This is a genomic window from Anaerotruncus sp. (genome assembly GCF_057433415.1).
On sequence record NZ_DBMDHH010000021.1, the window covers coordinates 1 to 49,170 of the forward strand.

The window sequence follows — 49,170 nt, forward strand, 5'->3', positions numbered from 1 at the left end:
TGGTTCCTTTCTTGGGCACGCAAGAAAGGAACTCGCTGTCGGTCGACTACCGACAAACTGCGCCGCTTCATGAGCGGCAAGCCTAAAGCGGCCGTGGCCGACTACCGACAAACTGCGCCGCTCACTGAGCGGTATGCCTAAGGACCGCCGTCGGCCGGCCACCGACAACCTCCGCCGCTCGCCGAGCGGCAAATCAGAGCTTATTGATCAGCAGAATCGAGATCAGAAGTCCATAAAGCGCGACGCCTTCGCCGAGGACGACGAAGATCAGCGCCTTACCGAACGCCTTGGGGTCCTCGGAAAACGCGCCGATCGCGGCGGGGGCGGTGGACGCGATCGCGATGCCCGCGCCCAGGCAGCTGAGTCCGGTGGCAAGCGCGGCGGCGAGATAGCCCATGCCTTGGTTGTTCTGGGCGGGGACGGTCTCGACGGCGGCAGTGTCCGGGGCCGTGTCGGGATCGGGCGTTTCGGCCGAAACGCCGACCGCCATCATGATCATCAGCAGGGTAGCGATGAGGAAAACGCCCGCGTTAGCAAGCACGCGCCTTCTGGCGCCGGAGGTGGAACCGACCTTGACGATGGGGATGAGCAGCAGGGTGGCCACGATCACCGCGGCGGTAGCAATCACAAACAACATCACAAATTACCTCCAAATTGAATTGGTATCCGCACCCGAAGGCACAGAGACGTGTCGGATGAGAAGATCACTTCCCCGCGCCCTTTACCGTGACGGGGGAGAATGGTTTTCCGTCGCCGTCGAAATAGCGGCTGAACATCTCGTAGAACTCGAGCCTGAGCACCTGGATGCCCACGATGAGGCCCTCCATGCCCATCACGAAGAGGTTGCCGATAATGATGACCGCGGGGCTGGCGGCGTTCCCGACCATCTCGGAGAGGGTGAAGACGACCGCCATCATGCCCGCGTGGCTGAGTACAAAGCCGCCCACGCGGAGGAAGGACATCGTGTTGGAGAAAAAGCTGAGCACCACCTCGAAGAGCTCGAAGGGCGCGACCGTCAGATAGGCGCCCATGCCCTCCTCCGGCTTTGCGCCGAGTCCGCGGAGCAGGTTGCCGAGCGGCTCCTTGAGCAGGATGACCGCCAGCGGCAGAACGATGAGCAGGATGACGTAGAGGTGGGTGAAATAGTTTTTGCCCGCCAGGAGCATCATGACCGCGCCGAAGAGGACCGCGCCGTAAAAGACAAGGCCCGCTACGCCGTTGGCGGAGAAAAACGCCCGTTCATAGTCGCGCTTGTGGAGGCTGACGAAGATATCCATCAGGATACAGGTGCAGATGAGCACCACGCCGAGCGCGACCGCAGCGACGAGGATGAGGTTGGTGTTTTCGGGGGCCATGACCTCGATCGGCTTGCCGGGCAGGCCCAGGACATTCGTATAGAAGGGGGTGAGCAGCTCCTCGAACCCGAACACCGACCCGTAAAGGGTACCGAAGATGCAGGAGAAGATGCCGATCCGGTTGACGACCGCGCCGATCTGGAACCGCTTGAACCTCCAGAGCAGCCACCCGCCCAGCACCAGCACCAGCCCCTGCCCGAGATCGCCGAACATGACGCCGAAGAGGAGGGAATAGGTGAATGCCACGAAGGGGGTGGGATCGAAGTCGCCGTAGGCGGGCAGGCCGTACATCTCGACGAACATCTCGAACGGGCGGGAGAACCAGCCGTTTTTGAGCTTGGTGGGCGGCTGGAGCCGTTTGTCCGAGTCGTCCGGCTTGACCTCGACGGTCACGTCGGCAAGCAGCCGCAGGCTCTTTGCAAAGTCGTCCGCGCGGCTCTCCTCGATAAAGCCGGTGATATAGAATACGTCGATGAATTCCCGTTTCAGTACAGAGACATATTTGCGCATGTCGAACGAGTCGGAGAGGAATTTCAGCCGGGTGTAGAGCTTGTAGTAGCGGTCCCGCTGCGCGTCCACCAGCTCCTGGAACTGGTTTTTGGCCGCCGCGAGCTGCTCCCGGTTGGTGGCGATCTCCTCCCGCAGCCGCGTCAGGGCGGTCTCCGGGGTGCCGTGAATGAAGGCGGGCACCCGCATCCGCTCAAAGTAGAGGGAGGAGAAGATGTCGTCGATCTCGGGCGCGTCCTCCGCCATGCAGAAATAGGCGCCCCAGCGGTAGTCCTTCTCCGCGTCGAACGATTTGAAGATGAAGGGCTTTCCCGCATAGAAGGAGAGCTTCTGGTAGCTGTCGAGCGGCAGCCGCCCGAGCCGCCCCTTGATATACTTGCAGGTGAAGAGCTCGTCGAAATCGACGTCGAGCTCCGCCAGGTGGGACAGGATCAGCAGCGCGGCCTCGTCCTGGTCGATCTCCCCCTGCAAAAAGTTCATCCGTTCCCGCAGGGCGCCGAGCCCCTCGGAAAAGGTCCTGTAAAAATCCTCGTAATACTGACGGCTGTGCGCCGCGACGCGGGACAGCTTGTCGCTCCGCACATATTCCGGCATGTACTTGGGGTTGAGCCCCGCGGCCACGCCCGCGTCGGTCAGCTTTTGCAGCGCGTCGGTGTAGGGATTCTCCTCCGACAGCGGCGTGAAGCCGCGGATGCCTCCCGCCGCCTGCTGCGAGGGCTCGGGATGGAAATCCCCCCTGTCCAAACAGCGTATGATGACGTCGTCGAGGCTCTTCATATCGCCGACGATGTTCACCAGCGCCAGCTTGGCAATCGACATGTGAATCCGCCCTTTCTCCGGCAGACGGGAACCGGCCCCCGCCGGTCCCCCCGGGATATTTGAAATGCCCGCCCCACCGGGGCCGGCCGGTCCTTCGCGTTTGAATCGGTCCTTTGCCTGGTCGTCCTTTACGCCTTATAGAGCAGCTTTTCGATCTTCTCGGGGGGCAGCCCGTAGCGGACCCCCTCGATGATGCGCACGATGTCCTCCGTCTCCATGCTGCGCAGCAGCATGAACGCCGTATACACCACCTCCGGGCTGGTCGAAAAACGGAGCAGCCTCCGGGTGGCGCGGTAGCGCACGCCGTCCGTCTCCCCCTCGAAGAAGCCGGTCTCCGGATCGATCCGCCGCCCGTAGGGGGTGGCGGAAAGCAGCTTCAAAAACGCCTGCGTGTCCCGCGCGCTGACCATCTCCTCGAGCTGGCGCGGCCTCAGCCGGCTGTAGAAGGGAAGCATCGTCACGCGGATGCGGTCGGCGTCCGCCTGAAAATAGGTTTTCATCCGGTAGATCGTGTTGAGGTTCATCAGCTCCGCCCGCATGGTGATCAGCTCCCGCAGCTCGGCGGAGGCCCTGCCGCGCGTCTCCCGCTTCGCCCGTTCGAGCAGCGTGGAAAAATAGCAGGTGCGCAGCGCCAGCTCATAGCGGGTGTAGCGCAGGGTGTTGCCGTCGGGCGGGTACTGCTTCTGGCAGCGGCGCAGCACCGGCTCGTAGGCCGTCCCGGCCACCGCCTCGATCACCTCGTCGAGGGAGCGCGCCCCCGCCAGCCCCAGGATGTTGAAGCTCGCGTAGGGCTGCATGAAGGTGGGCAGGGAGGCGACGAAGTCCTCCTGCTCGTCGGAGATGATATTGCGCAGGCTTGAAAGGATCAGCTCGATCTCCAGGTCCATGACGATGTACTGGTAGATGCTGTCCTTCTCGCGGACATATTTCGCGAGCCGCACGTACTGGTAAAAGAGGTCCCTGTGCAGCAGGTTCTCCAGCTGGCGGCGGTGGATCGTACTGTCCTGGACCCCCTCCAGCGCCGCGCGGTAGGGGGTCTTCTCCCGCAGGTAGGCGGAGATCTCCTGCACGTTCTGCTTGCGCAGCAGGTCGTCGTACTGGGCGGGGGAGAGCATCTGCCCGTACATGGCGCGCGCCTTGGAGATCACCGCATTTGCATACTGCGCCACGGCGTCACCCCCCGATGCAGCGGTTCACGATTTCGGCGACCCACCGCGCGCTGTTCTTCCGGTAGTTCGCCTTCAGGCGGCCGAGCGCCTCCTCGTGGCGCGCGCGCGCCGCGGCGAGGGCCTCCTCCTTCTCCACCTGGGCCTGCTGGCGGAACTGCTCCACCTTTTCCTGCTCCCGCTCGTGGTACTGCTTCGCGAGCTCTTTTTTATAATCGTCCATGTGCGCCAGCACGCTGCGGCGCTCCTCCTCCGCCTCTTCCACAAGCCGCCGGCCGCGCTTGTCATATTCGACCAGATTCTTGATGACCCGTTCCACAGCACCATCCCTTTCGCCGGAAGATGGAAGGGGGCTAATGCCCCATTCTGATTGTTTACTAAGTGTAGTCTCATTTTTTTGCTTTTGCAAGCGGATTTTCAATCCGCCGCGGTTTTTGCCCGCTTTCTGTGAGGCTCAAACCAAATTTCCGCGCCGGGGGCGCTATTTTTGTCAAACTTAACAATGTTTGGGACAGACACTAAGAAATTCAGGCAATATTTCCCGAGATAAAATCCCTCGATTTCCTTGATTTTCATTATACTAATTGTTATACTGTTAGTGAATATAGACAGGCACCAGTACGGCTGCCAAGTTCTGAGGGAGGATCCAAGCTATGAAAAAATTGACAGCGACCATCAGCGTGCTGCTGGTACTTGTCATGGCGCTTTCCGCGCCGGCATCGGCAATCGCGATCATCACCAGCGACACCTTCAGCACCAGCGCCAAATCGGCCGACAAGTGGGTGACCGACCGGTATGACCCCGAGGAGTTCGACCGCTCGGACGGCAAGCTCTATCTCTCCGTGGGGCCGAAGGGCTACTACAAATACCGTTCGGACGACAAAAAGGACAAATACTACGCCCTCCAGGGTAAGAAGCTCCCGGTCGAAATGCCCTCGAGCAACACCTGGACCGCAACCGTGAAGATCAATATCGACGACAACTGGTTCTCGTCGAGCGACGGACGCCGCCGCGCCGAGTTCCGCGTCGACCTCGTGGACGGCGACGGCAACACGCTCAAAAATTCCTCGCCCGCCATCGCGCTCGTCAAGGGCGGTTCCGGCGCGCCCGTGCTCAAATATTATAACCCGAAAGCGCAGGGAAGCTGGGGCATGGCCAACCGGTTTGTCAACGGCGACAAGGAAACCGAGGACCTCACCGTGGAAGAGGGCTGGCACTCCCTGCTCATCAAGGCCAACAACGGCGTGCTCACCTACTACTTCGACGAGAAGAAGCTCGGCAACTGCACGCTGACCACCAAGGACGTCTATCCCTCCTACATCGCGCTCAATGTCTATAACTACGACCGCCCGCAGATGGTCGAGTGGGATAACGTCACCCTCTATGACGGAAGCTACCTCATCCGCCAGCTCTCCTCCGAGGCGCAGGACAAGAAGGATGAACGCCTGGAGAGCCAGTACGAGAAAAAGCGCAACAACTGGGAGGACAAGTACACCGAGTACATGTTCGGCCGCAACAGCACGGATAAGACCGTGGAAATCGATGGGAAGACCTTCGACACCGGCAAGTGGTACACTCAGAGCAAGCTCAAGAGCACCTTCAAGATCTCCGACAAGGACTGGGATAAGGAAAACGATGAGTTGAAAAATATCTTGGCTACTTGTCCGTTGCCTGTGGAATCCCGCGAGAAAAAAGAAATGCCCGACAGCTATTGGGACTACTGACGCGCCCCATTTGCGGCCCCTGACCGCAAATGGCCTGTGGGCGGGTCTGCCCGGCGCTTTGCGCCGGAGCGCCGCTTCGCGGCGACGCCCGCCCACGCGCGTTCACGGGCGGAGGGTCGGCGACCCTCCCCCGTGTGCCCCTACCTGATAAGTGCTTAAATGATAAAGCGGCCGCCCATTCGGGCGGTCGCTTTTGTTGTGCCGACAATCAGTCCTTTTTGTGGAAGCTCGGGTCATTTGTCCTCCCCAGAATATAATCAGTGGAGGTATGGTAGAAATCAGCCAGGAGAATCAGCCTGTCAACCGGCAGGGGACGAATCCCACGCTCATATTTTTGATAGTATTGCGGTGTAGTCTTTATGACCTCCGCAACATCCCTTTGGGTCAGGTCGTTGTCCTCCCGCAGTGCTCGCAAACGTTGCGGATAAAGCATCGCTATCACCTCAAAAATATTGTATCACTAATCACATATGACACCCTTGACAATAGCCATATGTGGCTATACAATATTAGTTAGGAGGTGATTTCATGGACAAAGATATTTTAAAGGCACTTTACGAAGGGGAAGTATATCCATCGGAGCAGCTCGGCCCGATTCCCGAGGAAAAGGAAATGATGGAGATGTGCAATTTGCTTTGGCACCGGATGGGGATGGAGGATCAAAAGAGGCTGGATCACATCACCGACCAGTTCGCGGTGGTGTGCGGGGCGTATGCGCTGCGCGGCTTCCGTTCCGGCTTCAAGCTGGGCGCGCGCATCGCGCAGGCGCTGTATCCCTGACCGCCCGGCCGCTTTCCTGTTGAAGGCGTGGCATTTGCCTTCTTCATGCGGTTGGCTGGACGTGAGCGAAGGGGGGATCCTCAAGGGGGGCGAGCTTTGCGCCCAGTTTTCTTCAAGTGAGCCCCCCTTGAGCGCCCTTCTTTCGTCCATTTCTTGGGCGATCAAGAAATGGACCCGCCCGCCGGGGCGGGACCCGGCAATCCCCGCCGCCGAAGGCGGCTCCCCTAAAGCGCCCCGGAGGGGCGCGATAAAAGTCCTCCGCCCGATGAGCGGCAAATCTAAAACCGCCCGCCGGGGCGGGACCCGACAAACTCCGCCGCTCACTGAGCGGCAAATCTAAGAAAAAAGAGCGGGCCCAACCGGGCCCGCTCAAAAACAATTTTTAAGATTTCTTCTTCATCTGCTCGCGCATGCGCTGGGCATGGTCGAGAACCTTCTTGCGGATGCGGATGCTCTTGGGGGTGACCTCCAAAAGCTCGTCGTCGCTGAGGAATTCGAGGGATTCCTCGAGGGAGAAGCGGCGCGGCGGGATGAGGCGGAGCGCGTCATCCGAACCGGAGGCGCGGGTGTTGGTGAGCTGCTTTTTCTTGCAGACGTTGACGGCGATGTCCTCGTTCTTGGGGGACATGCCGACGACCTGCCCGGCGTAGACCGGCTCGCCCGCGCCGAGGAAGAGGGTGCCGCGCTCCTGCGCGTTATAGAGGCCGTAGGTGATCGTTTCGCCCGTCTCGAACGCGATGAGGGAGCCGTTCTGGCGGCGGGGGATGTCGCCCTTATAGGGGGCGTAGCCGTGGAAGAGGGTGTTCATGACGCCCTCGCCCTTGGTGTCGGTCAAAAACTCGCTCTTGTAGCCGAAGAGGCCGCGCTCGGGGATGACGAAGGTCATCTTCATGCGGCTGCCGACCGGCTCCATCGACTGGAGCTCGCCCTTGCGGGGGCCCATCTTCTCCATGACCGATCCGGAGGACTCGGCCGGGACGTCGATCGTCAATTCCTCGAACGGCTCGCACAGCTCGCCGTCGATGGTTTTGAGCAGCACCTTGGGGGTGCTGACCTGGAACTCGTAGCCCTCGCGGCGCATGTTCTCGATGAGGATCGACAGATGCATTTCGCCGCGCCCGCAGACGACGAAGCTGTCGGCGGTGTCGCCGTCCGAGACGCGCAGGGAGACGTCGCGCAGCAGCTCGCGGTAGAGGCGGTCGCGGATCTGGCGGGTGGTGACGAATTTGCCCTCGCGGCCCGCGAAGGGGCTCGTGTTGACCGAGAAGGTCATCTCCACGGTGGGCTCGGAAATCTTGACGAAGGGCAGCGCGATGCTGCTGCCCGCCGCGCAGACGGTGTTGCCGATGTTGATGTCCTCGATGCCCGAGAACTGGACGATGTCGCCGACCGTGGCCGATTCGACCTGGGTGCGGCCCACGCCGGTAAACTGGTAGATCGCGGTGATCTTGCCCTGCTTGAGGAGCTCCTTGTCGTGGTAGTCGCAGACGTTCATCTGCTCGTTGACCCGCAGGGTGCCCTGCTCGATGCGGCCGACCGCCATGCGGCCAACATAGTCGTTATAATCGATCGACGAGACGAGCACCGCGGTGGGCAGCTCGGGGTCGCCCTGGGGGGGCTGGATGTAGTCGACGATCGTATCCATGAGCGGCAGCAGGTCGGTGCCCGCCACCTCGGGGGAGATCGAGGCGGTGCCGTCGCGGCCGGAGCAGAAGACCATCGGGCTGTCGAGCTGCGCGTCGGACGCGCCGAGGTCCATCAGCAGCTCGAGCACCTCGTCGATGACCTCGTAGACGCGCGCGTCGGGTCGGTCGATCTTGTTGATGACCACGATGACCGCGAGGTCGAGGTCGAGTGCCTTGCTCAGCACGAAGCGGGTCTGGGGCATCGGGCCCTCCGCCGCGTCGACGAGCAGCAGCACGCCGTCCACCATCTTGAGCACCCGCTCCACTTCGCCGCCGAAATCGGCGTGTCCCGGGGTGTCCACGATGTTGATCTTCACGCCCTTGTATTCCGCGGAGGCGTTCTTCGCCAGGATCGTGATGCCGCGCTCCCGCTCGATGTCGTTCGAGTCCATCACGCGGTCCTGCACCGCCTGGTTCTCCCGGAAGGTGCCCGACTGCTTGAGCATCCCGTCGACCAGCGTCGTCTTGCCGTGGTCGACGTGCGCGATAATGGCAATATTGCGTAAGTCTTCTCTCTTGATATTCATATACCCTGCTTCCCATCTGCCGTTCTCCGGCACATTCATTGATTCGACAATTTTACCTTGGTATCATACCGCCAAACAAGTATGTTGTCAAGAAAAACCCGGCAATTTTAGTAACTTTGCTAATGTGGGCCGGAAATCGCGGCTGCTGTCGGGCAGTTTCCCCCACATGCGGCGGCAGCCGGACGCGGGCGGGAACCCTTCCGTACGGGCGGCGCCGCCGGGGAGGGGACGCGGCCGGCCTGAATCAAACGTTTTGGCGCCGCTTTTTCAAAAGCGGCAAAAAGGAAGGGCCGCCCGCCGGGCGGCCCCTCGTTTTTTCGTCTCTTTTGTCACTCGTCGCGGCCGCAGCACTTTTTGTACTTTTTTCCGCTGCCGCAGGGGCAGGGATCGTTGCGTCCGACCTTTTTGACCGAGCGGGGCTTGTTCTGGATGGTGCCGTCGCTGCCGAAGCCCTCCTGCGCGGGCTTGGCGACCTGCTCGCGCTTGGGCTCCTGGTTGGTGCGCAGCTGAATGGTAAACATCAGCTTGACGGTGTCCTCGCGGATCGACTCGATCATCGCGTCGAACATGTCGAAGCCCTCGATGCGGTACTCGACGACCGGGTCCTTCTGGGCGTAGGAGCGCAGGTACATGCCGCGCTTGAGCTCCTCCATGTCGTCGATGTGCTGCATCCACTTGGTGTCGACGTTGCGCAGCAGCACGACGCGCTCGACCTCGCGCATAATCGGGGAGGTGAACTGCTCCTCGCGCGCGGCGTAGAGCTTTTCCGCGCGCTCCCTGAGCTGCCGCTTGATCTCGCCGTCGGTAATCTCGCCGAGCTGTTCGGTGGTGTAGCGCAGGTCGTCGTGGGTGGTGAGCCAGCCCATGAAGTAGTCGCGAAGGCCCTCGAGGTTCCAGTTGTCGTGGACCTCCTTGTCGACGAGGTAGCGGTCGACGACCGAATCGATCGTCTCGGTGATCATATTCTTGATGATACCGCTGATGTCCTCGCCGTCGAGCACCTTGTCGCGCTGGGAGTAGATCACCTCGCGCTGGCGGTTCATGACGTCGTCGAACTGGAGGACGTTTTTGCGGATGCCGAAGTTGCGGGTCTCGACCTTCGACTGGGCGGACTCGATCGAGTTGGAGAGGATCTTCGCCTCGATGGGCATGTCGTCCTCCGCGCCGATCATGTTCATCATGTTCTGGATGCGCTCGCCGCCGAAGAGGCGCATGAGGTCGTCCTCGAGCGAGATGAAGAAGCGCGTTTCACCCGGGTCGCCCTGGCGGCCGGAACGGCCGCGCAGCTGGTTGTCGATACGGCGGGACTCGTGGCGCTCGGTGCCGATGATGAAGAGGCCGCCCGCCTCCCGGACCTTCTCCGCCTCGACGGAGATCTCCGCCCGGTACTGGTCCATCTTCTCGCGGAAGAGCCTGCGGGCCGCGAGGATTTCCTCGTTGTGGGTGTCGGCGAAGCCGGTGGCCTCGTTGATCGTCTCCTCGTCGTAGCCCTCGCGGCGCAGATCCGCCTTGGCGAGGTACTCGGCGTTGCCGCCGAGCATGATGTCGGTGCCGCGTCCGGCCATGTTGGTGGCGATCGTCACCGCGCCGTACTTACCGGCCTGCGCGACGATCTCCGCCTCCTTGTCGTGGTACTTCGCGTTGAGCACCTCGTGCCTGATGCCGCGGCGCTTCAGCATCTGCGAAAGCAGCTCGGACTTCTCGATCGAAATGGTGCCGACCAGCACCGGCTGGCCCTTTTCGTGGCACTCGACGATGTTCTCGATGACCGCTTGGAACTTCGCGGTCTCGGTCTTGTAGACGACGTCGGGGTGGTCGTGGCGCTGGATGGGCTTGTTGGTCGGGATCTCGACGACGTCGAGCTTGTAGATCTCCATAAACTCGTCCGCCTCGGTGAGGGCGGTACCGGTCATACCGGCGAGCTTATCGTACATGCGGAAGAAGTTCTGGAAGGTAATCGTGGCGAGCGTCTTGCTCTCCCGCTCGACCTTCACGCCCTCCTTGGCCTCGATGGCCTGGTGCAGGCCCTCGTTGTAGCGGCGGCCGAGCATGAGGCGGCCGGTGAACTCGTCGACGATGATGACCTCGCCGTCCTTGACGACGTAGTCGACGTCCCGCTGCATGATGCCGTGGGCCTTGATCGCCTGGTTGATGTGGTGCTGGATCTGCATGTTGTCGCCGTCGGTGAGATTGTCCAGCCCGAAGTATTCCTCCGCCTTCTTGACGCCTGAGGCGGTCAGCGTGGCGGTCTTGGCCTTCTCGTCGACGATGTAGTCGCCGTCGACGTCGTCGTGCTCCTCCTTGGAGTCCGCCTCGGCCACGCGGTAGCATTTGAGGGTGTTCGCGAAGCGGTCGGCCTTCTCATAGAGGTCGGTGGACTTGTCGCCCTGGCCCGAGATGATGAGCGGGGTGCGCGCCTCGTCGATGAGGATCGAGTCGACCTCGTCGACGATCGCGTAATTGTGCCCTCGCTGGACCTTGTCCGTCTTGTAGATGACCATGTTGTCGCGCAGGTAGTCGAAGCCGAACTCGTTGTTGGTGCCGTAGGTGATGTCGCAGCCGTAGGCCTCCCGCCGCTCGGCGGTGGTGAGCCCGTGGACGATCAGCCCGACCGTGAGGCCGAGGAAGCGGTAGACCTTACCCATCCATTCGGAGTCGCGCTTGGCCAGGTAGTCGTTGACCGTGACGATGTGCACGCCCTTGCCGGTCAGCGCGTTCAGATAGGCGGGCAGGGTGGCGACGAGGGTCTTGCCCTCGCCGGTCTTCATCTCCGCGATGCGGCCCTGGTGGAGGATGATGCCGCCGATGACCTGCACGGGGAAGTGCCGCATGCCGAGCACGCGGTCGGACGCCTCGCGGCAGGTTGCGAAGGCGTCGGGCAGCACGCTGTCGAGCGGCTCGCCCTGCGCGAGGCGCTCCCGCAGCTTGGGCGTCATCGCCTTGAGCTCGTCGTCGCTCATGGCGCGGTAGGTTTCCTCCAGTTCAAGCACCTTCTGCTGAAGGGGCAGGACACGTTTGATCTCCCTGCTGGAATAGGTCCCGAAGACCTTGTTTAAAATACCCATTTTGTCACCTCATAGTCTGATACGCGCGGACCCTCCCATGCCGTTTCAAAAAGCCGCGGCTGGCTGGAAATGCGTATACTTTAACTTGTACATTTTACTCCCGCCCGCCGTCAAAGTCAACCTCGTTTTCCCGCTTGCGGCGGCGGTTTGGGGCCTCTCCACAGAGGGAGGAGGACGGGCGGACGCATCTCTGCTTATTATAACCAAAAAAAATCCAAAAATTAGGCCTATTTTGTTTTGCAACCGTGAACAAAAGCTGAACAATCCCCTTGATAAAGCCTTGACAAACTAATATAATAAAGATTGGACAACCCCAGTAAACAAACCGAAAGGAGTACCGATATGAACTATTCTCATGAAGTGGAGAGAATGTGCGTTCTCGCCAAAGGACCCAAGCACGGTCCCGCGCCCATTCCCGAAGAGGGCAAATGGGTAAAGGCCTACGAGATCAAGGATATCTCCGGACTCACACACGGCGTGGGCTGGTGCGCGCCGCAGCAGGGCGCCTGCAAGCTCACCCTCAACATCAAAAACGGGATTATCGAGGAGGCGCTCGTCGAGACGCTGGGCTGCTCCGGCATGACCCATTCGGCCGCGATGGCGGGCGAGATCCTCCCCGGCAAGACCATCCTGGAAGCCCTCAACACCGACCTCGTCTGCGACGCGATCAACGTGGCGATGCGGGAGCTCTTCCTCCAGATCGTCTACGGCCGCAGCCAGACCGCCTTCTCCGAGGGCGGGCTCCCGATCGGCGCGGGCCTCGAGGACCTCGGCAAGGGCCTCCGTTCCCAGGTCGGCACCATCTTCTCCACCAACGCCAAGGGCGTGCGCTACCTTGAGCTGGCGGAGGGCTATATCCTCTCGGTCGCAGTCGACAACAACAATGAGGCCATCGGCTACAAGTTCGTCAAGGTCGGCAAGATGCTCGAGGACATCCGCCACGGCGTGGACCCCAAGGAGGCGTTCGAGAAGAATATCGGCACCTACGGCCGCTACGCCGACGCCCCCAAATACATCGACCCGCGTGAAGAATAAGAGGAGAGGGAGGTAACACACATGGCAAAGTTTGAAGGACAGGAGAGAAGGATGCCCAAAATCAGCGCTTGTCTCGCTGAGTACGGCATGTCTTCCCTTGAAGATGCAAGAGAGATCTGCCTTGCCAAAGGCATTGACGTGGAAAAGATCGTCAAGGGCGTGCAGCCCATCGCGTTCGAGAACGCCGTCTGGGCCTACACCCTCGGCACCGCCGTCGCCATCAAGAAGGACTGCAAAAAGGCCGCGGACGCCTCCGAGGCGATCGGCATCGGCCTGCAGGCGTTCTGCGTGCCCGGCTCGGTCGCGGAGACCCGCGCCGTCGGCCTCGGCCACGGAAACCTCGGCGCCATGCTGCTGCGCGACGAAACCAAATGCTTCTGCTTTTTGGCCGGCCACGAGTCGTTCGCCGCGGCGGAGGGCGCGATCGGCATCGCCCGCAACGCCAACAAGGCCCGTAAGGAGCCGCTGCGCGTCATCCTCAACGGACTGGGCAAGGACGCCGCCTATATCATTTCCAGAATCAACGGTTTTACCTATGTGGAAACCAATTATGATTTCGCCACCAGCGAGCTCAAGGTGATCGGCGAGACCGCCTATTCCGACGGCGAGCGCTCCAAGGTCAAGGTCTACGGCGCCAACGACGTGCTTGAGGGCGTGGCCGTCATGAAGCACGAGAAGGTCGACGTCTCGATCACCGGCAACTCCACCAACCCGACCCGCTTCCAGCACCTGGTCGCGGGCACCTATAAGAAATGGTCCTATGAGAATAACGTCAAGTACTTCTCGGTGGCCTCGGGCGGCGGCACCGGCCGCACCCTGCACCCCGACAACATGGCGGCCGGCCCGGCTTCCTACGGCCTCACCGACTCGATGGGCCGGATGCACGGCGACGCGCAGTTCGCCGGAAGCTCCTCCGTCCCCGCGCACGTCGAGATGATGGGCCTCATCGGCATGGGCAACAACCCCATGGTCGGCGCGACCGTCGCGTGCGCCGTCGCCGTCGAGGAATCCTTCAAGTAAGGTTTTACTCTTATAAAAAGGCCATGCGGGCAAAGCCCGCATGGCCTTTTTCCTTTTTTCAGATGCGCGCCGCGCCGCACGCCCGCGCGGCTTCGGCGACCGCTGCGGCGACCGTCTTCCCGACCCGCGGGTCGAACGCCCGGGGCAGCAGGTAGTCCCCGCAAAGCTCCCCGCCGGACACGAGCCCCGCGATCGCGTAGGAGGCGGCGGTGAGCATTTCATCGGTGATCTCCCGCGCGCGCACGTCGAGCGCGCCCCGGAAGATGCCGGGGAAGGCGAGGACGTTGTTGATCTGGTTGGGGTAGTCCGACCGTCCGGTCCCGACCACCCGCGCGCCGCCCGCGAGGGCCTCCTCGGGCAAAATCTCGGGGACGGGGTTCGCCATCGCGAAGACGGCCGCGTCTTTCGCCATCGCGGAGACCATCTCCGCCGTGACGAGCTTTGGGCCCGACACGCCGATGAAGACGTCCGCGCCCCGCAGCGCGTCGGCGAGCGTTCCTGTCCGGTGGCCGCGGTTGGTGAGCGCCGCCATCCGCGCGTGGGCGGGGCTCAACCCCTCCACTCCCTCGCAGAGGATGCCCGCCCGGTCGCAGAGAATGACCTCCCCGACGCCGAGCGCCCTCAGGCGCAGGGCGATCGCGGTGCCCGCCGCGCCCGCACCGTTGATGACGGCGGTGACCGCCTCCATCCGCTTGCCGACCAGCTTGAGGGCGTTGATCATGGCGGCGGAGACGACGACCGCCGTGCCGTGCTGGTCGTCGTGGAAGACGGGGACGTCGCACAGCTCCCGGAGCCTGCGCTCCACCTCGAAGCAGCGGGGCGCGGCGATGTCCTCAAGGTTGATGCCGCCGAAGCTCCCCGAGATGAGGTGGATGGTGCGCACCAGCTCGTCGACGTCCTTTGTGCCGACGCAGAGCGGGAAGGCGTCCACCCCCGCGAACTCCTTGAAGAGGACGCATTTCCCCTCCATAACCGGCATGCCCGCCTCGGGCCCGATGTCCCCGAGCCCGAGCACCGCCGACCCGTCGGTGACGACCGCCACAAGGTTCCAGCGGCGGGTGAGCTCGAACGATTTCGCCGGGTCCTCCCGGATGGCGAGGCAGGGCTCCGCCACGCCGGGCGTGTACGCCAGCGAGAGGTCCTCGCTCGTGCGCACCGGCACGCGGGAGGTGACCTCCAGCTTGCCCCGCCATTCGGCATGTTTTTCCAGGGCTTCTTGTCTGTAATCCATCGTATCCCCCATTTTGATCCTCCGGTCAACCGGGCGTCCGCGGCGGGCGGGGACCCTCCGTCCCCAGCTCGTCGCACACCGCCTCGATGTCCCGCATGATTTCATAGATATGCTCCCGCATCGTCTTGACCCCGCCCACGACGTCCCGGTCACGGAAGGCCTGTACGATTCTTTCGTGGGGCTCGATCGCGTTTTTATAGGTCCGGGTCTGTTTGGTGCGGTATTTGTTGATGATCCCCTGCATCTCCCGGTTGATGTTGATCAGCAGCTTGTTGCGGCTGCAATCCATGATATAGGAGTGGAACCGGGAGTCGGCCTCGATCATCCCGGCCACGTCGCCGGACTTTACCGCCGCCGCGAACCGCTCGTGGAGGCGTTCGAGCGCCTGGGTCTCCTGCCCGGTCGCATGGGAGATCGCCAGCCGCACCGCGAGCGGCTCCATCGCGAGGCGCACCTCAATATAGTCCATGAAGCTGATGTCCGGTTCATCCACCCATTTCTGCACCTCGGGGGAGAGCTCGTTCTTCTTGAGGATGAAGGAGCCCTTGCCCGAGCGGATGTCCAAAAACCGGCGCGCCTGCAAGATCCGCAGCGCCTCGCGCACGCAGGTCCTGCTCACCTGCAGCATCCCGCAGAGCTGCTGCTCCGACGGCAGCTTGTCCCCAATCTGGTACTCGTCCGACTGAATCAGTTCCTTAATGCTCTCCACCGTCAGGTCGGTGATCGAGGTATACCGTACCGGTTCCATAATCCGTCCTCCCGTCGCGCTCACTGGTTGTCTGGAACCAGTATAGCACATATTTCCGACGGCCGTAAACGCCCGGCTGCCGATCTATTGATTTTACGGCCCCGCGCCGATATAATAGGTGCAGAGGGCGTGTCCGCCCGGCCGAAAGGAGCCCGCCTATGCAGCCGATCGCCAGAATCTCTTCCACCGACCACGCGGTCAACCACATCCGGGACAGCATCCTGTCCGGGGCATACCGCAGGGGGGACAAGCTCCCCGCCGAAATGGAGCTGTGCGAGCTGCTCCACGTCGGGCGTTCGACCGTGCGGGAGGCGCTGCGCGTCCTGCAGGCGATGGGGCTCGTCGAAATCCGCCACGGCAAGGGCGCGTTCGTCACCGACCGGGAAAACGCCGTGACCCCTGAGATGTGGTTCCAAAAGTACAACTACAAGGTCGCCGACATCATGCAGGTGCGCCTGCCCATCGAGCAGATGGCGGTGCGGCTCGCGGCGATCAACATGCAGGAGAAGGAGCTCTCCCACCTGCAGGAGATCCAGGATTCCTTCCGCCGCGCGGTCGAGGAAAACAACGTCAACCAGATGACGCTGGCCGACGAGTATTTCCACGGCGCGATCATCGAGGGGACCCACAACCCGCTGCTGATCTCCTTCAACGCGAACCTGACCGAGGCGATGCGGGAATACCGCCTGCACTCCTTCTCGGTGCCGGGCAACCCCGAGCACGCCGTCGGGCCGCACGAGGACATCCTCTCCGCTCTGCGGCTCCACAACCCCGAGCTCGCGGCCGCCTACATGGTCACCCACATCCAGAGCTCCCTCTCCGATATGCAGCGCATCCTTTGAACCGCCGGGGAAACCCCGGCGGTTTTTCCGTCAGCCCATCAGCAGGTTGGGCAGGAAGGTGATGATCTGCGGGAAGAAGGAGAGCAGCAGGATGACGATAAGCAGCGGCGGCAAAAAGGGCAGCACCGCCTTGACCATCCGTTCGAGCGGGATGTCCCCCACCTTGCAGAGGACAAAGAGCACCATGCCGAAGGGGGGCGTCAGCAGGCCGACCATCAGCGTGATGATCATGATGATCCCGAAGGCCAGCGGGTCGATCCCCGAATTCACAAGCACCGGCAGGAAGACGGGCGCCAAAATCGTGATCGACGCGAGGTTTTCCATGAAGCAGCCCACCACCAGCAAAAACGCCACAAGCAGCAGGGTGATGACGTAGGGGTTGGTTGACACCTGCGCGATGGCGGAGGCGAGGTGCTCGGCGATCTTTGAGCGGGTGATCATGTAGCCGTAGAGGGAGGCGCAGAAGCAGATCATCATGATCGTGCCGGAATCCCGCAGCGTCTCCCACAGCACCGACTTGAGGGTTTTAAAATCGACCTCCTTGTAGACGAACACGGTCAGCACCGTCGCGTAGACCGCCGCGATCGCCGCCGCCTCGGTCGGCGTGAAGACGCCCGAGAGGATGCCGCCGATGATGATGACCGGCGTCAGCAGGGAGAGGAAGGCGCGGCGGAAGGTCCGCCACACGACCGAGATGCGGAATCGCTCCCCCTTGGGGAAGTGGTGCCGGACCGCGTAGATTTCCACGTAGATCATCATCGCGATCGCCATCAGGATGCCCGGCACGATGCCCGCGATCAGCAGCGCGCCGATCGAGCAGCCGGTCATCAGGCCGTAGATGACCAGCGGAATGCTCGGCGGGATGATCGGGCCGATCGTCGACGAGACGCCGGTGACCGCGAAGGTGAAGTCGTCCTCGTAGCCCGCCTCGCGCATCGCCTTGATCTCGATCGCGCCGAGGCCCGCCGCGTCAGAGGTGGCCGTGCCCGTCATGCCCGCAAAGATCACGCTGGCGATGATGTTCACATGCCCGAGCCCGCCCCGCAGCCAGCCCACCGTCGATTTTGCGAAGTCGAAGATGCGGGAGGTGATGTTCCCCGTGTTCATGATCTTCCCCGCGTAGAGGAAGAGGGGGATGGAGAGCAGCAGGAAGTTATTGAGCCCGTAGACCGATTTCTGCGCGATGACCTCGGGGCGGAAGGCGCCGAGCCCGCGCTCCAGAATCATCAGAATGGCGGCCGAGCCGCCCATCGAGATCGCCACGGGTATGCCGATCAGAAACGCCGCGATGAGGATGACCAGGTACCAGATTCCCATCTTATTCCCCCTCCTTTTCCGGTCCGCCGCCCCGCAGTTCCCGGAGGAGCGCAAGGACGATGCTCACGAGCGCGCCGCCGCTGCCGACGATGGCCGCGACGTAGAGCCAGCCGTTGCTCAGCCACTCCATAGTGGAAAACCTGGTCGGCCAGACCGACACGGCCATCTTGACCGCTCCCGCTAAAATAACCGCGAAAAAGGCCGCCATAAAGAGCGATATGAGGCTGTCCAGGACCTTGCGCGCCCTGCCCCGGAGCTTGGCGCGGAAGGTGTCGATGACGATGAGCTCGTTTTCGCGCACGGCCACGACCACCCCCCAGAAGCAGAGGAAGATGAAGAGCAGCCGGCTCATCTCCTCCGTCCACGGGACGCTCACCCTGAGGATAAAGCGGCAGACGACCTGCAGAATCACCACCGCCACCATCGCGGTAAAGATGAGGATTCCGGCCGCGTCGAACAGCTTTTTGACCTGTTTCAATCCGTTCCCTCCTTCAAACCGGTTTTGTCCGGGCCGGCGGGCCCGGAGAGAACCCAATCAGCCCGGTGCCTCGCGCACCGGGCTGCTGCGTTCCCGGATTTTCCGTTTCCTCAGTAGGCGGCGATCTCCTCCGCCGTCGTGACCGGCCACTTCTCCGCGTAGAACTTGTCCATCGCGGGCTTCACCTTGTCCAGGTAGGGCTGCAGGTCGGTCATCTCACAGAAGGTGACGCCCGCGTCCTCGCACTGGGCCCGCAGCTCGGCTTCCATCTCCTCGCCAAGCGCCGTGGCGTACTCGGTGGCTTCGGCAGCCGCCTCGTCGATCATCGTCCGGTAGGCCTCGGGCAGTCCGTTATAGAATTCGGCGTTCATCTGCCACATCGAGATGGAATAGTAGTACTTCGACAGGGTGATGTAGTCCTGCACCTCATAGAGCTTGTTGGTGACCAACTGGTCGAAAGGACCCTCCGAAGCGTTCACAACGCCCATCTGGAGCGAGGTGAAGAGCTCGGGCAGCGCGATCGGAACGCAAGTCGCGCCCAGCGCGCCGAAGGTGTCCATGAAGAGCGCCGACTCGGGGGTGCGGATGGTGAGCTTGGCGATGTCGTCGACGCTTTCGATCGGCGTGTTGGAGGTGATGTGCCGGTAGCCGCGGCCCATCACGCCGAGGGTGTAGAGATTGTGGCTTTCGAGCATCTCCTTGCGCATCGCGTCGCCCAGCTCGCCGTTCCACACCGCCATGAAATGGTCCTTGTCGCGGAAGACGAAGGGGGAGTCGAAGAAGGAGTATTCTGGCGTGAAGATCGAGATCGGCAGGGTGCCGAACGCCGCCATGTCGATCTCCCCGAGCTTGAGCGCCTCGGCCTGCTCCTTTTCTCCGCCCGTCGAGCCGCTGGCGTAGACGTTGAGCGTGATTTTTCCGCCGCTCTTTTCGCCGAGGAGTTCGCCGAATTTGTCGATCCCCTTGAGGATCGCGGTGCCCGGCTCGAAGATGCTCGCCACATGGATTGTCACCTCCGGCAGGTCCGCCGTGTCCGCGGCGGCTCCCGACGGGGCGGCCGTCTCCGGCGCCGCGCTCTGGGCGGGCGCCGCGCTCTCCCCGCATCCCGCCGCCAGGGCCAGGATCATCGCGGAAGCCAGCAGTACGCTCATCAACTTTTTCATAGTTACCTCCTGTTCCTTGTTGGTCCCCAACTTGTGTCGGTGTCTGTTTTATCCTTCCGGCGCCTCCTGCGGCACCGGGATCAGATAGGTTTCCGGCGGGAGGCCCAGCTCCCGGCAAAGGGCGGTGATCTCCTCGAGCGTCTTGTCGTTGAGATAGATGCCGCGGCGGAGGTTTTCCTCACAGGCGAGCATCTCCTTCTGCCCGTGGGTGTAGACGCAGGGTGCGCCCTGCGCCGTTTGGGACTCCCGCAGCTTATTCAGGTAGGCGGAAAGGCGGCGTTCGGTCTCCTCCCGGTCGCCGAACATCCCGTAGTCGACCGCCAGGAAAAAGTGGCTGCACCGGTCGCAGTCGAACCGCTTGCGGATTTCGTCGCTCGTCACGCCGCCCGCCAAAATACCCGTCATGATCTCGACGATCATGCCGAAGCCGTAGCCCTTGTGGCTGCCGAACTGCTCCCGCGCCCCGCCGAGCGGCAGGATGCCGCCCCCCTGCTTTTTGCCGATATCGTCCAGCACCCGCCGGGGGAGGGTGCTCGTCTTTCCGTCCGAGTCCATCGCCCAGTCCGCCGGGATCTCCAGGCCCTTTTTGGCGTAGACCTCCACCTTGCCGCGCGGGACGACGGTCGTCGCCGCGTCGAAGAGGAAGGGGTAGGGCTCGGCGGGCATCCCGACCGCGATCGGGTTGGTGCCGAGCAGCGCCTGCCTGCCGTTCGTCGGGATCATGATCGCCTCGGTGTTGGTCATCGAGACGCCCAGCAGATGTTCCTGCGCGATCATCCGCGCGTAGTAGCCCGCGATGCCGTAGTGGTTGGAGTTCTTGACGCACACGATCCCGACGCCTGTCTTTTTGGCCTTTTCGATCGCGAGCCGGGTCGCCATCATGGCGGCCACCTGCCCGATGTATTCGTGCGCGTCGATGAGCGCGGAAACGGGCGTCTCCCGGACGACCTCCGGCTTTCTGTCCCGCTTGATCCGCCCGATCTTGGTGATGCCGTTGGTGTAGAGGGTCATCCGCTGGCACCCGTGCGACTCGATGCCGAAGAGGTCGGCCGTCAAAAGCACGTCGGTGATCTCCCGCGCCTCCTCCTCCGAGTAGCCGTACCGCCGGAACACCGTCTCGGAGAGCGCCTTCATCCCCTCGTAGGAAAATCGGTTGTCCGCCATCTTCTTCACTCCCCTTTGTCCGCGCTAACGGTCTCCAGAAATCCGCCCGCTTCCAGCGCGCCGCGGATGCGCCGCTTCTCCTCCTCGCCCATGTGGCAGATCGGGCCGCGCGGCCAGCCCGCGTCGCGGCCCATGAGACGCAGCGCGTATTTGATGCGGATGGGGAACTGGCTGCCCGCGATCGCCTGCCAGGTGAAGTACATGCGGTTTTGCAGCTCGAGCGCGTGTTCCCGCCGGCCCTCCTTGAAATCCTTCCACATCTCCACGCAAAGCTCGGGGAAAACGGTCAAAATCGCCGAGATCGCGCCGTCCGCCCCCAGCTCATAGGTCGAGCAGAGCATGTCGTCGGTCGCGCTGAACACCTTGCCGCGCTTCCCGTTGACCATCTTCATCTCGTAGAAGGCCATGATGCCGCCGACGCTCTGCTTGATTCCGACAACGTTTTCGATCTCCAGCAGCTTTCCGAAGAGGGGGGCGGTGATCGTGTTCTGAGGCACGACGTTGTAGATCACGATCGGGAGCCCCACCCGGTCGGAGATTTCCCGGTAAAAGTTGTAATTTCCCTCGTCGTCCGGGACGAGCACGTTATAGGAGACGGGGGTGACCATCAGCGCGTCGGCGCCCGCCTCCTTCGCCGCGAGCCCGGCGCTGACGGCGGCGGGGGTGCTGTTGCGGATGACGCCCGCGATCACCGGGATCTCCGGATCCTCCGCGCGGATAAGGCGGACGAGCTCCGCCAGCTCGCCGTCGGTGAGGGCCGCGCCCTCTCCGGTGCTGCCGCCCGGGCTGATCCCGTCCACGCCCGCGTCCAAGAGGCGGCGGATCTCCCCCTTGGCACGCGCGGCGTCGAGCCGCCCCGCCTCGTCAAAGGGGGTGACCAGCGGCGCGATAATCCCTTCGATTGCCTTGACCATGCAACGGCCTCCTTTTGCAATTCGGTAATATTGTCTGATTTCAAATTCAGAATAGCGACTTTGCAGGAAATTGTCAATCTTTTTTCTCTTCATTTTATATTTTTATGAAATTCAGACAATATATGCGTAAAATTTTGTCTGAATACGCGCATTTAAAAGCGAGCGTGCCTGTTGACATTCCGTGAATTCCGCTTTATAATTTTGTTGTCATCAGACAATCATATTAAAAGAGGGAGGCCCACCCATGAACCTGCGCGAAACATACGGCAAGATCCTGCTGCCCCTCGTGACCCCCTACGGCGAAAACGAGGAGATCGACTACGGGCGCTACGCCGAATTGATCGAATACCTCATCCAAAACGACCTCTGCGACAGCTTCATCGTCACCGGCACCACCGGCGAGGCGAGCCTCTGCACCTTCGACGAGCGCGTCAGGCTCATGGAGACCGCCGTCAAAACGGTCGCGGGCCGCAAGCCGGTCATCGCCGGCACCGGCTGCGCCTCCACCAAGGAGACGGTCGCGCTGACCCGGAGGGCTGAGGCGCTCGGCATCGATACGATGCTCGTCGTCTGCCCCTTCTACAACAAGCCCACCCAGGAGGGGATCTACCGCCACTACCGGGCGGTGGCCGAGTCCACCGGGGCGAAGATCATCCTCTACAACATACCCATCTTCGTCGGCGTCAACCTGGAGGCGGAGACGGTCGGTCGGCTCGCTGCCATCCCCAACATCATCGGCGTCAAGGACGAGGCGGGCGTGAATCCGACCCAGGTCACCGACTACTTCCTCGCGACGCAATCGGCCGATCCCGACTTTCTCATCTATAACGGCGACGACGTGATGCTGCTGCCCACCATCGTGCAGGGCGCGATGGGCATCGTCTCGGGCGGCGCGCACATCTTCGGGCATGAGATCCGCGCGATCTTTGAGGCCTTCGCGAAGGGGGAAAACGAAAAGGCGCGCGAATGCTTCCTTCCGCTCTACCGCTTCTGCAAGGCCTGCGGCCAGAACGGCCGCATCCTGCCCAACTCGATCATGCGTCCGGCCATCGAGCTCGTGACCGGCGTCAGGGTCGGCCCGGCGCGGGGCCCGCTCGCGCCCATTACCGACGCCGAGCTGGCCGTCCTGAAGGACGCCCTGCACAAGGCCGGCAAGCTCTGAAAACGCCTTTCCCCCCAAAACGGCAGACGCCGGCCCGCCAGCAAAAGCTGGCGGGCCGGCGTCTGCTTTTTCGCGCCCGACAAAATCTCTTTTGTTTTGGCGCGAAAAGAGATATAATAGGAGAGACATCACAAGGAGGAAGCCTATGGATTTTGAACACGCGCTTCCCGCGCGGCCGACGGTGCACCCGTCCTCCGCGGTCAAAAACTGCGTCCTCGGCGCCTACACCGAGATCGGGCCCGGATGCGCGCTGGAAGAGACCCGGCTGGGCGACTACTCCTACTGCTTCGCCCAAAACGACATCATCTATTCGGACATCGGGAAGTTCTGCTCGATCGCGACGGGGGTGCGCCTGAACCCCGCGCCCCATCCCTCCTCGCTGCGCCCGGCGCAGCACCACTTCACCTACCGCTGCACGAAATACGGCTTCGGCCCCGACGACGACAGCGTCGTCGCATGGCGGCGGGAGCAACGGGTGGTCATCGGAAACGACGTCTGGCTCGGGCACAACGCGGTCATCATGGGGGGCGTGACGATCGGCGATGGGGCGGTCGTCGGCGCTGGCGCGGTCGTGACCCACGACGTGGAGCCCTACGACGTTGTCGCGGGGGTCCCCGCGCGGCGCCTGCGGCGGCGGTTCGACGGGGAGACGGCCGCCGCGCTCGGGCGCATCCGCTGGTGGGACTGGCCCCACGAGCTGCTGCGCGAGCGGATCGCGGATTTCCGCACAATCGAGGGATTCTGCGAAAAATACGATCCGCTCAGAGCAGGATCGAAATGAGCATCATCTCCAAAAGGCGCGCATAGATCGGTTCGAGCTCCTCGACGGGCAGGGGGTTTTTCCCGCGGCCGATCTCGATCGTGAAGGCGGGCCGGTGCAGGCAGTCGATGAACCAGTCCTTGAAACCGCCGTGGGAAGCGGTCCCCTCGGGGGAAGCGAGCTTGTAGCCGGACGCGGACGCCAGCACCTGTGCCATCAGCTGGGAGCGCACCGGCGTGTGCGGCCCGTAGCGGTAGTAGATCTCCTCCCCCTGGGAGTGAAAGGCGTACGCCTGCCGCAGGTCGAACGCGCAGCAGAAATTCACGAGGGAGCGGGTCTCCGGCTCGCTGTGGGGGGCGGTCCCGCCGTAACGGGTCGGCCCGGGGGAAGTGAACCCCGCCTGCTCCTCGAGCTCCTTGAGCTGGGGGAAGCCCGCGTCGAAATTGTGGTTGAGGTCGATGCCCCGCGCATTGGCCTGCCAGCGGGAGGCGTCCCCGCCGCTCGCCTTTTCGACGAAGGCGCAGAGCTGCCCCGCCGATTCGGCCCCGTGCAGACTGATCTCCACCCCGTCGGGGTTGAGGCAGGGGATGATCGCGATCGAGCGGTTTTCCAGCGTGCGGGCCATATCGATGTCGGCGAGCGGCTCGCCGGTGGTCATCGCGCTGAGGATATCCTCGCAGAAGCGGAAGAGCAGCAGGGTGGTCAGCCATTCCATCCCGTGCACGCCGCCGACAAACAGGGTGCCCCGGTAGACGTCCCCGATGCCCAGCGCGTAGATGCTGCGCCCGAGGACCGATTTCCCGATCGGAAAGGTCTTTAAAAAGGGGAACCGTTCCTTGAGCTCGCACACCGCGCGGCGGATGTTGTCGTAGCTGGGAGGCTCCCTGTAAAATCCGTCAAACATGCCGTCTCACCTCTAAGCCCAGTCTATGTGGCGCAGGGCTCGTATTAGTACGGCGGGCAAGCCGGAAAAAACGCCGCGCGGGCGGCGTGTCTGGAGAATCAAATTGGAACTGAGATACAGGAGGAACATGGGATATGGCCCACTATGAGAAAACGATCGATTCACGGGTGATTTATGAAGGCAGGATCCTGAGCCTGCGGCGGGATATGGTGGAACTGGAAAACGGCTCGACCGCGGCGCGCGAGGTGGTCGACCACTCGGGCGGCGTGGCGGTGCTCGCGCTCGACGAGAACGGCAACATCCTCTTTGTGTCGCAGTTCCGCTACCCGTTTGGGGCCGTGCTGCTCGAGCTGCCCGCCGGCAAGCTGGAGAAGGGGGAGAACCCCGCCGAATGCGGCATGCGGGAGCTCGGGGAGGAATGCGGCTGCGCCGCCGACCTCTTCCAGCCGCTGGCGAAGATGTACCCCACCTGCGCCTACGACACCGAAATCATCCATATCTTTTACGCGACCGGGCTGCGTCCCACCCGGCAGCACCTCGACGAGGACGAGTTTTTGACCGTCCGCCGCATCCCGGTGGAAAAAGCGGTGCAGATGGTGCTCGACGGGGAAATCCCCGACGCGAAAACCCAGCTCGGCATTTTAAAATTTTACGCGCTGCGGCAGGCCGGAAAGCTCTGAACGCGCTCAAAAACTTTTGTTTTGGGAAATCATTCCTTGTCTCCGGGCTGTTATTTTTGGCGCGGATGCATACAATAACTGCGAAATAACCACGTTATTTCACCGGTTTATGCTGGTTTCCCAGTTCAAATGTGAAAGGAAGAATCCAATGAAATCAACCAAAGCGTTCATCGCGACGGCATTGGCGCTCGTTATGCTCGTTTCGTTGACTGCGTGCACCTCGCGGAACGACAATACGTCCTCCTCGAGCGTCGCGCCCTCTTCGGCCCCGGCCGCTTCTTCCATGGCTCCGTCTTCCTCCGAGCCGGATGATCTGCTATCCGACATTGAGGACGGCGTCTCGGATGTCGCGTCCAATATCGAAAGCGCCGTGACCACTACCATGAGCACCGATTTTGACAAAATCGGTGCTCTTGGCAGCGATCAGGTCAAATGGGGCCCCGGCGTGCTCGTCGACGAAGCAAACCGCACCACCGAGCCGCAGGTGCACCAGGAGGAGTACGGCCAGTACGGCGCCTATTTTATCGCCCCGGCGGACTGCGGAAAGTTCTACTTAACCTTTGACGAGGGCTATGAAAACGGCTACACCCCGCAAATCCTCGATGTACTTAAAGAGAAAAACGTCAGCGCGGTCTTCTTCGTCACCCTGCCGTTTGTGAAATCCTCCCCCGACCTCGTCCGGCGGATGATCGACGAGGGGCATGTCGTGGGCAACCACACCAGCCACCACTGGAACCCGACCCAGAAGTCGCTCGACGACGCCTATGCGGACATCAAGGAGCTCCACGACTACATGCTGGAGAACTTCGACTATGAGATGACCCTCTACCGCCCGCCCGAGGGCGCGTTCAGCGAGCAGACGCTCGCCATGGTCCAGCAGACGGGCTACACGACGGTGCTCTGGAGCTTCGCCTACAAGGACTGGGACCCGAATAACCAGCCGGGCGTGGACGCGGCGCGGGAGCGTACGGAAAAGTTTATCCACGAGGGCGCGATCTACCTGCTGCACGCGGTGAGCCACGACAACGCGGAGATCCTCGGCGATTTGATCGACGAGGTACGCGCGCGCGGCCTGGAAATCGCCAAGTGGGATCTGCCCTACGTGCCGCCGGCGGACGTCTCTTCCTCGCAGAGCTCCTCTGACGACGACTGACCAAAGGTTTTTGCCGGCTTTTTTCAAAAAGCCGCGGGGCCGCGGGGCAGAGCCCCGCGCCGCTCGCCGCAGCGAGGCCCCCAAACCCCCAAAATGCGCCTGCAGCAGGGCCTGCGGGCCCGGGCTGGGGGCTCCGCCCTCGAAAAAGGCCGGCGCTTCGATCGAAGCGCCGGCCTTTTTCTCACCCGCCACCTTTGAAAAGGCGGACGAAACGTTTGCTTATTCCGAAACCGCCTTCTTTTTCAGGCGGCCGTAGTACTTCGCCGTAAAGGCCGCGTACTGCGCCTGGTAGCCGCTGTCGTGCTGGTCGCCGTGCAGTCGTTTGTACTCGTGGCGGTCGATCTCCTCCATCCGGCTGTCGTAGGTGAGCACCGACTCGCCCACATTGGAACAGAGGTCCGCGATCCGCTCGATGTTCGAAAGCGCCTCCACATAGGGGAACGCCGCGTCCACCGTGCACTTGCCGCGCCGCAGGCGGTCGATGTGCTTATCCTTGAGGAGCTGCTCCATCTCGTCCACGACCTCTTCGAGCGGCGCGATGCTCGCCGCCGCCCTGCGGTCCACATTCTGGAAGGCGTCGACCGCCAGGTCGAGGATCTCCTTGACCGCCTCACAGATCGTCTGCATCTCCTCGGTGGCCTTCTTGGAAAATTTGGTCTTGGTTTCAAACATCCGGTCCGCGCATTCGCAGATGTTCTCCGCGTGGTCCGCCACCCGCTCAAATTCGCCGCAGGTGTGCAGCAGCTCGGAGATGCTGCGGTTTTCGCTGTCCGAAAGCTCCCGCTCGCCCAGCCGCAGCAGGTAGGTCTCCACGCGGTCCTCGAGCTTGTCCACCACGTCCTCGTTCTCGTTGATCCGTTCAACCACCTTGGGGTCGTACTGGAAGAGCAGCCCGATCGCGCTCAGATAGTTCTGCCGCGCGATGTTCGCCATCTGTACGACCGCCTCGCGGGCGTGCTCCACGGCGAGGCCGGGGGAGACGAGCAGGCGCTCGTCCAGCGTGATCGCCGTGATCTCCTGGTCGCGGTCGCCCGGCTTGTCGCGGACAAGCGTGCGCGCGATCTTCTCCAGCAGGCCGACCAGCGGGATGAAGAGCAGCGTCACCGTCACGTTGAAGATCGTATGGAAGTTCGCGATGCCGCCCTTGTCGATCGGCGCGTCCCAGAAGGAGAAGCCCACAAAGTGCTGGAAGGTGTAGCAGCCGATGACAAAGATGATGGTGCCCAGGACGTTGAAGCTCACATGCACGGCGGCGGTGCGCTTCGCGTTTTTGGAGGCGCCGATCGACGCCAGGATCGGCGTGATGCAGGTGCCGATGTTCTGGCCCATGATGATCGGAAACGCCATCGAATAGGTGATCAGCCCGGTGGAGGTCAGCGCCTGCAAAATACCGATCGACGCGGCCGACGACTGGATCGCGGCGGTGACGAAGGTACCCACCAGAATGCCGATGACCGGGTTGCGGAAGGTCGCGAATAGGCTGGTGAACCAGGGCTCGTTGCTCAGCGGGGCGACCGCCCCCTCCATCGCGAACATCCCCGTGAAGAGCACCCCGAACCCCAGCAGGATGATGCCGATGTTCTTCTGCCGGTCGCGCTTGGCGGACATGAAGAAGAGGATGCCCACGATCATCGCCAGCGGCGCGAGGGATTTGGGCTTCAGGAGCATGAGGAAGAAGTTGTCCGTTTGCAGGTCGCTCAGGCGCAGGATGTGCGCGGTGATCGTGGTACCGATGTTCGCGCCCATGATGACGCCGATGGCGTTGCGCAGCTTGAGGACCTGCGCGTTGACGAGGCCGACGACGATGACCGTCGTCGCGGAGGAGGACTGGATGGCCGCCGTGACCAGCGCGCCGAGCGCGACCCCCTTGATCACCGTGTCGGTCATCTTCTCAAGCGTCCGCTCAAGACGGCCGCCCGACGCGCGCTCCAGGCCGGACGCCAGCATCGACATGCCGTAGAGGAACATTGCCAATCCGCCCAGCAGGCTGATAAACCCGAAAATATCCAAGTTGTTTCACCACTTCATTTTACGTAATTTTTTCTTATTTTTTACCATACGAAACAATTATATCGAAAATACCCGGGCTTGTACAGAGCTTTCGGGCGTTTCGGCCGAATTTTGCGGGAAACCTCCCGATTGCGCGCAAAAAGTCCCCGGAACGCGGGCGGCTGCCCGCGTTCCGGGGACAGTTTTACGCTCAGGAACCGCTCTCCTCCGGCGCCGCCTCTTCGGCGGGACCGTCCTGCTCCCCGTCCGGGCCCTCCTCGTCGGCGGCCTCCTCCTTGGGAGCGCGCGCCAGCGTCACCACGCGGCTGTCCTCCGCCACGCGCATCGCGCGCACGCCGCCGCCGTAACGGGACTGCACGGTGATCTCCTGCACGGGGATGCGGATGATGACGCCGTCGTCGGTGATGAGGATCACGTCGTCGTCGCCGTCCACCATCTTGACCCCCGCGACGGGGCCGTTGCGGTCGACATAGTAGTTACGGATGCCCTTGCCGCCGCGGCTCTGCAGGCGGTACTGGCTGACCTCGGTGCGGCGGCCGAGCCCGCTCTCCGACACGGTGAGCACGGTGGCGTCGCCGTTTTTGCGCACCCGCGCCATGCCGACGACCTCGTCGCCCTCCTCGAGCGTGATCGCGCGCACGCCGCGCGCCGAACGGGAGAGGGGCCGCGCGTCCTGCTCGTCGAAGCGGATGGCCATGCCGCCCCGCGTCGCAACGATCAGCTCGCTGGTGCCGTCGGTCTGGCGGACCCAGGCGAGTTCGTCCCCGTCGTCCAGCCCGATCGCGATGAGTCCCATGCGGCGGACGTTGCGGTAGGCCGACAGCGGGGTGCGCTTGATCACGCCCCTGCGCGTGACCATCACGAGGTAGCGGTCGTCCATGTCGTACTCGTCCGCCCCCACCTTGATGAGCGCCGTCACCTTCTCGTCGGAATCCATCTGCAGGAGGTTGACGATGTTGGTGCCGCGCGAGGTGCGGGAGCCCTCGCCGATCTCATAGCCCTTGAGCCGGAAGCACCGGCCCTTGGAGGTGAAGAACATGATATAGTCGTGGGTGGAGCAGATGAAGAGCTCCTCCACAAAGTCCTCCTCCCGCCTCGTCATGCCCGAAACGCCGCGGCCGCCGCGCCGCTGGGTGCGGTAGGCGTCGACCGGCTGCCGCTTGAGGTAGCCGAAGTGGGTGAGGGTGATGACGCAGTCCTCGACCGGAATGAGGTCCTCGATGTCCACCTCGCCGCTCACCGCCACGATTTCGGTGCGGCGTTCGTCGGCGTATTTCTGGCGGATCTCGCCGAGCTCCTCCTTGACGATCGACATGACGCGGCCGTAGTCGCCGAGGATCGCCTCATATTCCGCCACCCGTTCGAGGATCGCGGCCAGCTCCTCCTCGATCTTGATCCGCTCCATGCCGGAGAGCTGGCCCATGCGCATCGCCACGATGGCGGACGCCTGGATATCGGTGATGGCGAACCGTTCGATCAGGTTCTGCTTCGCGTCGGGCACGTCCTTCGAGTGCCGGATGATCGAGATGACCTCGTCGGTGTTGTCGCAGACGAGCTTGAGGCCCTCGAGGATATGTTCGCGCTCCTTCGCCTTGCGCAGGTCGTACTTCGTGCGGCGGATGACGACCTCGCCCTGAAAGTCGATGTAGTGGGTGAGGATCTCCTTGACCGGCATGACCTTGGGCACGCCGCCCGACAGCGCCAGCATGATGACGCCGACGGTGTCCTGGAGCTGGGTGTAGGAGTAGAGGCGGTTGAGCACCACCTGGGCGTTGGCGTCCCGTTTCAGCTCGATGACGATGCGCATGCCGTCCCGGTCGCTCTCGTCGCGCAGGTCGGAGATCTGCTCGACCCGCTTTTCCTTGACAAGGTCGGCGATCGACTCGATCAGCCGCGCCTTGTTGACCATGTAGGGGATCTCGGTGACGACGATCCGCTCGCGGCCGTTGGGCATCTCCTCGACCTCGCAGCGGGAACGCAGGGTGATCTTGCCGCGCCCGGTGGCGTAGGCCGCGCGGATGCCCGCCCGCCCCATGATGATGCCGCCGGTCGGGAAGTCCGGCCCCTTGATGTGCTGCATGATCTCCTCGAGGGAGGCGTCGGGGTTGTCGATCAGCATGCAGGCGGCGTCGATCACCTCGCCGAGGTTGTGGGGCGGGATGTTCGTCGCCATGCCCACCGCGATGCCCGTCGACCCGTTGCAGAGCAGGTTGGGGAAGCGGGAGGGCAGCACGACCGGCTCCTTGAGGCGGTCGTCGTAGTTGGGCATGAAATCGACGGTGTCCTTCTCGATGTCGGTTAGCAGGGAGAGGGACATCCTGCTCATGCGGCTCTCGGTGTACCGGTAGGCGGCCGGCGGGTCGCCGTCGACCGAGCCGAAGTTGCCGTGGCCGTCGACGAGCGGGTAGCGCATCGAAAAGTCCTGCGCCAGGCGCACCATCGCGTCGTAGACCGACGCGTCGCCGTGCGGATGGTACCGGCCGAGCACGCTGCCGACCGTGTCGGCGCATTTGCGGTAGGCCTTGTCGGGGGTGAGGCCGTTTTCGTGCAGGGTGTAGAGGATGCGCCGGTGCACCGGCTTTAAGCCGTCGCGCACGTCGGGCAGCGCGCGGCTGACGATGACCGACATCGAATAGTCGAGGAAGGATTTCTTCATCTCGCTTTCGATGTCGATGTTATGCATACGCTGTTCGATCAGTTCGGAATCGAACACGTCGTCCTTGGAATCATGGGTTTCCTTCTTCATCTGTATCATCTCCTATTCGGGCCGCCTGGATTTCCGCCGGAAACTCATTTCCTCTTTCCGAAGAGGGGCCGCCGCGTGTCCTCGGCCACCTTCTCGAACCGGTCGCCGAGCCCCTGGCGCAGCACGCCGCAAAAGCGCTCGGCGGTGGCCTCGTCGAGCTGGTTTTTGGGCACGGCGACGACCTTGTTCTTGTCGTAGCAGATCGCGTAGACGCCCTTGTAGTCGTAGACGCTGCACGAGCCGGAGAAGGCGATGTAGTATTTGCCGCCCCCCTCGCGCACGTCGATGCCGTCGCGGGTGGCCGCGAGCTCGAAGCGGGGGGAGTGTTCCTTCAGCCGCGCCGCGTATTTGCGGTTGTTGTTCGCGGGGAACTTGAGGATCAAAAAGAGCAGCGCGAGCGCGGCGATCACCATCACCCAGCTGACGAGGGTCTGCGTGCCGTTGTTTTTGAAGAGGTCCCCCCAGAACATCCAGATCACGACGAACACGCCGAGCAGCTGGAAGTTGCGGTGCGCGTCGACCCGGTTCTTCCGGTCGGAGATCTCGACCCCGTCGAGCACGTCCGCCTCGCGCGTCTCATAGGAGAACTCCACCCGGCCGTAGTCGACCTCGGCGTGGCGGCTCTCGTATTCGTCGTCGTCGAATTCGTCGTCAAGCTCGTCCGCCCCGGGCCCGCCGGCGTCCTCCGCCGTGGCGGCGGGCTCCTCCGGGTCCGCCTGGAGGACGGCCTGCTCCTCCGTCTCCTGCTCCCCGGTCACGACCGGGTTCTTTTCATCGCTCATACCTGATACCTCGGCTTTTCATAGTTTTCGCACATCTCCGCGAGGAACTTCTCCACCGCGTCGATCTGCGGCTCGATCTGGGATTTCGGGACGAGCAGGCAGCGGCGGGGCTCCAGCATGATCAAAAACAGCCCCTCCGACTCCTTGACCGAATCGATCGTGTGCCAGTAGGTCTCGACCGTCTTGTTCTGGATGTGCTCGACGCATTTGTTGGGGTAGAAGTCGATCAGCATTTTTTCCCGCAGGTAGGCGTTCTTCTGGTACTCCCTGTTGACCGCCTTGAAGAGCGCCCGCTCGTAGAAGAACCTGTAGTAAAAGAGGCTGCGGAAGCCGAGCAGGAAGATGATGGCCAGTAGCACCCACGAAAGGGGCGTGGCCTTGGAATATCCCAGCACGACCGAGAGGACCAGCAGCAGGCCGACGACGATCTCGACGGCGCCCATAATGGTCATCTTCTTTTTGCTCTTCTTCACGTTCGCGGCGTTCATGATACGGTAGAAATCCAGGTAGTCCTCCAGCGGGAGGGCGAAGTTGAGCGTAAACAGCTTCTTGACCTTCGGCACGCTTTCCGCGGCGTCCACATCCCCCTCGTCCGCCTCCGCCCGGAATTCCCGCGCGAGCTCTTCCCCGGTGTCGCTGACGACCGCCTCTTCCTCTATGGCCTCCGCAGCTTCCTCCACCGTCCCGGCGGCCTCCAGCGTCTCAAAATTGTCCTGTTCCTGCATGGTGCGTCTCCTCTCTGCCAGACGTTAAATATCCAGGTTCTGCACGTATTTCGCGTTCTGTTCGATAAAGTCCCTGCGCGGGCCGACCTTGTCGCCCATCAGGATGGTGAAAATCTCGTCCGCCTTGACCGCGTCCTCCATCTGGACCCGGATCATCGTGCGGTTTTCGGGATTCATCGTCGTCTCCCACAGCTGCTCGGGGTCCATCTCGCCGAGGCCCTTGTAGCGCTGGACGTCGCATTTGCCGTTGCCGTCGGGGCAGAGCTCCCGGATATAGTCGTCCCGCTCCTTGTCCGAGAAGGCGTAGCGCACCTGCTTGCCGCGGCTGATCTTGAAGAGCGGGGGCTGCGCGATGCAGACGTGCCCCTCCTCGATCAGCGGGCGCATGTAGCGGAAGAAGAAGGTGAGCAGCAGCGTTCGGATGTGGGAGCCGTCGACGTCCGCATCGGCCATGATGATGATCTTGCCGTAGCGGAGCTTTTCGAGGTCGAACTCCTCGCCGATGCCGGTGCCCAGCGCGGTGACGATCGGCATGAGCTTGTCGTTGCCGTAGACCTTGTCGAGCCGGGCCTTCTCCACGTTGAGCATCTTGCCCCACAGGGGCAGGATCGCCTGGAATTTGCGGTCGCGGCCCATCTTGGCCGAGCCGCCCGCCGAGTCTCCCTCGACGATGTAGATCTCGGTGCCGTCGCGCCCCCGCTGGGAGCAGTCGGCCAGCTTGCCGGGCAGCGACGCGGTCTCGAGCACCGATTTGCGGCGGGCGACCTCGCGCGCCCTGCGCGCGGCCTCGCGCGCCCGGGAGGCGCCCAGCGATTTTTCGATGATCGTGCGGGCGACCGTCGGATTTTCCTCGAAATAGGTGGTCAGCTTGTCGTAGACGAGGGTGTCCACCAGGGTGCGCGCCGCCGTGTTTCCGAGCTTTGCCTTGGTCTGGCCCTCGAACTGCGCGTCGGTCAACTTGACCGAGATGATCGCGGTCAGCCCCTCGCGCACGTCCTCGCCCTTGAGGTTTTCGTCGTTGTCCTTAAGGATGTTGTAGCGGCGGGCGTAGTCGTTGATCACGCGGGTGAGCGCCGCCTTGAACCCGACCTCGTGCGCGCCGCCGTCCGTCGTGTGGATGTTGTTCGCAAAGGAGAGCAGCAGCTCGGTGTAGCTGTCGTTGTACTGCAGCGCCACCTCGGCGGTGTTGTCCCCCTCCCGCGCCGCGAGGTAGATGACCTCGTCGTGCAGGGACTCGACGCCCTTCTGCTGGTGGATGTGCTCGACGAAGCTGCGGATGCCTCCCTCGTAGTGGAGGTGCTCCTCCACCGTCTCGGTCCCCCGCTGGTCGCGCAGGACGATGTAGACCCCCGCGTTGAGGAACGCCTGCTCGCGCAGCCGGCGCAGCAGGGTGTCGTAGTCGTAAAGAACCTCCTCAAAGATCTCCGGGTCGGCCCGGAAGGCGACCTGGGTGCCCTTCTGGTCGGTGTCGCCGGTGATTGCGAGCGGCGCGCACTCCTTGCCACGCTCGAACCGCTGGTAGTAGCGGTGCTCGCCGTCGCACACCTCGACCTCGAGCCACTCGGACAGGGCGTTGACGACCGAGGCGCCCACGCCGTGCAGGCCGCCCGACACCTTGTAGCCGCTGCCGCCGAACTTGCCGCCCGCGTGCAGGATGGTGAAGACGACGGTGACGGCGGGAAGGCCGGTCTGGCTCTGGGTGCCGACGGGGATGCCGCGGCCGTTGTCCGAGACCTTGATGATCTCGCCGGGAAGCAGGTCCACCTCGATCATCGAGCAATAGCCCGCGAGCGCCTCGTCGATCGAGTTGTCGACAATCTCATAGACCAAATGGTGCAGGCCGCGCGGCCCCGTCGACCCGATATACATGCCGGGCCGCTTGCGTACCGCCTCCAGCCCCTCGAGCACCTGGATCTGCGAGGAGTCGTAATTTGCTTCCTCGGTCGGGATTCCCGCCGGGTTGTTGTCCACTGTATCCAACTGTAACCGCTCCTTTCGGCCCCGTGCGGGCCTTTGTGTCCGCCCGTCCGGGCGATAATATCCGGTAAAGCCGTTTCCGGCCTGTTATCCGTGTTCAATGTTCGCCAGCCCGTCCACGAAGCCCGCCCGCTTTTTGAGGGTCGCGGAGGAGATCTGCGTGATGTAGACCTTCGGGTCGCGGCGGCCCCTGCCGCAGATGACAAAGGACTTCGGAAGCTCGTAGGAGACGTTCACGACGAGCCCGCCCTTTTCCGACCTGGCGAGAAATTCCTTGGTGATCTTTGAGATCGAGGTGTTCTCCAGATCGAAGATGCCGATGATCTCGTCGGTGCGCACCACCGTGTCCTGTCCGAGATGCAGGTACATATTCCCCGCCCCTTTACTCGTATTTCCTGGTCGTGAGGACGCGCCCGCCCTCCAGTTTGACGCTGACGCCGCTCGTCAGGTGCTTGAAGTCCGCCCGGTCGCAGCAGGTCATGATGAGCTGCCGCCCGCTGAGATGGTTGAGCAGGTAGTCGCGGCGCGCCGCGTCCAGCTCGCTCATCACGTCGTCGAGCAGGACGACGGGATATTCGCCGATCGTCTCCCGGATGATTTCGCACTCGGCCATCTTGAGGGCGAGCACGCAGGAGCGCTGCTGCCCCTGCGACCCGAACACCCGCGCGCTGTTGCCATCGAGGGTGACCGCGATGTCGTCCCGGTGGGGGCCGAGCCCGGTCACCCGGCTGCGGATGTCCTCCCCCCGGTGGGCGCGCAGGTCCTCAAGCACCTGCTCCTCGATCTCGGGGATGGAGCGCGCCGTGTCGCACCGGAGCGACGACTGGTATTCCAGCCCGAGCGCCTCCTTTTCCCCGGAAATACCCGCGTAGGTCTCCCGCGCGAAGGGGGAGAGGCGGTCGATGAAGGAGGCGCGCGTCTTGATCAGCACCGCCGCGAAGGAGGCCAGCCGCGCGTCCCAGACGTCCAGCGTGTCGAAGAGGCTCGTCTCATAGGAAATGTCCTTGAGCAGGCGGTTGCGCTGGTCTAGCACGCGGGTGTACTGGTTCAGGATGTGGATATACTTGGGCTTGATCTGGCAGATTGACGTGTCGATGAACTTGCGCTTTTCGAGCGGTCCGTTTTTGATGAGGGAGAGGTGGGTGGGCGAAAAGACCACCGCGCAGAAATGCCCCGCCAGCTCGGCGGCGGATTTGAGCGGGATCTCGTTGAGCGCCGCGCCGCGCCGCCCCTCGATGGTCACACGGGCATGCTGGTCGCGGCCGGCGGCGAAAAATTCCATCTCCAGCCCGGCCTGCGGCGCGCCGAAGCGGACGAGCTGCCCGTCCTTCGCGCCCCGGAAGCTCTTGGCCCCCGTGAAAAGCCACACGGCCTCGACAAAATTGGTCTTGCCCTGCCCGTTGTCCCCGTAGACGACGTTGGCGCCGTCCGAAAGCTCCAGCTCGAGCGAGGCGATATTGCGGAAATCGCTGATCCGGATGCGGTTGATCTTCACCTGTTACACAACCTCGATTTCGGAATCTCCGGCGGTTACGACGTCGCCGGGGAAGATCTTTTTGCCCCGCATGGTGCATATTTCCCCGTTGACCGTCACCTTCCCGGCGGCGACGAGCTCCTTGGCCTGCCCGCCGGTTTCGGCCGCGCCGGCAAATTTAAGCAGCGCATCCAGCTTGATAAAGGGGGGCCTGATCGTGATCTTCATTCGCGTTTCACCCTTCCCCCGGTCATTCCGACTTGAGCCGCACCGGCAGCACGAGGAAGGTGAAGCTGTCCCCCTCGAGCGGAACCAGCTTGATCGGGGAAAGCGCCCCGTTGATGAGCAGCTGGATCTCGTCACATTCGCTCGCCTTGAGCGCGTCGAGCATGTAGCGGCTGTTGAAGCCGATCTCCACGTCGTCGCCCGTCTGCTGGCAGGTGATCTCGTCGTACGCCTTGCCAATCGCGGTCGAACAGGAGATCTTGATCACGCCGCCCTCGAATTTGAGCCGCAGGGGGCTTTTGATATTGTCCGAAATGAGCAGGGAGGCGCGGTCGATGGCGGCGATCAGCTCGCGCGTGCTGATCTTGACGGTCGTCTGCCCGCCCGCGGGGATGGCCGCCCGGTAATCGAGGAATTCTCCCTCCAACAGCCTGGATATTACATTATAACTCCCGGCCTTGAAGATAATATGTCGTTTTGAGACGGCGATCTCAATGTCGCCCTCCTCGTCCCTGAGAAGCTTTGCCACCTCGGAAAGGGATTTGCCGGGGACGATGAAGGAGAAATCGCTGTCAAACGCGACCTTCTCCCGCCGCAGGGCGAGGCGGTAGCCGTCGACCGAGACGACGTTCAGCTCCCCGCCCTTGATATCGAAGAGGGAGCCGGTGTGGACCGGCTTGCTGTCGCTCACCGCCACCGCAAAGAGTGTCTGGTTGATCATGTTCTTGAGCGCCGCCTGCGGCAGGCTGATCTCGGTGGTCTGGTTGACCGCCGGCAGCTCGGGGTATTCCGACGCCGGGATGCCGAGGATGGTGTACTCGGTGAGGGAGCCCTTGATCAGCGTCAGCATCTTTTCGTCCGAGGTGATGCTGATCGTCTCGCTGGGCATCCGGCGGATCATGTCGAGGAAGATCCGCGCGGAGAGGACGATCTCGCCCGGCGCGAGAACCTTCGCCTCGATCGCCGTGGAGATCGCGAGCTCGAGGTCGTAGCCGGTCAGGTAGAGCCGCCCGTCCTGCGCGCGCAGCAGCACGCCTTCGAGCGCCGCGAGGGTGTTTTTCGCGGAGACCGCGCGGGAGACGTTGCCCACTGCTTCCACGAGAAGCTGTTTGTCACAGATGACGTTCATCAAAGCACCTCCTAGATGATAGAAGAATCCGCGGTGGGTTTTTCCACAGCGGAAAAAGGATTCTGATTTGGATAGAGAGAGTAAAAGAAAAATAGCCGTAGTAGTAGGGGGCGCGCAAAAGTGGAGACGCCCCGGAAAGGCGGAGCACCGGCTGGTTCGCGGGCGGCCGGCCGCGAGGAGAACCGGGGAAGCGATTGGTGGAAAAGGGCATTCCCGGCCGCCGTTTCCACGCCGCTGTGGAAAAGTGGGGCGGAAAGTAGAGAAAATGTGGAAAACTTTGTGGAAATCGTGGAAGGTCTCAAAAATCTTCCACGGGATTTGGCAGATGTGGAGAGTGGAAAGTGGAAAAAATCAGCTGTCGCGGATATTCTTGACGATATCCTCAATCGTTTCCTTGTAGCGCAGGTCGTTGGCCATGTTCTTTTCGACCTGCTGGATCGCGTAGACGATCGTGCTGTGGTCGCGCCCGCCGAACTCCTCGCCGATGGTGGACATCGACATCTGGGTGATCTCGCGCACGATGTAGATGGAGATCTGCCGCGCGGAGGAGATCTGGGCGCTGCGCTTGTTGGAGCGGATGTCCTGCGGCGAGATGCCGTAGGTGCGGCCGACCTCCGAGATGATCCGCTCGACCGTGACGGGCACCGGCTGGTTGTCGTTGAGGATGTCGCGGATCGCGTTCTGCGCGATGACGATCGACGGGTTGGTGCCCTGCAGGAGCTTATAGGCCTTGAGCTTCTTGACGGCGCCTTCGAGCTGGCGGATGTTCGTCTTGAGGCGGTTGGCGATGTACTCGGCCACGTCGTCGGGGATCTGGATGTCCAGCAGCTGCGCCTTGCGGCGGATGATCGCGATGCGCGTCTCATAGTCGGGCGCCTGGATGTCCGCGAGCAGCCCCCACTCAAAGCGGGTGCGGAGCCTGTCCTCCAGCGTCTTGATCTCCTTGGGGGGCCGGTCGGACGCGAGGACGATCTGCTTGCCCGCCTCGTAGAGGGTATTGAAGGTGTGGAAGAACTCCTCCTGCGTGCTCTCCTTGCCGCCGATGAACTGGATGTCGTCGACGAGCAGCACGTCCGCCTTGCGGTACCGCTCGCGGAAGGCGGCGGTGTTCTGGTCGCGGATGGCGGTGATGATGTCGTTGGCGAACTCGTCGCCCTTGACGTAGATGATGTTGCAGTCGGGCTTGTTTTTGCGGATCTCGGTGCAGATCGCGTGGAGCAGGTGGGTCTTGCCCAGCCCGGAGCCGCCGTAGATGAAGAGGGGGTTGTAGGCGTTGGCGGGGTTGGCCGCGACGGCAAGAGAGGCCGCGTGCGCGAACTTGTTGGAGGAGCCGACGATGAAGGTGTCGAAGGTGTAGTCGTACTCCCCGCCGCTCACCGAGCTGTCCGCGTCGGCGGGCAGCGGCTCGACGGAAGAGGCCTGTCCCGCCGAGGGGCCGTCGCAGGAGACGTCGATGCCGACCTCAAAGCCGAGGACCTCCTCGAAGGCGGTCTGGAGGATGGCGGTGTACTTCTCCTTGACGATGTTCATCTTGAACTCGGAGTTTACCTTTAAATAAGCGGTCGACTCCACGAGCCGGACCGGGACGATGTCCTTGAGCCAGAGGTTGAAGGCCACGTCGGAGATTTTCCCTTTGCAGTGGTCGAGCACGAGCGGGAATAGGTCGGCGAATGATTCCATGGGAACAGCTCCTTTGGTGAGTGTGGAGAACCGGTGCAAACCGGCCCGGGACTGTGTGAAAAAGGAGAAATTCCACCGTTTTTCAACAGAACCTGTAACTTTTTAATCATACCACAAAACGGGCGTTCTTTCAAGTATTCCACATACGGCAGAATCTACATATTTATATAGTAGTGGGGGCGCGTTTTCCGTCGCCGCGAAACTGCCGCAGCCGAGGGAATTCGGCAAATACGGGGCCATGCCTTGACAAACCGCCGCAAAGTGCGGTATAATGCTTATCTGCAAGGTAAAAAAGAATTCCCCGCGCACGCGGCCTGCCGCCGCGGGCGCAGGATATGGAATCGACCGCAGGAGAGGAGGGTTGACAATGATTCGGACCTATCAGCCGAAAAAGCTTCAGAGGAAAAAAGAACACGGTTTCCGCAAACGTATGGCGACCAAGAACGGCCGCAAGGTGCTTGCCCGCAGAAGGGCGAAGGGCAGGGCTCGCCTGACCCACTGATCCCGGTCTGTTCCCCGCGCCCCGCGCGGGGCGGCGGGACGCCTTTCCCGGAAAAGCCCCTTTCGCGGCGCTGCGATGTTTGCATCGGAAAATAGACGGCCACAGCTCGCGTTGTGGTCTTTATTTTTATCAGGCGGCAGCGCGGCTGAGGGGTCCCGCCGCATGTTTGGAGGAACACCCATGCTCCACACCGAAACCCTGACGCTCAACAAGGAATTCCGCAGAGCCTACTATCGGGGCCGTGCCTTTACCACTCCCGTAGTTGTGGTCTACGTCCTCAAAAACCACAAAGGCATCAACCGCATCGGGCTGACCGCTACCAAGAAGATCGGCAAGGCGGTCAGGCGCAACCGCGCGCGGCGGGTCCTCAAGGAGGCCTACCGCCTGCTGGAACCGCAGTTCCCCGTCGGGAACGACTACGTCTTTGTCGCCCGCACCAAAACGGTTTTCGCCTCCACGCAGGAGGTCATGCGGGCAATGCGGTCGGTCATCGAAAAGCTGGGCAAAAAATCATGAAACGCCTGCTGCTCTTCCTGATCAGGCTCTACCGGCGGCTGCTTTCCCCGCTCAAGGGAAGGCCCACCTGCCGCTTCTATCCGACCTGTTCGGCCTATGCCTACACCGCCGTCGAGCGCTTTGGCGCGCTGCGCGGCGGCTATCTCGCGCTGAGACGGATTCTAAAGTGCCATCCGTTTCACCCGGGCGGGATCGATCCTGTCCCCGAGACCTTTTCATTTCGAAATCAAAAAGAGAGGAACTAGAATAGATGGCTTGGCTATATTCCATATTCGGTTACCCGCTCGGCTGGGTAATGTGGGCCTGCTTCAAGGTGATCCCCATCTACGGCGTCGCCCTTCTGCTCTTTACCATCATCGTGCGCGCCTGCCTGGTCCCGCTTTCGATCAAGCAGCAAAAGTCGATGGTGAAGATGCAGATCTTCAAGCCCCGCATGGATGAGATCCAGAAGAAGTACGCGAACAACAAGGAAAAAATGAATGAAGAGATGATGAAGCTCTACCAGGAGGAGAACTACAACCCGATGTCGGGCTGTCTCCCCATGGCGATCCAGATGCCCATCCTCTTCGGTCTTTACGACGTCATCCAGCGCCCGCTGACCCACCTGCTCCGGGTGGCCGGCCCGACCATCGAGAGCGCGACCGAGATCGCGGCGGGGCTCTTAAACAACGCGAACCTCGCCAAGGACTACTCCCGCCAGATCCGCATCATCGACGCGGTCAACCAGAACCCCGATGCCTTTTCCGGCCTGGGGGATTTTGTGCAGAAGGTGCAGTCGCTCGATCTTTCCATCGGCCCCATCGACCTGACCCAGCAGCCGACCTTCGCGCTCAACATCCTGCTGCTCATCCCGATCCTCTCCTTCCTGACCTCCGTGCTCGTCTCGTGGGTCTCGATGCGCCAGTCCGCGGCCGCCGCGGGCGACAACGCCGCCGCGGCCGGCATGTCCAAGGGCATGATGCTCATGATGCCGCTGATGTCCGCGTGGATCTCCTTTGTGGTGCCCGCCGGACTGGGCGTCTACTGGGTCATCTCCAACCTGCTCATGGCGCTTCAGACCTTCCTGCTCAACCGGTATATGAACCCGGCCAAGCTGGCCGCGAAGGCCCAGGCGGAGTATGAGGCCAAAAAGGAGGCCGACCGCCAGGCCAAGATCGAGGCCAAAAAGCGCGCGCGTGAACGCGGCGAAAAGGACATCGACACCGCCCTCTCCCAAAAGGAGATCAACCGCATCAAGCTGGCTGAGGCCAGGAAGCGCGACGCCGAAAAATACGGCGAAGTCTACAAGGAAGTTACCGACGACGACCTGAAGGCGTAAACAGGACTTGCCGCCCGCAACCGCGCGGCAACCATCACGGAGGTGTAAACAAGCCATGCGTGAAGTCATTAAGGAAGCGCGCAGCGTCGAGGAGGCCCTCGACCTCGCCTGCCAGGAATTGGGCGTCGAGCGCGACGCGATCGATTTTGAGATCGTCACCCTGCCCAAGCGCGGCTTTTTGGGCCTGCGCAACACCCCTGCCAAGGTGCGTGTATTCATCGAGGAGCCCGAGGCCCCCGCGCCCAGGAGGCGGGAGGAGCGCCCTGAGAAAAAGGAAAATACTGGAAAACAACAGCGGCAGGAGCCCCGCCGGGAGCCGAAAAAACAGGAGCCCCGCGCGGAAAAGCCCGCCCCCAAAGCGGAGGCGAAGCCGGAGCAGGCCGCCGAGCCGAAACCGGAAAGCAAGCCCGAGCCCGCCGAGCCGCAGCCGCCGCTGGAGTTTGTGGCCGCGGACACGGTCGAGGGTAAGGCGCGCACCGCCGCCGACTATGTCAAGTCGGTGCTGGCTGAGATGGGCGTCGCGGCGGAGATCTCCGTGGCGTTTACCGATAACGGCATCGTCATGCGGCTGTCGGGCGAGGGGCTGGGCGTCATCATCGGACGCCGCGGCGAGACGCTCGACGCGCTGCAATACCTCTCCGGGCTGGTCGCCAACCGCCAGGAGGGCGACTACATGCGCGTGACGATCGATTCGGGCAACTACCGCGAAAAGCGGGAGCGCACGCTGCAGCAGCTTGCGCGCAAGCTCTCCGCCTCCGCGGTCCGCTATGGGAGGCCGTCGACCCTCGAGCCGATGAACCCCTATGAGCGCCGCATCATCCATTCGACCGTTTCGGGGATCGAAGGCGTGACCTCCTCCTCCATCGGGGAGGAGCCCAACCGCCGCGTGGTCATTTCCCCGACCAACCCGCGCCCGCAGCAGCGGGGCGGAAAAGGCCGCGGCCCGCGTCCGGGCGGCGCCGGCGGAAGCCGACCGCCCCGCAGGGACGGACGGCCCGGCGAGGGACGTCCGCGTGACGACAGGCCCCGCGACGACAGGCCGAGGGACGACCGCCCGCGCGACGACCGCCGCGGAGGGGACAGGCCCCCCCGCAGGGACGGGTTCCGCAGCGACCGCGGCCCGCGCCGGGACGGCGCGCCCCGTGAGAGCGTCAAGCCGACCCCGACCGATGTGGACCGCGAGTACATGAAGGAGCTTGAGCGGGAGCCCGAGCACTATGTGAAGCCGGATTCCTCCGAGCAGGCCGCGCAGCCGCGCAGCGAACCCGCGCGTCCCGCCGCCCGCGTTGAAGAGGATCTGCCGCTCTACGGCAAGATCGACCTGTAACACCGATTCTGACTGCGAGGAGGTTTCACGTGAAACCTCCTCGCTTGCACGTTCCGAATATTTTCAGGACGGCCGCGGGCCGGGAGGAGACAGGATGCAGAGCATGGATACGATCGCGGCGGTCGCGACGCCGCTGGGGACCGGCGGGATCGGCGTGGTGCGCCTGTCCGGCCCCGAGGCCGTGGCGGTCGCGGACCGGGTGGTCCGGCTGGCCGGGGAAAAGACCGTGGCCGGGATGAAAGGGTATACCTGCGCCTATGGGCGGGCGGGCGACGCGGACGGGGAGATCGACGAAGCGGTCGTCACCCTCTTTCGCGCGCCGAGGAGCTTCACGGGGGAGGAGGTCGTCGAGATCGCCGTCCACGGCGGCGTCTACCTCGTCAACCGTCTTTTGCGCGCCTGCGTTGCGGCGGGCGCGCGACCCGCGCTCGCGGGGGAGTTTACCCGGCGCGCCTTTTTGAACGGCAAGCTCGATATGACGCAGGCGGAGGCGGTCGCCGACCTCATTTCCGCCGAGGGGCGGCAGGCGGCGCGCGCCGCGCTGAGCGCGCGGGACGGGGCGCTCTACCGCCGGGCCGAAGCCGTGGCGGACGCCCTCACCGGCTACGCCGCCCACCTGGCCGCGTGGATCGACTATCCAGAGGAGGAGATCGCCGAGGTGGACCCGGCCGAGCTGGGCGGGGGACTGCGCCGCTGTGAAGACGACCTGGCGGGGCTGCTCGGCACCTACGACACGGGGAGGATCATCCGGGAGGGGATCTCCGCCGCGATCGTCGGGCGGCCGAACGTGGGCAAGTCAACCCTGATGAACCTGCTCGCGGGGCACGCCCGGAGCATCGTCACCGAGATTGCGGGGACGACGCGGGACATCGTGAGCGACACGATCCGTTTGGGGGAGATCGTGCTGCGCCTGTCGGATACGGCGGGCATCCGCGGCACTGACGACCCGGTGGAACGCGCGGGGGTGGACCTCGCGGTCGGGGAGCTTGCGCGGGCGCAGCTCGTGCTGGCGGTCTTCGACGGCTCGGACGCGCTCGATGAAAACGACCTGCGCGTGATCCGCTGCTGCAAGGACGCGGTCTGCATCGCCCTCGTGAACAAAAACGACCTGCCACAGCGACTGGATATGGAGGTCCTCCGGGAGAATTTCGCGCATGTTGTGACGCTCTCGGCCAAGTCGGCGGAGGGCGCGGACGCGCTGAAAAAAAAGATTGAGGAGCTCTTTCTGCTTGAGCGTTTCGACCCTTCGGCGGCGGTGGTCGCCAACGAGCGCCAGCGCGCCGCCGTGGCGGACGCGCTGGCGGAGGTGCGCGAGGCGGCGGACGCGCTGGAAGCGGGCGTCTCCTACGACGCGGTGTGCGTCTGCATCGAGCGCGCGGTGGACGCGCTGCTCACGTTGACGGGCAGGCGCGCAACGCAGGAGGTCGTCGACCAGGTTTTTTCCCGCTTCTGCGTCGGAAAATAAATGGCTTTTTGTTTAAACAAAAATTTTCGTCCACCTTTTATAAAAGGTGGCGGGTGAGCCGCCGGACGAGGTCCGGCGGCGAGGGCGGAGCCCTCACTTGGGCCCGCAGGCCCTGCTTCAGGCGCATTTTGGGGGTTTGGGGGCCTTTTGTAAGAGAAAAGGCCCCCATGGCGCGCCCGCGGGCGCGCCTTCCCCGCGCTGGGCAAAGACGAGGAGGCCGTGGGGCGGTTCCCCGGCGGGAAACCGCCCCACGGCAAACGCCCCTTTTTCTCTTGTAAAAAGGGGCCGAAAAATACGCCTGAAGGATGGGGCGTTCCGCGCCTGCGGGCGCGGCAAGGGCGGGCTTTTGAAAAAGCCCCCCTTGACCCCGAAAACTTTCGCGATAGAAGAGTCCGAATTTTAAGGGAAGGGAGGGGTTTCAATGGAATACCGGGCAGGCGGCTATGACGTCGCCGTGATCGGCGCGGGACACGCGGGCATCGAGGCCGCGCTCGCAGCCGCGCGGCTTGGCGCACGCACTGTGCTCTTTACCATGTCCCTCGACGCGATCGGCAACATGCCCTGCAACCCCTCGATCGGCGGCACTGCGAAGGGGCACCTCGTCCGGGAGATCGACGCGCTCGGCGGCGAAATGGCTAAGGCCGCCGATGCCACTTTTATCCAGTCCCGGATGCTAAACCGCGGCAAGGGCCCGGCGGTCCACAGCCTGCGCGCGCAGGCCGACCGCAAGCAGTATCACCGCTATATGAAGCGCGTGCTCGAATGCCAGGAAAACCTCGACCTCAAGCAGGCCGAGATCGTCGATATCCGCGCGGAGAACGGCCGCGTGTCCGCCGTCGTCACCGCGTTGGGCGCGGTCTACGGGGTGAAGGCCGCCGTGCTCTGCACCGGCACCTACCTGCGCGGCAAAATCTTTGTGGGGGAGTACGCCGCTGAGAGCGGACCGGACGGGATGCATGCGGCGGGCCCGCTCTCCGATTCCCTGCGGGCGCTCGGCCTCCCGCTCCGCCGCTTCAAGACCGGCACCCCCGCGCGGGTTGACCGCCGTTCGATCGACTTTTCCAAGACTCAGCCGCAGGAGGGGGACGACCCGATCACCCCCTTCTCCTTTGAGACCGACCCGGCGGGCCTCCAAAACCGCGCGGTCTGCTACATGGCCTACACGAACGAGCGCACCCATGCCGTCATCCGCCAAAATCTCCACCGTTCCCCCCTCTATGGTGGAATGATCGAGGGGATCGGGCCGCGCTACTGCCCGAGCATCGAGGACAAGGTCGTCCGCTTTGCCGACAAGACCCGCCATCAGCTTTTCATCGAGCCGATGGGGCTGGATACCAATGAGATGTATTTGCAGGGGATGTCCTCGTCGCTGCCCGAGGAGGTGCAGGTCGCGCTCTACCGCACGATCGACGGCTTTGAAAAGATACAGATTATGCGCAACGCCTATGCGATCGAGTACGACTGCATCGATCCGACCTGCCTTTGCGCGTCGCTTGAATGCAAAGCGGTCGGCGGGCTCTTCGGCGCGGGGCAGTTCAACGGCACCTCCGGATATGAGGAGGCCGCCGCGCAGGGCCTGGTGGCCGGCGTGAACGCCGCCCGCCAGACCCAGGGGAAGGAGCCGCTGATCCTCGACCGCGCGAGTTCCTATATCGGCACGCTGATCGACGACCTCGTGATCAAGGGCTGCAACGACCCCTACCGCATGATGACCTCCCGCTCGGAATACCGCCTGCTGCTGCGGCAGGACAACGCCGACGCGCGCCTGACCCCTACCGGGCATGAGCTTGGCCTCATCGGGGAGGAGCGCTGGCGGCGGTTCCGGGAGAAGCAGACGCTGATCGAAGGGGAAATCGCGCGGCTGCGGAAAACGTCCGCCGCGCCCTCGGAGGAACTGAACGGCCTGCTTGTTTCACGTGAAACGGCGCCGATCACCCTTTCGGTACGGCTCGCGGAGCTGCTGCGCCGCCCGCAGCTCGGCTACGCCGACCTCGCGCCCTTCGACCCGGAGCGTCCGGGGCTTCCGCGCGACGTGTGGGAGGAAGCGGAGATCACGATCAAATATGAGGGCTACATCAAAAAGCAGCTCGCCCAGGTGGAGCAGATGCGTCGGCTGGAAAACCGCGCGCTGCCCGCCGACATCGATTACCGCGGGATCGGCGGGCTGCGGCTGGAGGCAGCGGAGAAACTCGGGAAGATCCGCCCCGTCAACATTGGGCAGGCGTCGCGCATCAGCGGGGTGAGTCCCGCGGATATCTCGGTGATGCTGATCTGGCTGGAACAGCGCAGGGGAGGGAAGACATGATTGACAAAAGGATGCTCGCGGAGTATGCGGCCGCGCTCGGGCTTCCGCTCGGGGAGGCCGAGCTGGAGCGGTTTGACCGGTACGCGGAGCTGCTCGTCGAGTGGAACGAAAGGATGAACCTCACGGCGATCACCGAGCCGGGGGAGATCGTCGTCAAGCATTTTGTGGACAGCCTGACCCTGCTCAGGGCGTTCACACCCCCCGTGGGGGCGACCCTGGTCGACGTGGGGACCGGTGCGGGCTTTCCGTCGGTGCCGGTGAAGATCGTGCGGCCCGACCTGCGGGTCACGCTGCTTGACAGCCTGAATAAACGGCTGGTTTTTCTGCGGGAACTGTCCGGCGCGCTCGGGCAGGAAGAAAACGTTTGTGTCCATGCGCGCGCCGAGGAGGCGGGCAGGCAGCCCGGACACCGGGAGCAATATGCGCTTGCGACCGCGCGGGCGGTGGCGCACCTGCGGGAGCTGAGCGAATACTGCCTGCCGCTGGTGCGGGTAGGCGGCATGTTCGCGGCGCTCAAGGGGGGCGACGTGGACATGGAGCTGGAGGAATCCCGCAGGGCGGTGGAGCTTCTGGGCGGGAAAATCGACCGGATCGAACGGCTGGAACTGCCGGACGGAAGCCGCAGGACGATTGTCTGCGTCAAGAAAATATCGCAGACCTCGACAAAATACCCACGTCCGCACGCGAAAATGGCAAAAAATCCGCTGGCCTGATGTCCCAGGCTGGCGGATTTTGCTTTTTCCTGCGACCGAAATTTCTGGAAATCAGGAATATTTCATGGTACCATCTAGTCAAGGACAAACGGAAGGACGTGAAATGCCATGAAGTTTTCAAAACAGCGCACGGTCAACCGGGTCGTCCTGCTGGATGTCAACGAGATCACCTCGAGCCCCTACCAGCCGCGCAGGCAGTTTGATCCCAAGGGCATGAAGGAACTGGCCGACAGCATCTCCCAAAGCGGATTGCTCCAGCCGATCACGGTGCGCCGCACCGAAACGGGGTACGAGCTCATCGCGGGGGAACGCCGGCTGATGGCCTGCCGGATGCTCCATCTGGACAAGATTCCCGCCATCGTCGAACAGTTCGACGACGAAAAATCCGCCGTATTTTCCCTGGTGGAAAACCTCCAGCGCAAGGACCTCAACTATTTTGAAGAGGCGGTGGGCATCCAACAGCTGATGCAGCGGTGCGAAATGACCCAGCAGCAGGTAGCGGAACGGCTGGGCAAGGCGCAGTCGACCGTCGCCAACAAGCTGCGCCTGCTGACCTTCAGCGAACCGCTCCGCCGCCGGATGCTCGACGCGGGCCTGACCGAACGCCACGCGCGCGCCCTGCTCAAGCTCCCGGATGAGATCACCGTCGCGGCGGCTCTGGAGCATATCGTGCGGGAGCGCCTAAACGTGGGGGAGACCGAGCGGTATGTGGACGCGCTTCTCGAGCCTGTCGAAGAGCAGGAAGAGCCGCGCAGGGCCACCCGTCTCTTTATCGTGAAGGACCTGCGCGTCTTTATGAACACGATCTCCAAAGCGGTCTCCACCATGAAGCTGGCGGGCATCGACATCAACACCACCAAGGTCGAGGATGAGGAATACATCTGCTATACCATGCGGATTCCAAAAAAGAGCGCTTACCGGACGCACAGCGCCTAATTTTCTCCGACGCCAACCACCGCTTGGACGGGCCGCGTTAACAGCGCGCGGAAGCCGTCCCGGGGCTTGGTCAAATAAATACACGTTTCCCTGCAAAGAAACCGCCGCAAGGCGGTTTCTTTGCGTCGCGCAGACCGCGCGCTCCGATTGCGGCGATAAGGCGGCGCGACACGCGGAAAGCCGCCGCAAAGCGGTTTCTTTGCGTCGCGCAGACCGCGCGCTCCGATTGCGGCGATAAGGCGGCGCGACACGCGGAAAGCCGCCGCAAGGCGGTTTCTTTGCGTTGCGGAAGTTTTGGGTTTGCCGCTCATCGAGCGGCGGAGCTTGTCGGTGGCCGGCCGACGGCGGATTTAGATCATCCGCTCAGTGAGCGGCAGAGTTTGTCGGTAATCGACCGACGGCGGGCTTAAATGTGCCGCTCATGAAGCGGCAGAGCTGCCGGGTCCCGCCCCGGCAGGCGGCCCTATTTCTTGGCCGCCCAAGAAATAGGGGAAAGAAACCGCAGGGGGCTGCGCCCCCTTGACCCCCGCGCCGCCTCCGGTTGGCCTTCGGCCAAAGTCGGCGGCGCCCCGTCCACGGATGAACGGACGGGTGTACAGCATCCCGCCCGCCGCCGCGCCGCGGGCGCAATGCCTCTGCCGGCAAGTCTCCGGAACCGTACCGGAAGTGCGCCTGGGGAGGCACGGCCGCTTTTGCGTGGCGCGCAGCGCCCACGGGGAGGCGGAAAACTGCGCGGCTTCGCCGCGCACGCGCGCAGAGCGCGCGAACGCCCGGAACGGGCGTTGTTTTCCGCCGTGCGTTCCCGGCGAGCCATCCGGCTTCGGTCGTTGGGAGCGCAAGGCGCACGTCAGTTGGCCCCTGCCCGCAACTGACCCCGCGACCGGTCAAGTCGATGCGTGTGCCCCCACTCGGCAAGTTCGCCGCACCGTTGTTTCCATCGTTGGGTGCGCCCGCAACCTGAATTGAGCCTTCAGCTAGTGTACCCGTGGGGAGCGGCGGTAGCCTGCGGGTACTGGCAAGGTACTCCCGGGGGAAACCGCTTAAAGTTCCGGCCCGCAGGGCCGGGTCCGCGTAGCGGACTCAAGCCGGGGTCGCGGGGCGGAACGCCCGCGAGCGGTCGTCGCGCGTAGCGCGCTCCGGG

44 protein-coding genes are annotated in these 49,170 nt (G+C 63.0%); 18 read left to right on the top strand and 26 right to left on the bottom strand.

What is annotated here, in order from left to right; all coding sequences use genetic code 11:
- Positions 1-193: 193 nt before the first annotated feature.
- The 4 genes from ACZO3G_RS07520 to ACZO3G_RS07535 form a co-directional block, all read right to left on the bottom strand.
- Positions 194-637, bottom strand: coding sequence for an ATP synthase subunit C (locus ACZO3G_RS07520; protein ID WP_256153168.1), 444 nt, complete (start codon positions 635-637; stop codon positions 194-196).
- 67 nt (positions 638-704) lie between these two features.
- Positions 705-2,681: a V-type ATP synthase subunit I gene (locus tag ACZO3G_RS07525; RefSeq protein ID WP_276872419.1), complete on the bottom strand. Its 1,977-nt coding sequence runs from the start codon at positions 2,679-2,681 to the stop codon at positions 705-707.
- 128 nt (positions 2,682-2,809) lie between these two features.
- Positions 2,810-3,850 carry a V-type ATPase subunit gene (locus tag ACZO3G_RS07530; RefSeq protein WP_101553107.1) on the bottom strand — a complete coding sequence of 347 codons (1,041 nt, stop codon included), beginning with the start codon at positions 3,848-3,850 and terminating at the stop codon, positions 2,810-2,812.
- Between the two features lie 4 nt (positions 3,851-3,854).
- Positions 3,855-4,166, bottom strand: coding sequence for a hypothetical protein (locus ACZO3G_RS07535; protein WP_101553108.1), 312 nt, complete (start codon positions 4,164-4,166; stop codon positions 3,855-3,857).
- 334 nt (positions 4,167-4,500) lie between these two features.
- On the opposite strand from ACZO3G_RS07535, the gene ACZO3G_RS07540 reads away from it, so the two are divergent.
- On the top strand, positions 4,501-5,571 hold the full coding sequence (locus ACZO3G_RS07540; protein WP_276872421.1) for a hypothetical protein: 1,071 nt from the start codon (positions 4,501-4,503) through the stop codon (positions 5,569-5,571).
- Positions 5,572-5,779: 208 nt separating this feature from the next.
- Here the strand turns inward: ACZO3G_RS07540 and ACZO3G_RS07545 are convergent, their stop codons facing one another.
- On the bottom strand, positions 5,780-6,004 hold the full coding sequence (locus tag ACZO3G_RS07545) for a helix-turn-helix domain-containing protein (protein WP_121586276.1): 225 nt from the start codon (positions 6,002-6,004) through the stop codon (positions 5,780-5,782).
- 95 nt (positions 6,005-6,099) lie between these two features.
- On the opposite strand from ACZO3G_RS07545, the gene ACZO3G_RS07550 reads away from it, so the two are divergent.
- Positions 6,100-6,351, top strand: a complete 252-nt coding sequence (locus ACZO3G_RS07550) for a DUF6809 family protein (RefSeq protein ID WP_276872422.1) — start codon at positions 6,100-6,102, stop codon at positions 6,349-6,351.
- A 382-nt stretch (positions 6,352-6,733) separates the two neighbouring features.
- On the opposite strand, the gene typA is transcribed toward ACZO3G_RS07550, so the two are convergent.
- Positions 6,734-8,563 carry a translational GTPase TypA gene (typA, locus tag ACZO3G_RS07555; RefSeq protein WP_101553112.1) on the bottom strand — a complete coding sequence of 610 codons (1,830 nt, stop codon included), beginning with the start codon at positions 8,561-8,563 and terminating at the stop codon, positions 6,734-6,736.
- A gap of 329 nt (positions 8,564-8,892) precedes the next feature.
- Entirely contained in the window at positions 8,893-11,628 is a 2,736-nt protein-coding gene (secA, locus tag ACZO3G_RS07560; RefSeq protein WP_486847010.1) for a preprotein translocase subunit SecA, read from the bottom strand.
- A 342-nt stretch (positions 11,629-11,970) separates the two neighbouring features.
- On the opposite strand from secA, the gene ACZO3G_RS07565 reads away from it, so the two are divergent.
- On the top strand, positions 11,971-12,663 hold the full coding sequence (locus ACZO3G_RS07565; protein ID WP_101553114.1) for an iron-sulfur cluster assembly scaffold protein: 693 nt from the start codon (positions 11,971-11,973) through the stop codon (positions 12,661-12,663).
- Positions 12,664-12,684: 21 nt separating this feature from the next.
- Entirely contained in the window at positions 12,685-13,683 is a 999-nt protein-coding gene (locus tag ACZO3G_RS07570; protein ID WP_288234447.1) for a GGGtGRT protein, read from the top strand.
- 58 nt (positions 13,684-13,741) lie between these two features.
- Here ACZO3G_RS07570 and ACZO3G_RS07575 read toward each other — a convergent pair whose 3' ends face one another.
- Together ACZO3G_RS07575 and ACZO3G_RS07580 are read right to left on the bottom strand one after the other, a co-directional pair.
- Positions 13,742-14,914, bottom strand: a complete 1,173-nt coding sequence (locus ACZO3G_RS07575) for an NAD(P)-dependent malic enzyme (protein WP_276872427.1) — start codon at positions 14,912-14,914, stop codon at positions 13,742-13,744.
- 25 nt (positions 14,915-14,939) lie between these two features.
- Positions 14,940-15,662 carry a FadR/GntR family transcriptional regulator gene (locus ACZO3G_RS07580; protein ID WP_172439305.1) on the bottom strand — a complete coding sequence of 241 codons (723 nt, stop codon included), beginning with the start codon at positions 15,660-15,662 and terminating at the stop codon, positions 14,940-14,942.
- A 158-nt stretch (positions 15,663-15,820) separates the two neighbouring features.
- On the opposite strand from ACZO3G_RS07580, the gene ACZO3G_RS07585 reads away from it, so the two are divergent.
- The gene (locus ACZO3G_RS07585) at positions 15,821-16,504 is read left to right on the top strand and encodes a FadR/GntR family transcriptional regulator (RefSeq protein ID WP_276872430.1); all 684 of its coding nucleotides are present in this window, start codon (positions 15,821-15,823) and stop codon (positions 16,502-16,504) included.
- Positions 16,505-16,534: 30 nt separating this feature from the next.
- Here ACZO3G_RS07585 and ACZO3G_RS07590 read toward each other — a convergent pair whose 3' ends face one another.
- The 5 genes from ACZO3G_RS07590 to ACZO3G_RS07610 all read right to left on the bottom strand — a co-directional run bounded on the left by ACZO3G_RS07590 (position 16,535) and on the right by ACZO3G_RS07610 (position 21,540).
- The gene (locus ACZO3G_RS07590; protein ID WP_101553118.1) at positions 16,535-17,821 is read right to left on the bottom strand and encodes a TRAP transporter large permease; all 1,287 of its coding nucleotides are present in this window, start codon (positions 17,819-17,821) and stop codon (positions 16,535-16,537) included.
- Between the two features lies 1 nt (position 17,822).
- On the bottom strand, positions 17,823-18,299 hold the full coding sequence (locus ACZO3G_RS07595; protein WP_121586269.1) for a TRAP transporter small permease: 477 nt from the start codon (positions 18,297-18,299) through the stop codon (positions 17,823-17,825).
- 110 nt (positions 18,300-18,409) lie between these two features.
- Complete coding sequence (locus ACZO3G_RS07600; protein WP_276872434.1) at positions 18,410-19,462, bottom strand: TRAP transporter substrate-binding protein; 1,053 nt, start codon at positions 19,460-19,462, stop codon at positions 18,410-18,412.
- Positions 19,463-19,510: 48 nt separating this feature from the next.
- Complete coding sequence (locus tag ACZO3G_RS07605; protein ID WP_276872436.1) at positions 19,511-20,626, bottom strand: Ldh family oxidoreductase; 1,116 nt, start codon at positions 20,624-20,626, stop codon at positions 19,511-19,513.
- A gap of 5 nt (positions 20,627-20,631) precedes the next feature.
- Positions 20,632-21,540 (bottom strand): dihydrodipicolinate synthase family protein, encoded by a 909-nt coding sequence (locus tag ACZO3G_RS07610; RefSeq protein WP_276872438.1) that lies wholly within the window; start codon positions 21,538-21,540, stop codon positions 20,632-20,634.
- Between the two features lie 244 nt (positions 21,541-21,784).
- Between ACZO3G_RS07610 and dapA the strand changes: the two genes are divergently transcribed.
- Complete coding sequence (gene dapA / locus ACZO3G_RS07615) at positions 21,785-22,702, top strand: 4-hydroxy-tetrahydrodipicolinate synthase (protein WP_121586266.1); 918 nt, start codon at positions 21,785-21,787, stop codon at positions 22,700-22,702.
- A gap of 145 nt (positions 22,703-22,847) precedes the next feature.
- Positions 22,848-23,483, top strand: a complete 636-nt coding sequence (locus tag ACZO3G_RS07620; RefSeq protein WP_276872179.1) for a DapH/DapD/GlmU-related protein — start codon at positions 22,848-22,850, stop codon at positions 23,481-23,483.
- Here the strand turns inward: ACZO3G_RS07620 and ACZO3G_RS07625 are convergent.
- A complete protein-coding gene (locus ACZO3G_RS07625; RefSeq protein ID WP_101553125.1) occupies positions 23,464-24,366 on the bottom strand; it encodes a M14 family metallopeptidase in 903 nt (300 codons plus the stop codon). The genes ACZO3G_RS07620 and ACZO3G_RS07625 overlap by 20 nt on opposite strands.
- A 134-nt stretch (positions 24,367-24,500) precedes the next feature.
- On the opposite strand from ACZO3G_RS07625, the gene ACZO3G_RS07630 reads away from it, so the two are divergent.
- Positions 24,501-25,046: an NUDIX domain-containing protein gene (locus ACZO3G_RS07630; protein WP_101553126.1), complete on the top strand. Its 546-nt coding sequence runs from the start codon at positions 24,501-24,503 to the stop codon at positions 25,044-25,046.
- 99 nt (positions 25,047-25,145) lie between these two features.
- Here the strand turns inward: ACZO3G_RS07630 and ACZO3G_RS07635 are convergent, their stop codons facing one another.
- On the bottom strand, positions 25,146-25,331 hold the full coding sequence (locus ACZO3G_RS07635) for a hypothetical protein (protein ID WP_276872181.1): 186 nt from the start codon (positions 25,329-25,331) through the stop codon (positions 25,146-25,148).
- On the opposite strand from ACZO3G_RS07635, the gene ACZO3G_RS07640 reads away from it, so the two are divergent.
- A complete protein-coding gene (locus tag ACZO3G_RS07640) occupies positions 25,330-26,199 on the top strand; it encodes a polysaccharide deacetylase family protein (RefSeq protein WP_288234454.1) in 870 nt (289 codons plus the stop codon). The genes ACZO3G_RS07635 and ACZO3G_RS07640 overlap by 2 nt on opposite strands.
- 219 nt (positions 26,200-26,418) lie before the next feature.
- On the opposite strand, the gene ACZO3G_RS07645 is transcribed toward ACZO3G_RS07640, so the two are convergent.
- The 10 genes from ACZO3G_RS07645 to dnaA form a co-directional block, all read right to left on the bottom strand.
- Positions 26,419-28,209 carry a Na/Pi cotransporter family protein gene (locus tag ACZO3G_RS07645; RefSeq protein ID WP_242970885.1) on the bottom strand — a complete coding sequence of 597 codons (1,791 nt, stop codon included), beginning with the start codon at positions 28,207-28,209 and terminating at the stop codon, positions 26,419-26,421.
- A gap of 190 nt (positions 28,210-28,399) precedes the next feature.
- Entirely contained in the window at positions 28,400-30,955 is a 2,556-nt protein-coding gene (gene gyrA / locus ACZO3G_RS07650) for a DNA gyrase subunit A (RefSeq protein ID WP_276872185.1), read from the bottom strand.
- A gap of 44 nt (positions 30,956-30,999) precedes the next feature.
- Positions 31,000-31,737 (bottom strand): hypothetical protein, encoded by a 738-nt coding sequence (locus ACZO3G_RS07655; RefSeq protein ID WP_276872187.1) that lies wholly within the window; start codon positions 31,735-31,737, stop codon positions 31,000-31,002.
- Entirely contained in the window at positions 31,734-32,462 is a 729-nt protein-coding gene (locus ACZO3G_RS07660; RefSeq protein ID WP_101553131.1) for a YcxB family protein, read from the bottom strand. The genes ACZO3G_RS07655 and ACZO3G_RS07660 overlap by 4 nt, the downstream gene beginning before the upstream one ends.
- Before the next feature lie 24 nt (positions 32,463-32,486).
- Positions 32,487-34,433, bottom strand: coding sequence for a DNA topoisomerase (ATP-hydrolyzing) subunit B (gene gyrB, locus ACZO3G_RS07665; protein ID WP_418664336.1), 1,947 nt, complete (start codon positions 34,431-34,433; stop codon positions 32,487-32,489).
- Between the two features lie 93 nt (positions 34,434-34,526).
- Entirely contained in the window at positions 34,527-34,808 is a 282-nt protein-coding gene (remB, locus tag ACZO3G_RS07670; RefSeq protein WP_101553132.1) for an extracellular matrix regulator RemB, read from the bottom strand.
- A 13-nt stretch (positions 34,809-34,821) separates the two neighbouring features.
- Entirely contained in the window at positions 34,822-35,934 is a 1,113-nt protein-coding gene (gene recF / locus ACZO3G_RS07675) for a DNA replication/repair protein RecF (protein ID WP_276872193.1), read from the bottom strand.
- A gap of 3 nt (positions 35,935-35,937) precedes the next feature.
- Positions 35,938-36,141 carry an RNA-binding S4 domain-containing protein gene (locus tag ACZO3G_RS07680; protein WP_101553134.1) on the bottom strand — a complete coding sequence of 68 codons (204 nt, stop codon included), beginning with the start codon at positions 36,139-36,141 and terminating at the stop codon, positions 35,938-35,940.
- A 22-nt stretch (positions 36,142-36,163) separates the two neighbouring features.
- Complete coding sequence (dnaN, locus tag ACZO3G_RS07685) at positions 36,164-37,267, bottom strand: DNA polymerase III subunit beta (RefSeq protein WP_121586257.1); 1,104 nt, start codon at positions 37,265-37,267, stop codon at positions 36,164-36,166.
- A 351-nt stretch (positions 37,268-37,618) separates the two neighbouring features.
- On the bottom strand, positions 37,619-38,947 hold the full coding sequence (gene dnaA / locus ACZO3G_RS07690; protein WP_101553136.1) for a chromosomal replication initiator protein DnaA: 1,329 nt from the start codon (positions 38,945-38,947) through the stop codon (positions 37,619-37,621).
- A gap of 367 nt (positions 38,948-39,314) precedes the next feature.
- On the opposite strand from dnaA, the gene rpmH reads away from it, so the two are divergent.
- From rpmH to ACZO3G_RS07735, 9 genes are all read left to right on the top strand, one after another.
- Positions 39,315-39,449, top strand: a complete 135-nt coding sequence (rpmH, locus tag ACZO3G_RS07695) for a 50S ribosomal protein L34 (protein WP_101553137.1) — start codon at positions 39,315-39,317, stop codon at positions 39,447-39,449.
- 180 nt (positions 39,450-39,629) lie between these two features.
- Positions 39,630-39,965, top strand: coding sequence for a ribonuclease P protein component (rnpA, locus tag ACZO3G_RS07700; RefSeq protein ID WP_101553138.1), 336 nt, complete (start codon positions 39,630-39,632; stop codon positions 39,963-39,965).
- A complete protein-coding gene (gene yidD / locus ACZO3G_RS07705; protein WP_101553139.1) occupies positions 39,959-40,210 on the top strand; it encodes a membrane protein insertion efficiency factor YidD in 252 nt (83 codons plus the stop codon). Before rnpA ends, yidD begins: the two co-directional genes overlap by 7 nt.
- A gap of 5 nt (positions 40,211-40,215) precedes the next feature.
- Positions 40,216-41,283: a membrane protein insertase YidC gene (yidC, locus tag ACZO3G_RS07710; protein WP_101553140.1), complete on the top strand. Its 1,068-nt coding sequence runs from the start codon at positions 40,216-40,218 to the stop codon at positions 41,281-41,283.
- Between the two features lie 55 nt (positions 41,284-41,338).
- A complete protein-coding gene (gene jag / locus ACZO3G_RS07715) occupies positions 41,339-42,610 on the top strand; it encodes an RNA-binding cell elongation regulator Jag/EloR (protein ID WP_276872197.1) in 1,272 nt (423 codons plus the stop codon).
- A 94-nt stretch (positions 42,611-42,704) separates the two neighbouring features.
- Positions 42,705-44,075, top strand: a complete 1,371-nt coding sequence (gene mnmE, locus ACZO3G_RS07720) for a tRNA uridine-5-carboxymethylaminomethyl(34) synthesis GTPase MnmE (protein ID WP_276872198.1) — start codon at positions 42,705-42,707, stop codon at positions 44,073-44,075.
- 421 nt (positions 44,076-44,496) lie between these two features.
- Positions 44,497-46,380 carry a tRNA uridine-5-carboxymethylaminomethyl(34) synthesis enzyme MnmG gene (gene mnmG / locus ACZO3G_RS07725; RefSeq protein WP_276872199.1) on the top strand — a complete coding sequence of 628 codons (1,884 nt, stop codon included), beginning with the start codon at positions 44,497-44,499 and terminating at the stop codon, positions 46,378-46,380.
- Complete coding sequence (gene rsmG, locus ACZO3G_RS07730; RefSeq protein WP_276872200.1) at positions 46,377-47,093, top strand: 16S rRNA (guanine(527)-N(7))-methyltransferase RsmG; 717 nt, start codon at positions 46,377-46,379, stop codon at positions 47,091-47,093. Before mnmG ends, rsmG begins: the two co-directional genes overlap by 4 nt.
- A gap of 108 nt (positions 47,094-47,201) precedes the next feature.
- Positions 47,202-48,029, top strand: a complete 828-nt coding sequence (locus ACZO3G_RS07735; protein WP_101553145.1) for a ParB/RepB/Spo0J family partition protein — start codon at positions 47,202-47,204, stop codon at positions 48,027-48,029.
- The last annotated feature ends 1,141 nt before the right edge of the window (positions 48,030-49,170 follow it).

What these genes read in the sequence shown, in the direction of transcription:
- ACZO3G_RS07640 (WP_288234454.1), top strand. Translation starts at nt 25,330, where the DNA reads ATGGCTCCGTCTTCCTCCGAGCCGGATGATCTGCTATCCGACATTGAG.
- ACZO3G_RS07635 (WP_276872181.1), bottom strand. Translation starts at nt 25,331, where the DNA reads ATGGAAGAAGCGGCCGGGGCCGAAGAGGGCGCGACGCTCGAGGAGGAC.
- ACZO3G_RS07680 (WP_101553134.1), bottom strand. Translation starts at nt 36,141, where the DNA reads ATGAAGATCACGATCAGGCCCCCCTTTATCAAGCTGGATGCGCTGCTT.
- secA (WP_486847010.1), bottom strand. Translation starts at nt 11,628, where the DNA reads ATGGGTATTTTAAACAAGGTCTTCGGGACCTATTCCAGCAGGGAGATC.
- ACZO3G_RS07655 (WP_276872187.1), bottom strand. Translation starts at nt 31,737, where the DNA reads ATGAGCGATGAAAAGAACCCGGTCGTGACCGGGGAGCAGGAGACGGAG.
- ACZO3G_RS07525 (WP_276872419.1), bottom strand. Translation starts at nt 2,681, where the DNA reads ATGTCGATTGCCAAGCTGGCGCTGGTGAACATCGTCGGCGATATGAAG.
- ACZO3G_RS07580 (WP_172439305.1), bottom strand. Translation starts at nt 15,662, where the DNA reads ATGGAACCGGTACGGTATACCTCGATCACCGACCTGACGGTGGAGAGC.
- ACZO3G_RS07540 (WP_276872421.1), top strand. Translation starts at nt 4,501, where the DNA reads ATGAAAAAATTGACAGCGACCATCAGCGTGCTGCTGGTACTTGTCATG.
- ACZO3G_RS07625 (WP_101553125.1), bottom strand. Translation starts at nt 24,366, where the DNA reads ATGTTTGACGGATTTTACAGGGAGCCTCCCAGCTACGACAACATCCGC.
- ACZO3G_RS07630 (WP_101553126.1), top strand. Translation starts at nt 24,501, where the DNA reads ATGGCCCACTATGAGAAAACGATCGATTCACGGGTGATTTATGAAGGC.
- ACZO3G_RS07570 (WP_288234447.1), top strand. Translation starts at nt 12,685, where the DNA reads ATGGCAAAGTTTGAAGGACAGGAGAGAAGGATGCCCAAAATCAGCGCT.
- jag (WP_276872197.1), top strand. Translation starts at nt 41,339, where the DNA reads ATGCGTGAAGTCATTAAGGAAGCGCGCAGCGTCGAGGAGGCCCTCGAC.
- rpmH (WP_101553137.1), top strand. Translation starts at nt 39,315, where the DNA reads ATGATTCGGACCTATCAGCCGAAAAAGCTTCAGAGGAAAAAAGAACAC.
- ACZO3G_RS07520 (WP_256153168.1), bottom strand. Translation starts at nt 637, where the DNA reads ATGTTGTTTGTGATTGCTACCGCCGCGGTGATCGTGGCCACCCTGCTG.
- rnpA (WP_101553138.1), top strand. Translation starts at nt 39,630, where the DNA reads ATGCTCCACACCGAAACCCTGACGCTCAACAAGGAATTCCGCAGAGCC.
- ACZO3G_RS07660 (WP_101553131.1), bottom strand. Translation starts at nt 32,462, where the DNA reads ATGCAGGAACAGGACAATTTTGAGACGCTGGAGGCCGCCGGGACGGTG.
- gyrA (WP_276872185.1), bottom strand. Translation starts at nt 30,955, where the DNA reads ATGAAGAAGGAAACCCATGATTCCAAGGACGACGTGTTCGATTCCGAA.
- ACZO3G_RS07575 (WP_276872427.1), bottom strand. Translation starts at nt 14,914, where the DNA reads ATGGATTACAGACAAGAAGCCCTGGAAAAACATGCCGAATGGCGGGGC.
- ACZO3G_RS07735 (WP_101553145.1), top strand. Translation starts at nt 47,202, where the DNA reads ATGAAGTTTTCAAAACAGCGCACGGTCAACCGGGTCGTCCTGCTGGAT.
- mnmE (WP_276872198.1), top strand. Translation starts at nt 42,705, where the DNA reads ATGCAGAGCATGGATACGATCGCGGCGGTCGCGACGCCGCTGGGGACC.
- ACZO3G_RS07600 (WP_276872434.1), bottom strand. Translation starts at nt 19,462, where the DNA reads ATGAAAAAGTTGATGAGCGTACTGCTGGCTTCCGCGATGATCCTGGCC.
- dapA (WP_121586266.1), top strand. Translation starts at nt 21,785, where the DNA reads ATGAACCTGCGCGAAACATACGGCAAGATCCTGCTGCCCCTCGTGACC.
- ACZO3G_RS07605 (WP_276872436.1), bottom strand. Translation starts at nt 20,626, where the DNA reads ATGGCGGACAACCGATTTTCCTACGAGGGGATGAAGGCGCTCTCCGAG.
- ACZO3G_RS07590 (WP_101553118.1), bottom strand. Translation starts at nt 17,821, where the DNA reads ATGGGAATCTGGTACCTGGTCATCCTCATCGCGGCGTTTCTGATCGGC.
- ACZO3G_RS07620 (WP_276872179.1), top strand. Translation starts at nt 22,848, where the DNA reads ATGGATTTTGAACACGCGCTTCCCGCGCGGCCGACGGTGCACCCGTCC.
- remB (WP_101553132.1), bottom strand. Translation starts at nt 34,808, where the DNA reads ATGTACCTGCATCTCGGACAGGACACGGTGGTGCGCACCGACGAGATC.
- rsmG (WP_276872200.1), top strand. Translation starts at nt 46,377, where the DNA reads ATGATTGACAAAAGGATGCTCGCGGAGTATGCGGCCGCGCTCGGGCTT.
- ACZO3G_RS07610 (WP_276872438.1), bottom strand. Translation starts at nt 21,540, where the DNA reads ATGGTCAAGGCAATCGAAGGGATTATCGCGCCGCTGGTCACCCCCTTT.
- ACZO3G_RS07565 (WP_101553114.1), top strand. Translation starts at nt 11,971, where the DNA reads ATGAACTATTCTCATGAAGTGGAGAGAATGTGCGTTCTCGCCAAAGGA.
- ACZO3G_RS07545 (WP_121586276.1), bottom strand. Translation starts at nt 6,004, where the DNA reads ATGCTTTATCCGCAACGTTTGCGAGCACTGCGGGAGGACAACGACCTG.
- dnaN (WP_121586257.1), bottom strand. Translation starts at nt 37,267, where the DNA reads ATGAACGTCATCTGTGACAAACAGCTTCTCGTGGAAGCAGTGGGCAAC.
- dnaA (WP_101553136.1), bottom strand. Translation starts at nt 38,947, where the DNA reads ATGGAATCATTCGCCGACCTATTCCCGCTCGTGCTCGACCACTGCAAA.
- ACZO3G_RS07550 (WP_276872422.1), top strand. Translation starts at nt 6,100, where the DNA reads ATGGACAAAGATATTTTAAAGGCACTTTACGAAGGGGAAGTATATCCA.
- typA (WP_101553112.1), bottom strand. Translation starts at nt 8,563, where the DNA reads ATGAATATCAAGAGAGAAGACTTACGCAATATTGCCATTATCGCGCAC.
- yidC (WP_101553140.1), top strand. Translation starts at nt 40,216, where the DNA reads ATGGCTTGGCTATATTCCATATTCGGTTACCCGCTCGGCTGGGTAATG.
- mnmG (WP_276872199.1), top strand. Translation starts at nt 44,497, where the DNA reads ATGGAATACCGGGCAGGCGGCTATGACGTCGCCGTGATCGGCGCGGGA.
- ACZO3G_RS07585 (WP_276872430.1), top strand. Translation starts at nt 15,821, where the DNA reads ATGCAGCCGATCGCCAGAATCTCTTCCACCGACCACGCGGTCAACCAC.